This window comes from Arthrobacter sp. 260 (genome assembly GCF_013116745.1).
Lineage (GTDB): Bacteria > Actinomycetota > Actinomycetes > Actinomycetales > Micrococcaceae > Arthrobacter_D.
Genome location: NZ_JABFOE010000021.1, coordinates 1 through 46,942, shown reverse-complemented (window position 1 = coordinate 46,942; position 46,942 = coordinate 1). Strand labels below are relative to the sequence as shown.

At 61.3% G+C, this 46,942-nt stretch carries 37 protein-coding genes and 14 pseudogenes; 32 read left to right on the top strand and 19 right to left on the bottom strand.

The window, feature by feature from the left end:
- Positions 1-51: 51 nt before the first annotated feature.
- From HMI57_RS17590 to HMI57_RS17580, 3 genes are all read right to left on the bottom strand, one after another.
- Positions 52-1,305, bottom strand: a complete 1,254-nt coding sequence (locus HMI57_RS17590; protein WP_171587291.1) for an aminotransferase class III-fold pyridoxal phosphate-dependent enzyme — start codon at positions 1,303-1,305, stop codon at positions 52-54.
- Positions 1,306-1,372: 67 nt separating this feature from the next.
- On the bottom strand, positions 1,373-2,221 hold the full coding sequence (locus HMI57_RS17585; RefSeq protein ID WP_346655266.1) for a 3-hydroxyacyl-CoA dehydrogenase family protein: 849 nt from the start codon (positions 2,219-2,221) through the stop codon (positions 1,373-1,375).
- Positions 2,222-2,224: 3 nt separating this feature from the next.
- Positions 2,225-2,983, bottom strand: a complete 759-nt coding sequence (locus HMI57_RS17580; RefSeq protein WP_346655265.1) for an enoyl-CoA hydratase/isomerase family protein — start codon at positions 2,981-2,983, stop codon at positions 2,225-2,227.
- Positions 2,984-3,294: 311 nt separating this feature from the next.
- Here HMI57_RS17580 and HMI57_RS17575 point away from each other — a divergent pair, with 311 nt between their 5' ends.
- The gene (locus HMI57_RS17575) at positions 3,295-4,707 is read left to right on the top strand and encodes an NAD-dependent succinate-semialdehyde dehydrogenase (protein WP_171587289.1); all 1,413 of its coding nucleotides are present in this window, start codon (positions 3,295-3,297) and stop codon (positions 4,705-4,707) included.
- Between the two features lie 333 nt (positions 4,708-5,040).
- Here HMI57_RS17575 and HMI57_RS17570 read toward each other — a convergent pair whose 3' ends face one another.
- On the bottom strand, positions 5,041-5,562 hold the full coding sequence (locus HMI57_RS17570; protein WP_171587288.1) for a zinc-binding dehydrogenase: 522 nt from the start codon (positions 5,560-5,562) through the stop codon (positions 5,041-5,043).
- 154 nt (positions 5,563-5,716) lie between these two features.
- Between HMI57_RS17570 and HMI57_RS17565 the strand changes: the two are divergent.
- The 3 genes and pseudogenes from HMI57_RS17565 to HMI57_RS17555 form a co-directional block, all read left to right on the top strand.
- A pseudogene (locus tag HMI57_RS17565) lies at positions 5,717-6,505 on the top strand (IS481 family transposase); the annotation flags it as partial.
- 76 nt (positions 6,506-6,581) lie between these two features.
- The gene (locus HMI57_RS17560; protein ID WP_171587287.1) at positions 6,582-6,974 is read left to right on the top strand and encodes a hypothetical protein; all 393 of its coding nucleotides are present in this window, start codon (positions 6,582-6,584) and stop codon (positions 6,972-6,974) included.
- Between the two features lie 296 nt (positions 6,975-7,270).
- Positions 7,271-7,594: pseudogene (locus HMI57_RS17555) on the top strand (transposase); the annotation flags it as partial.
- 60 nt (positions 7,595-7,654) lie between these two features.
- On the opposite strand, the pseudogene HMI57_RS17550 reads toward HMI57_RS17555, so the two are convergent.
- A pseudogene (locus HMI57_RS17550) lies at positions 7,655-8,888 on the bottom strand (IS256 family transposase).
- Between the two features lie 405 nt (positions 8,889-9,293).
- On the opposite strand from HMI57_RS17550, the gene HMI57_RS18920 reads away from it, so the two are divergent.
- The 3 genes from HMI57_RS18920 to HMI57_RS17535 are packed head-to-tail and all read left to right on the top strand — an operon-like array spanning position 9,294 to position 9,884.
- Positions 9,294-9,452, top strand: coding sequence for a hypothetical protein (locus HMI57_RS18920; protein ID WP_216607679.1), 159 nt, complete (start codon positions 9,294-9,296; stop codon positions 9,450-9,452).
- Between the two features lie 28 nt (positions 9,453-9,480).
- Positions 9,481-9,726: a hypothetical protein gene (locus HMI57_RS17540; protein WP_171587285.1), complete on the top strand. Its 246-nt coding sequence runs from the start codon at positions 9,481-9,483 to the stop codon at positions 9,724-9,726.
- On the top strand, positions 9,723-9,884 hold the full coding sequence (locus HMI57_RS17535) for a hypothetical protein (RefSeq protein ID WP_171587284.1): 162 nt from the start codon (positions 9,723-9,725) through the stop codon (positions 9,882-9,884). Before HMI57_RS17540 ends, HMI57_RS17535 begins: the two co-directional genes overlap by 4 nt.
- Positions 9,885-10,533: 649 nt before the next feature.
- Here the strand turns inward: HMI57_RS17535 and HMI57_RS17530 are convergent.
- The 4 genes and pseudogenes from HMI57_RS17530 to HMI57_RS19295 form a co-directional block, all read right to left on the bottom strand.
- The gene (locus tag HMI57_RS17530) at positions 10,534-10,929 is read right to left on the bottom strand and encodes a hypothetical protein (protein WP_171587283.1); all 396 of its coding nucleotides are present in this window, start codon (positions 10,927-10,929) and stop codon (positions 10,534-10,536) included.
- A 19-nt stretch (positions 10,930-10,948) separates the two neighbouring features.
- Positions 10,949-11,052: pseudogene (locus HMI57_RS19300) on the bottom strand (CoA transferase); the annotation flags it as partial.
- 77 nt (positions 11,053-11,129) lie between these two features.
- Positions 11,130-12,485 (bottom strand): aminotransferase class III-fold pyridoxal phosphate-dependent enzyme, encoded by a 1,356-nt coding sequence (locus HMI57_RS17525; RefSeq protein WP_171587282.1) that lies wholly within the window; start codon positions 12,483-12,485, stop codon positions 11,130-11,132.
- 882 nt (positions 12,486-13,367) lie between these two features.
- On the bottom strand, positions 13,368-13,610 hold the full coding sequence (locus tag HMI57_RS19295; RefSeq protein ID WP_228721204.1) for a hypothetical protein: 243 nt from the start codon (positions 13,608-13,610) through the stop codon (positions 13,368-13,370).
- On the opposite strand from HMI57_RS19295, the gene HMI57_RS19645 reads away from it, so the two are divergent.
- From HMI57_RS19645 to HMI57_RS17505, 4 genes are all read left to right on the top strand, one after another.
- Complete coding sequence (locus tag HMI57_RS19645; RefSeq protein WP_346655268.1) at positions 13,512-14,030, top strand: helix-turn-helix domain-containing protein; 519 nt, start codon at positions 13,512-13,514, stop codon at positions 14,028-14,030. The two genes, HMI57_RS19295 and HMI57_RS19645, sit on opposite strands and share 99 nt — an antisense overlap.
- A gap of 431 nt (positions 14,031-14,461) precedes the next feature.
- Entirely contained in the window at positions 14,462-14,674 is a 213-nt protein-coding gene (locus tag HMI57_RS19445) for a transposase (protein WP_346655264.1), read from the top strand.
- Positions 14,671-15,531, top strand: a complete 861-nt coding sequence (locus HMI57_RS19280; RefSeq protein WP_346655263.1) for a transposase — start codon at positions 14,671-14,673, stop codon at positions 15,529-15,531. Before HMI57_RS19445 ends, HMI57_RS19280 begins: the two co-directional genes overlap by 4 nt.
- Positions 15,532-15,733: 202 nt before the next feature.
- On the top strand, positions 15,734-16,033 hold the full coding sequence (locus HMI57_RS17505; protein ID WP_171587280.1) for a hypothetical protein: 300 nt from the start codon (positions 15,734-15,736) through the stop codon (positions 16,031-16,033).
- Between the two features lie 267 nt (positions 16,034-16,300).
- On the opposite strand, the pseudogene HMI57_RS17500 reads toward HMI57_RS17505, so the two are convergent.
- A pseudogene (locus tag HMI57_RS17500) lies at positions 16,301-16,505 on the bottom strand (transposase); the annotation flags it as partial.
- Between the two features lie 170 nt (positions 16,506-16,675).
- Here HMI57_RS17500 and HMI57_RS17495 point away from each other — a divergent pair.
- The 4 genes from HMI57_RS17495 to HMI57_RS17485 are packed head-to-tail and all read left to right on the top strand — an operon-like array spanning position 16,676 to position 20,427.
- Positions 16,676-17,743 (top strand): site-specific integrase, encoded by a 1,068-nt coding sequence (locus HMI57_RS17495; protein WP_346655262.1) that lies wholly within the window; start codon positions 16,676-16,678, stop codon positions 17,741-17,743.
- Positions 17,744-17,784: 41 nt separating this feature from the next.
- Entirely contained in the window at positions 17,785-19,131 is a 1,347-nt protein-coding gene (locus tag HMI57_RS19275; protein WP_228721193.1) for a hypothetical protein, read from the top strand.
- The gene (locus tag HMI57_RS19270) at positions 19,092-19,988 is read left to right on the top strand and encodes a tyrosine-type recombinase/integrase (protein ID WP_346655261.1); all 897 of its coding nucleotides are present in this window, start codon (positions 19,092-19,094) and stop codon (positions 19,986-19,988) included. The genes HMI57_RS19275 and HMI57_RS19270 overlap by 40 nt, the downstream gene beginning before the upstream one ends.
- Positions 19,978-20,427, top strand: a complete 450-nt coding sequence (locus HMI57_RS17485) for a DUF6262 family protein (protein WP_171587278.1) — start codon at positions 19,978-19,980, stop codon at positions 20,425-20,427. The genes HMI57_RS19270 and HMI57_RS17485 overlap by 11 nt, the downstream gene beginning before the upstream one ends.
- Before the next feature lie 72 nt (positions 20,428-20,499).
- On the opposite strand, the pseudogene HMI57_RS19265 reads toward HMI57_RS17485, so the two are convergent.
- Positions 20,500-20,729, bottom strand: a pseudogene (locus tag HMI57_RS19265) (IS1380 family transposase); the annotation flags it as partial.
- Positions 20,730-20,939: 210 nt separating this feature from the next.
- Positions 20,940-21,165 (bottom strand): annotated as a pseudogene (locus HMI57_RS19260) (hypothetical protein); the annotation flags it as partial.
- A 129-nt stretch (positions 21,166-21,294) separates the two neighbouring features.
- Here HMI57_RS19260 and HMI57_RS17470 point away from each other — a divergent pair.
- The 9 genes and pseudogenes from HMI57_RS17470 to HMI57_RS19245 all read left to right on the top strand — a co-directional run.
- A pseudogene (locus HMI57_RS17470) lies at positions 21,295-21,486 on the top strand (integrase core domain-containing protein); the annotation flags it as partial.
- 385 nt (positions 21,487-21,871) lie between these two features.
- Positions 21,872-23,020 carry an alcohol dehydrogenase catalytic domain-containing protein gene (locus HMI57_RS17465; protein WP_346655267.1) on the top strand — a complete coding sequence of 383 codons (1,149 nt, stop codon included), beginning with the start codon at positions 21,872-21,874 and terminating at the stop codon, positions 23,018-23,020.
- A 35-nt stretch (positions 23,021-23,055) separates the two neighbouring features.
- Positions 23,056-24,543, top strand: a complete 1,488-nt coding sequence (locus HMI57_RS17460; protein ID WP_171587277.1) for an NAD(P)-binding domain-containing protein — start codon at positions 23,056-23,058, stop codon at positions 24,541-24,543.
- The gene (locus tag HMI57_RS17455) at positions 24,540-25,523 is read left to right on the top strand and encodes an alpha/beta hydrolase fold domain-containing protein (protein ID WP_171587276.1); all 984 of its coding nucleotides are present in this window, start codon (positions 24,540-24,542) and stop codon (positions 25,521-25,523) included. The genes HMI57_RS17460 and HMI57_RS17455 overlap by 4 nt, the downstream gene beginning before the upstream one ends.
- A gap of 426 nt (positions 25,524-25,949) precedes the next feature.
- Positions 25,950-26,042: pseudogene (locus HMI57_RS19440) on the top strand (hypothetical protein); the annotation flags it as partial.
- Between the two features lie 155 nt (positions 26,043-26,197).
- Positions 26,198-26,485, top strand: a complete 288-nt coding sequence (locus HMI57_RS19435) for an aldehyde dehydrogenase family protein (protein ID WP_267313555.1) — start codon at positions 26,198-26,200, stop codon at positions 26,483-26,485.
- A 149-nt stretch (positions 26,486-26,634) separates the two neighbouring features.
- Positions 26,635-26,898 (top strand): annotated as a pseudogene (locus tag HMI57_RS17445) (IS481 family transposase); the annotation flags it as partial.
- Between the two features lie 119 nt (positions 26,899-27,017).
- A pseudogene (locus HMI57_RS19250) lies at positions 27,018-27,219 on the top strand (IS481 family transposase); the annotation flags it as partial.
- Positions 27,203-27,678 (top strand): annotated as a pseudogene (locus HMI57_RS19245) (transposase); the annotation flags it as partial. The pseudogenes HMI57_RS19250 and HMI57_RS19245, both read left to right, overlap by 17 nt.
- A gap of 190 nt (positions 27,679-27,868) precedes the next feature.
- On the opposite strand, the gene HMI57_RS17435 reads toward HMI57_RS19245, so the two are convergent.
- The 3 genes from HMI57_RS17435 to HMI57_RS17425 all read right to left on the bottom strand — a co-directional run bounded on the left by HMI57_RS17435 (position 27,869) and on the right by HMI57_RS17425 (position 33,551).
- Positions 27,869-29,263: a permease gene (locus HMI57_RS17435; protein WP_171587273.1), complete on the bottom strand. Its 1,395-nt coding sequence runs from the start codon at positions 29,261-29,263 to the stop codon at positions 27,869-27,871.
- Positions 29,264-29,523: 260 nt separating this feature from the next.
- Entirely contained in the window at positions 29,524-31,512 is a 1,989-nt protein-coding gene (locus HMI57_RS17430) for a hydantoinase B/oxoprolinase family protein (protein WP_171587272.1), read from the bottom strand.
- Positions 31,512-33,551, bottom strand: a complete 2,040-nt coding sequence (locus tag HMI57_RS17425) for a hydantoinase/oxoprolinase family protein (protein WP_171587271.1) — start codon at positions 33,549-33,551, stop codon at positions 31,512-31,514. Before HMI57_RS17425 ends, HMI57_RS17430 begins: the two co-directional genes overlap by 1 nt.
- Positions 33,552-33,682: 131 nt before the next feature.
- Here HMI57_RS17425 and HMI57_RS17420 point away from each other — a divergent pair, with 131 nt between their 5' ends.
- Positions 33,683-34,921: a helix-turn-helix domain-containing protein gene (locus tag HMI57_RS17420; protein ID WP_346655260.1), complete on the top strand. Its 1,239-nt coding sequence runs from the start codon at positions 33,683-33,685 to the stop codon at positions 34,919-34,921.
- 307 nt (positions 34,922-35,228) lie between these two features.
- Here the strand turns inward: HMI57_RS17420 and HMI57_RS19640 are convergent.
- Positions 35,229-35,503, bottom strand: a pseudogene (locus HMI57_RS19640) (hypothetical protein); the annotation flags it as partial.
- Positions 35,504-35,710: 207 nt separating this feature from the next.
- On the opposite strand from HMI57_RS19640, the gene mobF reads away from it, so the two are divergent.
- The 5 genes and pseudogenes from mobF to HMI57_RS17385 all read left to right on the top strand — a co-directional run bounded on the left by mobF (position 35,711) and on the right by HMI57_RS17385 (position 40,429).
- The gene (gene mobF, locus HMI57_RS17405) at positions 35,711-39,247 is read left to right on the top strand and encodes a MobF family relaxase (RefSeq protein ID WP_171587292.1); all 3,537 of its coding nucleotides are present in this window, start codon (positions 35,711-35,713) and stop codon (positions 39,245-39,247) included.
- 153 nt (positions 39,248-39,400) lie between these two features.
- Entirely contained in the window at positions 39,401-39,703 is a 303-nt protein-coding gene (locus HMI57_RS17400; protein WP_171587267.1) for a sulfate permease, read from the top strand.
- A gap of 7 nt (positions 39,704-39,710) precedes the next feature.
- On the top strand, positions 39,711-39,884 hold the full coding sequence (locus tag HMI57_RS17395) for a hypothetical protein (RefSeq protein WP_171587266.1): 174 nt from the start codon (positions 39,711-39,713) through the stop codon (positions 39,882-39,884).
- Between the two features lie 43 nt (positions 39,885-39,927).
- Positions 39,928-40,050: pseudogene (locus tag HMI57_RS17390) on the top strand (helix-turn-helix domain-containing protein); the annotation flags it as partial.
- A 142-nt stretch (positions 40,051-40,192) separates the two neighbouring features.
- Positions 40,193-40,429 carry a helix-turn-helix domain-containing protein gene (locus tag HMI57_RS17385; protein ID WP_171587264.1) on the top strand — a complete coding sequence of 79 codons (237 nt, stop codon included), beginning with the start codon at positions 40,193-40,195 and terminating at the stop codon, positions 40,427-40,429.
- Here HMI57_RS17385 and HMI57_RS17380 read toward each other — a convergent pair.
- The 3 genes from HMI57_RS17380 to HMI57_RS19240 are packed head-to-tail and all read right to left on the bottom strand — an operon-like array spanning position 40,426 to position 44,205.
- A complete protein-coding gene (locus HMI57_RS17380; protein WP_171587263.1) occupies positions 40,426-41,052 on the bottom strand; it encodes a hypothetical protein in 627 nt (208 codons plus the stop codon). The genes HMI57_RS17385 and HMI57_RS17380 overlap by 4 nt on opposite strands.
- On the bottom strand, positions 41,049-43,565 hold the full coding sequence (locus HMI57_RS17375) for a site-specific integrase (RefSeq protein ID WP_171587262.1): 2,517 nt from the start codon (positions 43,563-43,565) through the stop codon (positions 41,049-41,051). Before HMI57_RS17375 ends, HMI57_RS17380 begins: the two co-directional genes overlap by 4 nt.
- Positions 43,555-44,205 (bottom strand): tyrosine-type recombinase/integrase, encoded by a 651-nt coding sequence (locus HMI57_RS19240; protein WP_228721192.1) that lies wholly within the window; start codon positions 44,203-44,205, stop codon positions 43,555-43,557. Before HMI57_RS19240 ends, HMI57_RS17375 begins: the two co-directional genes overlap by 11 nt.
- A gap of 847 nt (positions 44,206-45,052) precedes the next feature.
- Between HMI57_RS19240 and HMI57_RS17365 the strand changes: the two genes are divergently transcribed.
- Positions 45,053-46,264 (top strand): histidine kinase, encoded by a 1,212-nt coding sequence (locus HMI57_RS17365; protein ID WP_171587260.1) that lies wholly within the window; start codon positions 45,053-45,055, stop codon positions 46,262-46,264.
- A gap of 32 nt (positions 46,265-46,296) precedes the next feature.
- Positions 46,297-46,905, top strand: a complete 609-nt coding sequence (locus tag HMI57_RS17360; RefSeq protein WP_267313554.1) for a response regulator transcription factor — start codon at positions 46,297-46,299, stop codon at positions 46,903-46,905.
- Positions 46,906-46,942 lie beyond the last annotated feature (37 nt).

Below are 46,942 nucleotides of genomic sequence, written 5' to 3'. Positions count from 1 at the left end.
TTTTCGCCTTTTAAACACGCCCATCAACGGCCACCCGATGAAACCATAGGGTTAGCGCGCCAGTACCGAGTCGAGTGCTTCCCGGATACCGCGCACGATGATGCGGATCTCGTCTCCGGTGACGATGAATGGGGGCGAGATCTGGAGGATGTTGTTGGGCAGGTTCCGCAGGTGTACGCCTCGGCCCTCGAGTGCGGAGACGACGTCGAGCCCAGAAATGCCGTCTGCGAGGACGACTCCTCCCATGAGGCCGATGTAGCGCACCTCCTTCACACCTTCGTGGTCGCGGAGCTGCTCCAGCTCATCAGCGAGGATCGGTTCGAGTTCTTGGACATGTGCGAGCAGGTCCTCCCGCTCGATGATCTCGAGGTTCTTGAGCGCGACTGTCGCAACCGTGGCATGGCCGGCGTAGGTGAGGCCCTGGTGGAGGATGGGAGCGTCGGCACCGTCGTAGAACTGCCCGGACACGCTGGGAGCGACGATCACGCCGCCGAGGGGCAGGTAGCCGGAGGTGACGCCTTTCGCGAAGGTGATCATGTCGGGGTTGAGGTCGAAGCGCTCCGATGCCGTCCAGGTACCGAGACGGCCGAACGCGGTGATGACCTCGTCGGCGATGATGAGGAAGCCGAACTCCTTGGCGAGCTCCTTGATCCGCTCGAAATAGCCTGGCGGAGGAGGCACGAGTCCGCCGACACCCATGACCGGCTCGGTGATGAACGCGGCGATCTTCTCCCCGCCAGATTCACGGATGCTGTGCTCTGCAGCTTCGATGTCCCACTGGTCGACGAGCAGCGTCTCCGGTATCAGGGTGCCCGGACCGAATCCGTCCCGGTTGAAGGCGAGACCGGCCACACTCGTGCCGTAGGCGTGCAGGCCGTGGTAGGAGTCTTTGCGGGAGGCGATGGTGAGCTTCTCGGGCTGCCCTTGCAGCTGCCAGTGCCGTCGGGCAAGCTTGAGCGCCATGTCGACTGAGTCAGAGCCGCCGCTGGTGAAGATCACCTTGGCGTCGTCGAATGGCGCCAAGGTGGCGATTTTGTTTGCGAGGTCGAGCGCCGGTTGGTTCGCGTAACGGCCGAAGATGTGCCAGGTCTCGAGGGTGCGGATCTGCTGGGCGGCGGCCTCTGCGATCTCGTCGCGGCCGTGACCGACGTTGGCGTACCATAGGCCGCCGGCGGCGTCGAGCAGACGGTCGCCATCGCTGGTGACGATGTAGGCGCCGTCGCCTTCGGCGACGACGGTCTGGGGGTTGGCGAGCACGGTCGGCATATGAGCCTGAGCGCTCCACAGCGCGTTGTTCTGGGACATTGTTGTATCCTCCTGCAAATCGTTTGTGGGTCGGGTCGAACGGTACGTCTTGGCCCGGGGCGGCTGTTCAGCTGTAGTCGAAGAAGCCCTTGCTGGTCTTGCGCCCGAGTTCGCCGGCGGCGACCTTGTCACGCAAGATTCGCGGGGGCTCGAAACGTTCGCCGAGTGTAGAGGCGAGGTATTCTGCGATCCCGAGACGCACGTCTAGGCCGACGAGGTCAGTGGTCTTAAGTGGGCCGGTCTCATGCCGGTAGCCGAGCACAATCGCCGCATCGATGTCCTCCGCTGAAGCGACGCCCTCTTCGAGCATCCGCATCGCCTCGAGTGCGAGGGCGACACCAAGCCGGGAGCTCGCGAACCCGGGAGCGTCGCGCACGACGACGGGGGTCTTTCGCAGGGCCTCGGTCCAGTCGCGGGCGGCGTCGACGAGAGCGTCATCTGTTGCCTCGCCGACGATGACCTCGATTAGCGTCGAAGCGGGGACCGGGTTGAAGAAGTGCAAGCCGAGGAACCGGGATGGGTTCGAGAGTTCGGCTGCGAGTTGCGAGACCGACAGCGATGACGTGTTTGTTGCGATCGGGGTATTCTTCCCGGTGCGCTGCTCGATCGCGCGGAGGGTGGCCGCTTTCAGTATGAAGTCCTCCGGGACTGCCTCGATCACGAGGTCGGCTGTGTTCAGGAGCCAGTAGTCCTCGGATACGACGAGCCGGGATAGGAGCACATCGAGTGCCGGCGCTGCGGGATCCTTCGAGACGGCTTTTTCCATGATCTCCTGGATCCGGCCCTGGGCGGCTTCTACTGCCTGCGCGTCCCGTTCGAGCACGGTGACCGATGAGCCATTGACGGCGAAACTGAGCGCAATGCCAGTTCCCATCCGGCCGCCTCCAACGACGGCGACATGTTGAGGCAATGCCACGGTTTAGTGTCCCTTCCGCGCGTTGCGCTTCTGCAGGAAATCGTCCATACGCTGGGCTTTCTCCGGTGATTCGAAGAGCAACGCCTGCGCAAGGTTATCGATGATCGGATGCGCAGGCCTCGGCGCGTGAATAATCGTCTTGGTGACCTGGATCGCGAGCGGATCAAAGCCGCCGATGCGATCAGCGAGGGCGTTAGCACGATCGATCAGTGCTTCTGGCTCGCAGACTTCAGTGACCAATCGAATTGAGAGCGCCTCGTCGGCTGTGAGGACGCGGCCTGCGAGCAGGATCTCCTTCGCCACAGGTTCGCCAACGAGCTCGACGAGCCGCCAACATGCACCGGCGGCGGCGATGATGCCGAGGTTGGGTTCGGGATTGCCGATCTTCACCCGGGTCGTCGCGATTCGGAAATCTGCGGCGTATGCCAGTTCAGCCCCTCCGCCGAGGGCGTAGCCGTCGATCGCGGCGATCACCGGCATCGGCAATGCCGCGATGCGCGCGAAGATGCTCGAATTAATCCCGCGCAGGGCTTCGTGCCGGCGCCGGTCGCGCAGCTGCGAGATGTCGGCCCCTGACGCGAAGATGCCGCCTCGTTCAGTCCGGGTTCCGGTGAGGACCAAGATGCTGGGTTCGCGCTCGAGCTCATCGCAGACCCCGTGGAGTTCGTCCACCATTGCCTGATCGATCGAGTTCAATGTCTGGGGCCGGTTCAATCGCACGATTGTGCGATTACCGTATTGCTCTACTGTGAGCGTGCTCACGAAGTCCGCCTCTCTCAGAAACCGTCCGGCGGCACTGCCGCTGCGATGCGGAATTAATCTTAGTTTGCCCTAGGATCCCATAGCACACAAATACCTAATAACCCTCTTTTGATGCTAAATCCTGCATATATACAGCTTCCGGTAGCCGCAACCAGTATGGGATTTATCACCGCATGTCATTTAAACCGATCAGTATTGGTATTGGACGTGTGATGAATTAGCTGCGACAGTGAAGAAATCGGACCTCTAGGCATCGTTTCGCATGGGTCCTTGGCGATCACACACCGAGCAATGAAGGAGCGTCGTCGCACATGGGTGTCTACACGACCGTGAATCCAGCAACCGGCGAGAAGTTAGCCGAGTTCTCCGAACTCACCGGCGACGAGGCGCGGTCCGCACTCGATCGAGCCGGAAACGCTTACCCACAGTGGAAGGGCAGGGACCTCCAGGAGCGGGTTGCCCTCATCAAGCGCATCGCGGAACTACACCGCGCGCAGCGGGAGGAGCTGGCTTCGCTGATTACCATCGAGATGGGCAAGCCCATCGCGCAGGCCCGGGGCGAGGTCGATCTCGTCGCGAACATCTACCACTACTACGCCGACAACGCCGAGGATTTTCTCGCCGATGAGGTTCTCGACATCGCCGGTCCCGGCACTGCTGTAGTGAAGACCGAGCCGATCGGCGTGTTGGTCGGCATCATGCCATGGAACTATCCGTACTACCAGGTGGCGCGATTTGCGGCGCCGAACCTCATCCTGGGCAACACGATCCTGCTTAAGCACGCACGCAACTGCCCGCAGTCCGCGCTCGCCATTGAGCGTGTGTTCCGCGAGGCCGGCCTTCCCGAGGGCGTCTACACCAATGTGTTCGCGAACAATGATCAGATCGCGCAGATGATCGCCGACGCTCGCGTGCAGGGTGTCTCCCTCACCGGGTCCGAGCGGGCTGGCTCCTCCGTCGGTGAGGTCGCCGGTCGGCACATGAAGAAGTATGTCCTGGAGCTCGGCGGGTCCGACCCGTTCCTCGTGCTAGACGACGCCGACCTCGACGCCGCGGCAGCAGCTGCCGCAGTCGGCCGCTTCGCCAACGGCGGCCAGGCCTGCACCGCATCGAAGCGTTTTATCGTCCTCGACTCGGTCTACAACGAGTTCCTCAAGAAGTTTATCGAGCAGAGTCGCACGTACGCTGCGAGTGATCCCGCGTCCGATGTTACGAAGCTCGGCCCGCTCGCTTCCACCGCGGTTCGGCGGGACCTCGTGGAACTCGTCGACGACGCTATCGAGCGAGGAGCGACGGTACACCTGGGCGGAGAGATCCCTAATACGCCGGGCGCCTACTACCCGGCAACGGTGCTCTCCAATGTCACGAAGGACATGCGCGCCTACGCCGAGGAGCTGTTCGGCCCGGCCGCCGTCGTACATCGAGCGACCTCTGAGGAGGAGGCGATCACGATTGCGAACGATTCCCCCTTCGGACTGGCCGGTTCGGTGTTCTCGGGCGACCCCGAGCGGGCGCAGCGGATCGCCGACCAAATCGAGACCGGCATGGTGTGGATCAACAGCACGAGCAGGACCGCACCGGATCTTCCCTTTGGCGGGATCAAGGCGTCGGGCGTCGGCCGCGAACTTGCCCGATACGGCATCAACGAATTCGCCAACAAGAAGCTCATCCGCGTCCCCGACGCGGTGAAGAAGCTCGGCATGAATGAAGAGCGCGTCATTTAGACGATATGAAGTGCGGCGCCGGTTCGTTGTCGTGGGACTGGAATCTCGGGTTCAAAGCCTGGCGTAGGTTGCCAGTTCCGCGGCCTTCTTCGCTCAGCCGGGGCCGGTGTGGACTGGTAGAGTCACATTTGAACGTCTGGAGGTTCCAGTCAGTTCCTCCCGCGCGAAGCCGTGGACGGTGGCTCCAGCGCCGAGCAGAGAACGGGAAATTCCAGTCCTGTTGCCACTGCTGGCCCCAGTTGACCAGCGCTGCCCGGCCGTGCAACGTGTCCTGTATGGTTCGGTCCCGGCTGTATGAAGGCGCCGCTTCGGTGCTGGTTAGTCCAACAGGGCTCAGGAGCCGAAATCGAGCAGCACCTTTCCCCGCTTGATGCCACATTCGACGTGGTTAAAAGCTGCCGCGACATCATCGGCGGCGAAAACGCGGTCGATAACAGGCCGCACCTCTCCACTGGCCAGGTGGGGCAGCATTCTGCGCTCAAAAGCTCGCACTACGATGGCCTTGTCTTCCGATGATCGTGCCCGGAGGACCGAAGCGAGTAGCCGTCCCCGTCGGCTCATTAGTGCCCCCAGATTAATCGACGTCTCGGCGCCGGCGCCCACTCCGACAACTATGATGCGCCCCAAGACCGCCAGTGCGGCGAGATCGGTGGCGAGGTTGGGCGCACCGACGACCTCGAGCACAACGTTTGCGCCGCGGCCTGATGAGATCTCGAGGACGACGTCCACCACGCTCTCAGGATCGGCCGGGATGCCGCCAAGGTCTGAGATTAGTTCCCGCCCGTGAACGGTCCGGCTTGTGCCAATGACACCTGCCCCGCTGGCACGAGCAATCTGCACCGCTGCAGTGCCCACACCGCCCGTCGCTCCGCCAACTCGTCGAGGTTGCCCGGCACGATGCAGACATGGCGTGCGGAAACCAGGACCCGATTTGCCAACCCTCCCCCCGCCACCACCCGTTGGTGGCCGGAGTCAATGGAATGTGCGACCGCCATTGATCTGGATGACCTCGCCGCGTCCGCACCGGTGCCCGCGTAGGACGCCGGTGCGGACGGAGCGGCGGATCATCGCGATCCGGGTCAACCGGCGGTGGGGACCGGCACGGATCGGCTATCACCTCGGGATCCACCCTTCGACCGTGCACCGGATCCTGGCCCGGTACGGGCTGGCGAGACTGTCCTGGCTGGACAGGGCGACCGGCCGGGTCATCCGCCGCTACGAACACACCGCGCCCGGGGACCTGGTGCACGTGGATATCAAAAAGCTCGGCAGGATCCCCGACGGCGGCGGCCACCGCGCCGTGGGCAGGGCAGCCGGGCGCCGTAACAAGGTCGGCACGCAGCGCAACCGCCGCCCCGGGTATCGCTTCATTCACAACGCCGTCGACGATTACTCACGCTTTGCCTACTCCGAGATCCTCACCGATGAGAGAAAGGAAACCGTCGCCGCGTTCTGGACCCGCGCCAACACCTGGTTCGAGTCCCGCGGGATTACCGTCCAGCGAGTCCTGACCGATAACGGCAACGGGTACCGATCCCGTGCCTTCGCCGACGCCCTCGGCCCCCGCATCAAACACAGACGCACCCGCCCGTACCGGCCGCAAACCAACGGTAAAGAACGCTTCAACCGCACCATGCTCGAGGAATGGGCCTACGCGAAGCCTTACCAATCAGAAGCAGAGCGCGTGGCCGCTTTCCCGAAATGGCTGCACCACTATAGTCACCACCGAGGCCACACCTCACTCAAAGGTCAGCCACCAGCCAGCCGTGTCACCAACCTCACGGGGCAATACACCTAGCGAAGTCAGCCCAGTTGCGCCTGTTACCCGCCGACGACGCCGAAGGTCGGCGCCGGTGTCAGCCAGGGGAGCCAGCATGATCCTGTTGGCCGCGACTTCCAAGAGCGACCGCGCCGCGTATGCGCTGATGTTCCGCCAGCTCGCGGCTACCGCTAAAGCCATTCACGATATGCACAAAGCCACCACAGACCTTAACCGGGTGATGGGCTTGTCCAGGTCAGTGATCGCCGCGACGAAGGTCGTCGAAGGCAGCGTATCAACGCAGACCGTGAAGCCGGAACGTATGACCATCGAGAAGTTGCGCGAACAGCATCCCGAACTCGATGAGGAAACCCTGAAAGCACGTTTGGTTGCTGGACGTTCCCGCGAAGGCGCACCGATACCGGCGACACTCACACGCGGACAGAAGCCAACCGAGCACGCAGTACCAGCACGCGGGCCAGAACGAGGTAGTCAACGAGGGATTTAGAGATAGGGGATAGCGGTTCAGTGTCGCTGACGCTCCGTGGTGGTAGAACGTATCTCGCGTGTCGGTTCCGCTCTGGATGCGCGGTGCTTTTGGGTGAATGATTGTGGTGTCTGCCGCGGGCGACGCCGATTTGTTCTTGGTGCTGTTAGTGAGCCTGTGGGTTAGCGTGGTGTGGAGGACTTCCACGGGAACCGTGGATTGTTGCCCTTGAGCACGAGTGTTTGATTCCTGAATTGATTCCCCGTCCTCCCCGTAGCAGATTCAATGATCGGGTCGAGGGTGTCAGGAGAATGATCATGGATATTGTGCACGAGCGGGCGGTGGGGATGGACATTTCCAAGCGTGATGCGAAGGTCTGCTTACGGGTTCCCGGGAACCGCCCGGGGACTTTCACGACCACGGTGAGCACATGGGGTGCCACGACCTCACAAATTCTGGAGCTCAGGAATTTCCTTGAGTCCGAACACGTCACCACGGTGGTGATGGAAGCGACCAGTGATTATTGGAAACCGTTCTTCTACCTGCTCGAAGAAACCCTGCCGGTAGTCCTCGTCAATGCGAAGGCGGCACGGAACATCCCGGGACGTAAAACCGATGTTTGCGACGCGGCGTGGCTGGCGCAAGGGCGTGTCAAATGAAGTGTGTAAGGGACCAGCTGGTTATCCGTTCTGCCGGGTCGGTCAGATCGGAAGCCTGTTAGGAAATTGAAGTGCGAAGGCGTTCAGCGCTCGGTGCCATCCCTGGGTGCCGGTGCCCAGGTCACCGCCCCGGAGGGTCTCGATGTTCCTGATTCCGAGATAGACAAGCTTGATCGCGGCCTCGTCGGAGGGAAACGAGCCGCGGGTCTTGGTGATTTTCCTCAGCTGGTAATTGATCGACTCGATCTGGTTGGTCGTGTAGATGACTTTGCGGATTTCGGGCGTAAACGCCAGAAACGGGGTGAAGTCCTCCCACGCGTTCCGCCACGCCAGCACCGCCCCAGGGGCCTTGGGACTTCCACACCTCGGCGAAGTGCGCCATGGCGAGCTCCGCCGCTTCCACGGACAGCGCGGTGTAAATCGGACGCATATCCTTTGCCATCGATTTCCGGTCCTTGTAAGAGGCGTATCTCATCGCCGAGCGCAGCAGGTGCACCACGCACGTCTGCACCACGGTTTCGGGGTAGATGCTATTGACCGCTGCGGGGAGCCCGGTCAGCCCGTCGCAGCACAGGATGAGGATGTCCTTGACCCCACGGTTGCGGATCTGGGTCAGCACGTTGGCCCAGAACTTCGCTCCTTCCTGGGTTCCCAGCCACAGGCCCAGCACCTGCTTGCGGCCCTCCACGTCCACACCGACGGCCACGTGGCAGGCTTTGTTGACCACGACCCCGCCATCCCTGATTTTCAGCCAGATAGCGTCGATATACACGATCGGGTAGACCGCTTCCAGCGGCCGGTTCTGCCACTGGGTGATCTCATCGGCGATTACGTCAGTGACCCGGGAAATCGTCGCTGCCGAGACCTTCGCCCCGTAGATTTCCTCCAAGTGCGAGCCGATGTCCCGGGTCGTCATGCCCCGGGCGTACAGGGACAGGATCATGTCCTCGACCTTGCCGAGCCGGCGGGCCCGCTTGGGCACGATCACGGGCTGGAAAGTGCTGTTTCGGTCCCGGGGCACGGTGACCTCGACCGGGCCTTGGAGGGTGTGGACCTGCTTGCTGGTCTTACCGTTGCGGGAGTTACCGCTACCGGCCCCGGCAGGGTCACCGGATTCGTATCCGAGGTGATCGCTAATCTCGGTTTCCAGCGCCCGTTCCAGCACCGCTTTGGTCATCTGCGACAGCAGTTCCTCAACCCCGTGCCGGCCCTCTCCGAGGTCCTCTGCAGCATTGACCAGAGCATCAATCTGCTCGGGGCTAAGCACAGCGGCCAAGGGGTTATCAATCAGTTCGTTCTCGCCCAAAAGGGCCGTCCTTTCAGATGGTGCAACCAGCGGCCACACCATCACATCAGGCCGGACCCCTTACACACTCGATGAAACACCCTCCGGCCGCGCCGCCGCGCAGACCATCATCGCCGAGATCGGGCTGGATATGACCCGGTTCCCCACTGCCGACCATCTGGTGTCGTGGGCGAAACTGTCTCCGCGCACCATCCAGTCCGGGCCGAAGAGCCGAGCCGGGCACACCGGCAAGGGCAACCCTTACCTCTAAGGAACTCTCGGTGAGGCAGCAGCCGCGGCAGCCCGCACCGATACCTTCCTTGGCGAACGCTACCGGCGGCTCGTCAAACGCCGTGGGAAACTCAAGGCCCTGGTCGCGGTGCCAGCTCCATCCTCGTGACCATCTGGCACCTCCTGGCCGACCCGGCAACCCGATCGCACGACCTCGGATCCAGCTACTTCGCCAACCGCACCGACAAGGACCGCAAAACACGCAACCACATCCGCCAACTCGAAACCCTCGGCTACACAGTCACCCTTGCCCCCACCGCCTAACCACCAACAGTCATTTTCCGGTTAGCTCATGAGCGAGTCGGACGGAATTGATGAAGCAGTAGAAGGCGGGTTCCGTGCTGGCCTTATGGCAGCCGCACGGATCGGAGAGCAGCTAGCGAGGATGCGTGAGGAACAGCTGCACAGCATCCAGCAGGCAGAAGAAGCACGGGCACGAGAGCTTCAGGAACGGTTCAACGCAGCGCAGGCAGCAGCTCGCGCCCAGCTCGACCCGGTAAGCCGGGACGAGTGGTGGGATAAGGCCACCCCGAGATGATCGAACGCGCCCATGAGACAGCGGAAGCATGGAAAGGCTACGATCCAGTTGCCACCGAGCACGCAGAGAGAATCCGCGATCAGGTGCAGCAACGCTACGGGATCGACGTTGACGCACCCGGAGCCTCCGAGCAGGACATTTCCGCAGCCGTCACCTGAGCCCAAGCGGCACGTCAGCAGACCGAGATCGAACGCTCCAACGCTGCCGCAGCTCGCGGCGACGAAGTAATGGCCGGAGCCGCCATAGCCGGGGCAACCCGGGAGGACCAGACGCGGGCGAACAACTCAGCAGAGCCAGCCTATGACTCCCCGGAGAGGCGTCAGCAGCTCGAAAAGAGCCTAGAGGGGCATCCCGACCGGGAGGCCGTCAAAGCTCGCCTCATGTTCGACAAGCACCAAGGAACACCCCCGAGCGCAGCAGTGAGCTCTGAACCGAATCTGGGCAAGACCTCCGGGATGAAAAGCTCGTCCAGAGGACGCTCCATCGAACAGGGAGCGCGAGAACGCTGACCAGGACATGTACGTACACAGACAAAAGGGAGGCCCAGCCGGCAACGGCGTGGCCTCCCCATTCTGGTAGTGAATTTACAACGGGTACAGAGATTGAGCAGGGGCCGGTAGAGCCGGGTGTTGGGATGCTTCACGCTTTGGCCGGGGGCGTGGTTGACTACCTTTCTCGGCCCATTCGGTGAGCACGTTGCCGGTCAGGGACGCATGCTTACCCGCTTCGAGGATGTCCTGGACAGTGACCGGGTTCATGCGACTTCTCCGGTCGCGGCGTCCAGGGTGGTGAAGGTGTCATAGACGCTCAAGTCCACGTTCGCCGCGGACGGTTCGGTGCGTGGGCCAGCCGGCGGGCGATCATGCCCAGGGCGGCCATGTCTGGTTGGTCCCCGCGGCGGATCAGGGTATCGGCGGCTTGGATTGCCGCATCGAAGCCGGCGGATCCGGACGCGGCGTCCACTGCGTTGAGCAGGCGGCGCCGGTCGGTGGCCGTGGCCCGGTCCCGCCAGTCGCGTACCGGGTCGGTGGCCAAGGCCCGCGGCGGGGAATGTGACCAGGAACCGGGCTTGGTCACCAGCAATGGGACGAGGGAAGCAGGTTCGAAGATCGTCTCGGTCTGCCTGCCGAAGACTCGTGGGAAGGACCGTACGGGCTCGGAATGCTCGTCCAGGATCTCGATGACGTCATGGCGTAAGCCCACGGTGAGGTTCCGCCCGTGCTCCGGCTCCCGGGCGCTCTACTTTGACACGCGCGCGTCGAGATCCGCCAAGGTTATCGTTGCGAGCGGGCTAGCAAGCACGAGGGAGAAGTCTGCTACGAGAATTCCCTCTAGCGGCGCCCCCGGCGTTCATCTCCGGCCTCACGACTGACTCCGTTGGTGCCACCCTCCCAGGACACTCATTACAGTACTGACCGAATCGATGCCTCCAGTACCGCCAAGCCCTCGTCGAGGACTCCGGCTTCGATTCCCAGCGGTGGGAGCAACCGGATGATGTTTCCGTTGGTTCCGCAGGTAAGGGTCAGGACACCGTGAGCGTTGGCCTTCTTAGCGGCGGCGGTTGCGAGGTCTCCGCGTGGCCTGGAGGCGTCACGGAACTCGATCGCCATCATCGCACCACGGCCCCGAACGTTTGACACACCGTCCAGCTCCACGAGGGGCTCAAAGCGCTGCCTGATGGCAGCTTCGATGCGAGTGGCGTTCTTGAGGAGAGTCCCTTCTTCAAGGATTTCGAACACGGCCAGCGCAGCCTCACAGGCTACAGGGTTGCCGGCGTAGGTTCCACCCAAACCGCCAGTGTGAACGGCATTCATGAGCTCAGCGCGGCCGGTTGCGGCCGAAAGCGGCAGCCCGCCGCCGAGCGCCTTCGCGGTCAGCGTGATGTCGCCGGCAATTCCCTCGTGTTCGGACGCGAACATGGTGCCCGTCCTACCCATACCTGCCTGGATCTCATCGATCACCAGTACGATGCCGTGGCGCGTAGCTATTTCACGGAGTCCTTTGAGGAACCCGGGTGCCTGGACAATGAATCCACCCTCACCTTGAATCGGTTCGATGACCATCGCGGCGAAAGTTTCCGCACCGTTTGCAATCAGCAGGGCTTCGATCTGCTTCAGGGCCTTCTCAGGTCCCTCAGGTGTGGTGTGCGCCGGTGCAGTGGGAGCTCGGAAAACCGAACCCGGCAGAGGGCCGAAGTTGAGCCGGTACGGATTCTCCTTCGCTGTCATTGCCATCGTGAGCTGGGTGCGCCCGTGGTAGGCCTCGTCGAAGACGAGGATGTTCGGGCGCCGGGTAGCTGCCCGGGCAACCTTGATGGCGTTTTCGACCGCCTCCGCTCCGGTGGTGAACAATGCGGTCCGCTTCTCAAAGTGACCGGGGGTGTGTTCGTTGAGCCAGCGGCAAACGTCGACGAATGCGGAGTATTCGGTAACCATGAAACATGTGTGGGTGAAACGCCCGAGCTGGGCTGCGGCGCGTTTGGCCACCTTCGGATTTGCCGCACCGACGCTAGTCACAGCGATGCCCGAAGCGAAGTCAATGAGGTGGTTCCCGTCGACGTCCACGAGCAGCGCTTCCTGTGCATGATCGATGAATACGGGCATGGTGATGCCGAACGCGTTGGTCACGTGCTGGCGTCGTTCGACTTCCAGTTCGCGGGAGCGCGGTCCAGGAAGTTCAGTAAGTAGACGGCGAGCTGTGACTTTGACGCTGGCCGGGTCGTTGGCCCGGCCCGGAGCGAGCTGTGGTGTGACGGTCATAGGTCCTCCTCGTGTGGTTGAAACCACGATAGGCGCAACTGAATGACGTGTCGTTGGATAATATATCCTCGGAACGTCCTTATGTAGACGCAGCGTACAAAGCGCGTGATCTATGATTTCTGCATGATTACTCTCGCCAGGCTCGTAGAGGCCGCAAGGCGCGATTTGGTGCCCTGTTGGCCGATCTCGCTACCGCGCGTAGAGCTGACGGGTGTTCATGTCTCCGAGCTCGAGGACCCAACGATGTTCCTCTATGGGGGCGAACTGCTCCTCACAGTGGGACTGCAGCTCACCGGGCTGAATGGTGACGCGCACAAAGAGGCTGCCAAACTATATGTACAGCGTCTGGTGGACGGGGGCGTAACTGCTCTTGGCCTTGGTCTTGGTTCCGGGCATGCAATGGTGCCAGACGAGCTGCTGGCGGCGTGCGTCGAAGCAGGCCTTCCCCTACTCACAGTTCCCCGCGAGTCCCCTTTTCTGGCAGTATCACGGGCCTACTGGGAATTGGTCAGGGAAGGTGGAGAGGCCGAACTCACCGCATTGCTGGGTCTTCAGGTTGCGTTGACGCGGGCCGCAGCCCAGGAAGATGCGGAGCCGGAAATCGTTCGTGAATTAGCCCGCGCCTTGGGAACCTGGGTTGCCTACTTGCCCGAAGGGGACAGAGCTCCATCGTCCGCCGGCAGCAGTGGGGAGCTTCCGCCCGGGCTGCTAGACGAGCTAACCCGGGAATCTGCCGTCCTTCGGACCGCACGCAGAGGCGCGACCGGCAATATCCAACTGGCATCAGGTAATGCCTCGCTTTATCCCGTATCCGACGGCCCATCCGCTTCCGGGTACCTCGCGCTGGGTAGAAGCGGTCAGTTGGCCGCCGCAGAGCGTCATCTATTCCTGACCGCATCGACCCTTCTTGCCGCGCGAGCGGCTGGCCAACGAAACGCTGCGGCTGAGCGTCGTCGTGCCGAAGGCATGGTCGCAGCACTCGTCCTGGAAGGGTACGATGATGCCGCCCGCCTCCTTGCGAAACAAATGAACCTTGATGACCTGCCAGACACGGCATTCCTTGTAGCCCTTCCTGATCAAGAACAGCTCGCCGCGCAGCCTTCTCCGCCCGGACTCGTGCTCCAACGGTCTGGTGTCATGTTTGTGCTCCAAACAGCGTCGAGCCCCTACCCCCGACTACCAGAAGGAGTCCGCGGGGCATGGGGTGGACCAATTCCGCTACGACGCCTACATGAAATTGGAGCCCAGGTCGCCGATGTCGCCGCTTCGGCGCCCGTCGGCCGGCTCATTCGTGTCGGCCATGGGTTGGATCTGCCGGCCGATGAATGGGTGGGTGTACTAATGGCGCACCCAGTCCAGCTCCTGGAAACTGTCCGCGTGTACTTGGCTCACCGTGGGCAATGGGAAGCCGCCGGCCGAGAACTAGGGGTGCATCGAAACTCAGTGCGCTACAGGATCGCCCAGGCGAAGGAACTTTTAGGGGTCGACCTAGATGATCCGGATGTAACCGCTCAGTTGTGGCTCGCCCTCAGGAGTCGGCCCTAAGTGTACTGGGTCGGGACGTTGGTTACACGGTGAATGGGTGTAGACCTCTTAGGTTGGTGGTTTACCACAACTGCCAACTGATCTAAGAGGTCTTCACTATTGGTGTGTGAGGGTCAAGAAGTTCTGGCCTGACCAACGGCATGGCAGTCGGCCCGGCATGCGGGAGAGGAGAAGAATGCTTCCGGGGTTGCCGGTCTGCCCAGAGGTCTTCTGACGCGCCCCTCGTCTCGACGGGGTGGGAGTTGTCCTCGACATGACCTGCCGATCGGCCAGCCTCACAAGAGGCGTGGCCGGGCAGGCTGCCATGTCCTGATAGGAGTCTGACAAGCGTCGCAATAGTGAACTGAGTGGCATACCCGCCCGGCCGCGCACCCCCCCCATTGAAACGGAAAGGTGCGCTAGAACCATCATGCAAGGCAAAGAGTCCCAACGTGTATGTGGGGATAGATACCCACGCGGAAACCCATTACGTGGCCGTTATCGACGAGGACGGTCGTCGACTGATGGATCAGGAGTTCCCAGCGACCGCCGGTGGATACCGGAAGATTATCGAGTTCATCCCCACCAACGGCAACGCTCTCGGCATCGGAGTTGAATGCACTGGCAGCTACGGCGCAGAAATCACACGGCAACTGGCGGAGTGAAATTCGAGGTCATTGAGGTCAATCAGCCCAGCCGTGAAAAACGCCGGCGGAAGGGGAAGACGGATCAGCTCGACGCTTACAGCGCCGCCGAAGCAGTCATGAGTGGCCGAGCCAGCTCTGCACCAAAGGGCCGCAACGGGCTCGTCGAGGCCCTGCGAAGCCTGCGGACAGTCCGCGAGTCTGCGTTGCGCGACCGCACCGCAACCATCAATCAGATCAAAGCGATGCTCATCAGTGCCCCTGACAACGTCCGCTCACCATACCGGTCGTTGAAAACACCGAGGCTCGTCGCGGCGTTGGCTGCCACCCGTCCCCAGCGGCAGCCAGTCACTTCAGAAGAATGCACCCGCTACGCGTTGCGCCTGCTGGCGAAGCGCTACCAGGAACTCGATGAGCAGGTCCGGGATCTCACGGCTCAAATCGATCGTCTTCTGAAAGCCCACGCGCCCGGCCTCATGAACGTCTTCGGATCAGGCCCCGATACCGGCAGCCAACTGCTCATCACCGCCGGCGACAACACGGCACGCCTAAGAAGCGAAAACCAATTCGCTGCCCTGACCGGAACTTGTCCAAGGCCTGCTTCATCAGGGAAGACAGAACGGAACCGTCTAAACCGGGGTGGTGACCGTAAAGCCAACTCGGCACTCCACCACATCGTGCTGGTCCGGATGAGATACCACCAGCCAACCAAAGACTACGTCGCCAGACGGACGGCCGAAGGGCTCGGGAAGAAGGAAATCATGCTGCCTCAAGCGCTACATCGCGCGCTAAGTCTTCCCTGTCCTCGTGCAGACACTCCGCGTCAACGAACGGGGCATTACTTGAAAAATGTCTATAGGTGCCATGTCCCACAGTAATGCCCGCCTGACCCCGACCCGGTAGGCGGATCATCACCGAACGTGTTTTGTCCGGCCGTCCCGTCGCTCACGTGGCCAAGGAAATGGGTATTTCCCGCACCTGCGCGCACCCTTGGTTGAGCCGGTACCGTGCCCATGGCTGGGAGGGGCTGCAGGATCGCGGGTACGACTGAAGTCTTGCCCATATGCCACCGCACCGGCGGTGGCCGCTGACATCCTCGTTCAGCGCCTGGCGCACCGGGAAGGCCCAATTGACCTGGGCCGGCGTTGCGGGATCAGCCCACGGACGGTGTCCTGGATCCTGGCCCGGGCAGGCATGCCGAAGTTGTGGGAGCCGGACCCGGTCACCGGGCAACGCATCCGGTCAGGCAGGGCCATCGAACACCGGTACGAACGCGCCACCCCGGGAGAGCTGGTCCATATCGATGTGAAGAACTCGGACGTATCCCTGATGGTACGGGGCCGGGGCATCGGTTTCGACTACGTGCACGTCGCCGTGTGATCACTCCCGGCTGGCTTACGCCGAAGTGCTCACGGACGAGAAGGGCCCCACCCTTAGCCTTGATCCACCGATCAGCTGTCGGCGTTGGTTGGTTTCCGGGGCGTGACGGAGTTCTGGCTTTTGGGCAGGACTGATCGACCTACCTCGCTGTCGGTGTTGTTCCACTAATGTTCCTGGTCGGGCCGTTGTCGCAGCTGTTGGTCGGGCTTCCTACGCCGTGGCCGGTGGTGCGGTGACGGTGTTGAACAGCTGCTCCCATGCGGTCTGTCAGGGCCAGGATTCAGGGAGGTGGAGGCGTATTTTCCGTGCGCTTGATGGCGATCCTGGCGGGGAGGTGGATGAGTTTGCGGCGGATCGTTCCGGTTCTGGCTTTACCGAACTGCCCGGCGGCGAGGATCCCGGCGGCGCGTGTGAGGTTGTAAGCCATGACCGCGGCCACGAGCCAGGCCGAGTTCGCAGCGAACTTGCCGGAGGTTATCTTGAGTCGCTCAGCGGGTGTCCATCACGTGCGTGACGAGGTTGGATTGCCCAGCGCCTGCGTCGTGGATGCGGTTACCTTGTGTTGTCCATCACGGCGACGGAAGGTATCCGATGAAGGTTCAGCGCGTTCTCATGCCAGGGTCCCGGGCGGAGTCCTGGACGGTGCTCGGCGACGATCAGGTACCGGTTGACCCGGTTGAGCGATTTCTCGCCTATCTTGCTTCGATCGAACGGTCCCCGAACACGGTTAAGGCCTACGCACATGATTTGAAAGACTGGTTCGCCTTTCTTGCCGGTCGGGGCCTGGACTGGCGGTCGGTCAGGCTGGAGGATGTCGCCGCGTACGTGGGCTGGCTTCGGCTGCCGCCGGCGGCTCGTACCGGTCAGGTGTTGATGTTACCGACCGTGGAGCATCACTGCAGTGAGTCAAGTGTTAACCGTAAGCTGGCCGCGCTAACTTCGTTTTGCGAGTTCCACGTGCGGCACGGAGTGGCGTTATCCGGTCTTTTAGTCAGTGTGGTGCCGAACCGTAGGGGCGCGTCAGCGGCAACCTCGTTCAAACCGTTCCTGCACCACATCAGTAAGCACAGCGGGCAGCGTCGACGAACGATCAAACTGTCGACCTCGCCGCCGCGGGCACGTGTCCTTTCGGCAGCAGAGGCCCAGGCGATTCTGGACGCATGTGGGCACTTGCGCGACCGGTTCCTGTTCGCGCTGCTGCTTGATACCGGGATAAGGACTGGTGAAGCACTGGGGCTGCGCCATGAGGACTTGGCCATTGCTGAACGCCAGGTGTCCATCGTGATCCGCGCTAACGATAACCGTGCCCGCGCCAAGGGTGGCCGGCCGCGGTTGATACCGACCAGTGCGGAGTTAATGCGGCTTTATACTGACTATCTCAACGACGAATACGGGCCGCTGGACTCCGATTATGTTTTCGTTAATCTCTGGGGCCGGCCTCATGGACACCCGTTGACGTATCCGGCGGTCTACGACTTGGTAGCTCGGTTACGCCGGCTCACGGGTGTCGCTTTTGGCCCGCATTGGTTCCGCCATACGTATGCGACTTGGCTGCTGCGCCGCGGTGCGGGGATGGAGAATGTGAAGGAGTTGCTCGGACACGCATCGATCACCACAACGATCGATACTTATGGTCATCTCACCGTCGAAGACGCCAGAGCGACCCTTTACGCCGCGGGCTGGTTCACCGGCAGGGAAGTGCAGCGGTGAGCGGGGCGTCCCGGGCTCATCTGACACCTGCCCATCCTGGTTTGCTGGAGAAGCTGATGGCTGTGGTGCGGCCGGAATTCCGTGTTGATATTTACCTCCCCGATCCTGACGACCCGGTGTTGGGACGCAAGTCGTGCCTGGTACCCGAGTGTGACCGCTGCCAGGTTGAGAACGGGCTTTGCTCTGCTCACGGTTGGCGTCGACGTCAACGGGGCCGGTCGGAGATGGAGGTGTTCCTCGCCGATCCGGGACCGGAACTGAACGGGCGCCGGGATTTAAGCACCTGTTCCGTTACCGGATGCAGGTACGGCAGCAGCGGCTCTGGACTGTGTCAACGTCACCGCTCGGTCTGGACCCGCGCCGGCCAGCCCGATCTCGGACAATGGGCTGCAGGTGCTTCTCTTATCGGACCATCCGTACCGGCTGAGTGTTTGCTGCGGTTCTGCTCGTTATGGACCGAGAACGCCAAACACTTGTATTGCAAATCCCACGCTACACGGTGGGCTCAACTGGGCCGCCCGTCCAATGCTGACTATATCGAGCATTGCCAGCGGCGCGGCAAGGCATACATCGACTTCCGTGGATTGGCGCCCCAGCTCAAACTTGAGCTGCAGTACGCAGTCCAGTGCCGCCACGACCAAGCCACGCTAATCACGACACCGTCGATGGTGACCTGGACATTACGCAACGTCAAAGACGTCGACGTGAGGTCACTGCTGGATCTGACCCAACAGCAGTGGCGTGAGCTTGCCGGACCTAAAGAGGGTACCTACCACCGGTTCCTGGCCTTCTCCCGTGAGAAGGTCGAGACCCTGCATGAGGGCTCGGGCTGGGAGGTGGAGTATCCGCGCGATGTCTGGCGCCTGCATCTGCTGCCCGGGTTGACCGCGGTTCCGGGAAAGCGGCCCCACTCCCGTATAAACCTGCGGTTCGACCGCTTGCTCCAGTCATGGTTACGGAGCCTTGCCAAACGCTGGGCCCGGCTGCGTCTCAGCTCCGGGTTGAGCCCATCCACCGTGAGCGGCGATATCCAGGGTCTGCGACGGTTCAGCACTTTCCTTGCCGAAACCACTCCCGGAATAGAAGCTCTGGCCGACATCAACAGGGAGGTGCTGGAACGGTATTTGGCTTGGCTCGCTACCCAGCCTTTCGGGCGCGGCGCCAAGGAAGATGCCATCACCGCACCGGGAGCCTTCTTCCAAGCGATCCGCCAACACGGCTGGGACGAGACCTTACCGACCACGGCGGTGTTTTTTCCCGGCGATATCCCTGCCCGCCCAGCCAAGGCCGTTCGTCACGTCGCTGAGCACATCATGACGCAAGTCGAGGCGCCGGCCAACCTCGACCGGTGGCCCAACCCCGGTGGACGGCTCATCACGCTGATCTGATTCGATGCGGTTTAAGGGCCACCGACGCGTGCACCTTAGCGTTCGACTGTCTGCTCCACGACGGTCAAGGAGCTCCTTACCTGCGCTATTTCAACAACAAAATGCGCCGCGAGGCCGCAGTGCCGATCGATGAGGAACTCGAGACCGAGATTCATATCCAGCAGCAACGGGTGCGGCAGCGCTGGCCCGACCAGCACCCTTGCCTTTTCCCTGCCCTGATTGGCAACGCCGGTGGCCAAAACCCCATGACGTATTACAGCTATCGGGGCATGCTCAACGCGTGGTTGGCCACCTGCCAGGTCAACGACGAACACGGCCAGCCGGCGCATCTTACCCCGCACCAGTGGCGGCACACATTTGCCTGCCGGCTCATCAATAAAGACGTCCCTCAAGAGGTCATCCGGGTTCTGCTCGATCATGAGTCGACTCAGATGACAGCCCACTACGCCCGGCTCACTGACCAGACGGTGCGCCGGCGCTGGGAGGAAGCCACCAAGGTCAACATCAAGGGAGAGCGGGTCGACATCGACCCTGAGAGGCCCCTTGCCCAAGCCCAGTGGGCCAAGACCCGCTACGGCATGGCCACGCAGACCCTTCCGCACGGATACTGCGGCTTACCGGTGCAAAAGAGCTGCCCACATGCCAACGCCTGCCTGACCTGCCCAGTGTTCATCACCGGGCCCGAATTTCTACCCGAGCTGCGTGAACACCGCGGCCGCACCCTGACACTCATCGACAAGTCCGAGGCGAATGGGCACACCCGCGTGGCAGAGATGAACAAGAAAGTGCTGACCAACCTCGACAGGATCATCGACTCGGTCGATGAAGAACCGGAAAAATCCGCAGATGCGATCTGATAACTCCAGCTATCTCCTCGCAGCCGCGCGCGATCGAGCCCTGCAAACCCGCAAGCGGGCACTGCGCGCGCTACAGCGGCTCGACACCGCCGGCACGCCTGCCACCTTCGAGTCCGTCGCCGCCGAAGCCGGCGTTTCCCGGTCCTGGCTCTACACTCAGCCCGATTTACGAGCCGAGATCCAACAACGACGTGCCCGCCACCAACCTTCACCGCCGTTGCCGCTGACCCCACAACGGCAACGGGCATCGGACGCGTCCCTGCTACGCCGACTGGAGGCCGCCACCGAGCGGCTGCGTCGCCTTGAGGAGGATAACCGCCTCCTGCGCGACGCCCTCGCTGAAGCTCTCGGCGCCGCGCGCACCAACCGCATCCTCGGACCAGGGACCAGCCGCGACACGCCCGGGCGACAAGCCACTAAAACTATCGGCCCCTGCTGATGCAAACCACCCCAGAGCCTCGTCGAAGACACCATCCACAACACAGAACCGCAGGTCAGAAGCCTGCAGATCGTCGGGACTAAAGATAACCGAGGGCATGTGCGCCAACGCACTGTCTTTCAGGTGGGCGTTGATTTGCTCGATAATGGCGTGCTTGCGGTGGGTTTGATCCGCGGCGACGGTGTCTAGGATCTCAGCGTCAACGGTGGTGAAGAACGCGTGGTGCCGGTGTTTGTCGAGTAGCCGCGGCTGACGGTGGTTTCCTTTGTCGGGTTCAGCTCCGGGATCCGGCGCACCACGAGCCCGGTAGACGGCCATCAGCGTTTCTTGGACCGGGGCTCGTCCGGTGAATCTCGTGAGGCGTCCTCTAAGAACGCCTGTAGTTTTCCCATCAAGTCCGAGGCTGCCTCGGTCTTTTCCAACCGGCCCTGCGTCACCTCTAACTGGCGGCGCAAACGCGCGTTCTCGGCCTGCTCCGCCGAGGGCTTCCCGATCGGTTCCCCGGGCTTCTTCCCGGCCAACACACCGGCATCACGGAGCTTCCTCCACTCGGTGATCTGTGAGGAATACAGGCCCTCCCGGCGCAGGAACGCACCACCGCCACCGTTCTCGCACGCGCTCTCGTACGCGGCCAGGAACTCGAGTTTCTGGCTGGACCGGGGTAAACGACCGTCGAGGCCGCGGCCCACCAGCCCGCGGCCCAGGAGAGTTACTACTACTACTACTACTACTACTCACAGCGCTATCTTCGCGTACTGCACTCAGAACCGAACTGGACATGATCACTGGATTCCTGGCTCTCGCCCCACGCGACTAAACGGACTTGCTACGAGCCCCTGGTACCGTCCCAGCCTGACACGTAGGGCTTGGCAGAACGGCAAAGCCGAACGCTTCAACCGCACCCTCCAGGAAGGTTGGGCCTACCGGCAGGCTTTCACCTCCAACAAGGACCGCACCGACGCACTGCAACCCTGGCTAAACTTCTACAACAACCATCGGCCACATGGCAGCCTCGGAGGCACGCCACCCATCACCAGGTGTCAACAACCGACTGACTGAGTACAGCTAAGTATCGGCACAGGGAACGAGTTCAATGCCGAGCATTGGCTCCATATCCATGCTTTCGTGCCCAGCAGCCTCCCTATGGCACCTCGCCTGGAGGATTCTTCATCGGACAATGGGCTTCATTTATGACGAATCATCTAAAGAGCGATCAATAACTTGACTTTCTGCATCATGACGTCGGCCACTCGCCCAGCTACTCTCAATGGACAGTCCGTTGCTAGAGGACGATCCCCAGCCCGGGGATAGCAACCGCTGCAGGAGAGAACGATGGGAGCGGCCCCACGCGCCATGCGAGGGCACCCACCGGCCCTCCCCGAACTCCGTTCCCTGCGCAATTTCTGCTCCACTTCGCTGCTCCCCGAGAGGACCAATCGTGACGATCGAATATACGAACTCAGCCGCGAGGACAGCCACCCGGACCAGAACCATACGCGGTGCGGTCCTGGAAGCTACCGGCGCCGAGCGGCCGTACACGGACACGCTCCCCATCCAAGTGGAAGACCTCGAGCTCGAAGGTCCGGGTAAGGGCGAGATCCTGGTTCGAATTGAGGCAGCCGGGGTGTGCCACTCAGACCTATCCGTCGTCAACGGAAACCGGCCGCGACCTACCCCAATGCTGCTTGGCCACGAGGCGGCCGGCATCGTGGAGGAATTGGGCGATGAGGTGACCGATATCTCGGTCGGTCAGCGTGTCGTCATGACGTTCCTCCCCCGCTGCGGGCAATGCGCCGGTTGCAAATCCAACGGCGGGACCCCGTGTGAGCAAGGCAGCGCGTCCAACACCGAAGGAACACTGCTCGGTGGCAGCCGGAGGATCTCACGAAACGGCCAGCCGATCCAGCACCATGTGGGAGTTTCCGCGTTCGCCACATATGCGGTGGTTTCCCGCCGTTCCGTTGTACCTGTTGGCGCTGACGTGCCTGCGCACATAGCTGCACTGCTCGGATGTGCCCTGCTCACTGGAGGAGGAGCTGTTCTCAATGTCGCCAAGCCCGTGCCTTCGGCCCGGGTAGCCATCGTTGGTCTCGGCGGAGTAGGTATGGCGGCTCTGATTACAGCCGTCGCCACCGGAGTCGAACACGTCGTCGGTATCGATACCATGCCAGCCAAACTGGAAGCCGCGCGCAACCTTGGTGCCGTCGACGCCTTGACTACTGCGGCGGCTCTGGAATGCGGTGAAAAGTTCGACGCTGTTATCGAAGCGGCAGGGCACCCACGCGCTCTGGAAGCTGCGGTGGCATTGACGAAGCCGGGAGGAATCACCGTGACGGTCGGGTTGCCCGCCCCTGGGCAATCGGTCGCCATCGACCCGCTCACCCTTACGGCAGAGGCCCGGTCCATCGTCGGCAGTTACCTCGGTTCGGCAGTTCCCGAACACGACATTCCCATCTACGAACAGCTCTGGCGAGACGGCCAACTGGCGGTCGAAGGGTTGGTGTCTGAGACCATCTCGCTCGAAGAGATCAACCGGGCAATGGACACGCTCGACGACGGCCACGCGCTACGCCAAATCATCACCTTTTCCTGATTTCAATCCGCATCCAGCTTCGAAGAGAGACCATTGTGACCTCCACGAAAGACCACATCTACAGCGCAATCATCATCGGCGCCGGTTTCGGCGGTCTGGGCCAGGGAGCCCAGTTCGTCCAGGAAAGCGTTGAGGACTTCCTGATCCTTGAACGCGGCGAGGATGTAGGAGGCGTATGGCGTGAGAACACCTACCCTGGCGCCGCGTGTGACACTCAGGCGCTCGTGTACTGCTACAGCTACTTCCTCAACGTCAAGGTATCCCGGATGTTCGCCGGCCAGGAGGAGCTCCAAGGCTACCTGCGCTCCATGGTGCAGGAGTTCGGGCTGAATAAGCACATCCGATACGGTCAGGACATCACAGCATCGGAGTGGGATCAGGCTCGCTGCCTCTGGACTGTTCATACCGCGGACGGCTCGCAGTACCTCGCCCGTTCCGTCGTGGCAGCTTGGGGCCAGCTGAACGAGCCCAATATGCCTGACTTCCCGGGGACGGACACGTTCGAAGGCGTGGCTTTCCACTCCTCGAAGTGGCGGCACGATCTCGATCTGACAGGCAAGCGGGTCGCATCCATCGGTTCAGCCGCCACAGCGGTTCAGTACGTTCCCGAGGTTGCGAAAATCGCATCGAACCTGACTGTATTTCAGCGCTCAGCCAACTACATCCTCCCCCGCGACCAGTACATCTTCAGCGAGGAGGAAAGCAGGCAGTTCCAGAAGAACCCGGACGCATACCGAAAGCTGCGCCAAGAGATCCACGAGTTTCGTGAAGCGGGATTCGAGCGGACGCGACGCCACACAGCAGCGTCCGAGGAAGGCGTGCAACTCGCACGCGAGCACCTCGAGAATCAGGTGTCCGATCCTGAACTGCGGGCCAAGCTCACCCCTGACTACGACTTCGGATGCAAGCGTATTCTGAGAAGCGACGATTTCTACCCCGCCCTGACCCGCGGCAACGTGGAACTCGTGACCGAGGCAATTACCGAGTTCACGCCTCGCGGAATTTGCACCGCTGACGGCGTCGAGCACGAGTTCGACGTGGTCATCTACGCCACGGGCTTCCATAGCCATGCCTTCCAGGGATCAATGCGCGTTTCAGGACGTGATGGCATCCGCCTCGAAGAGCGGTGGGGCAACGCACCAGAGGCATATCTGGGCATCACTGTCGATCAGTTCCCCAACCTCTTCCTAATCTATGGTCCCAACACCAATCTGAACCACAACTCAGTGGTCTCCATGCTGGAGGCCCAGCACCGCTACATCGCCCAGGCTGTCGAGTACATCGCAGCCGATGAATCGAGGGTATTGGAAGTGGATCGGGCTGTGCTCGACAAGTACAACGCTCACGTTCAGAACGAACTCGAGAAGTCCGCGTTCTCCTCGGACTGCTCCTCCTGGTACAAGAACGAGGACGGACGAGTCATCAACAACTGGTGCGGAACGGTGGAAGAATACCGGGCGAGCACCCATGACCTCCAACTCGATGACTACCTTCAGCTGGCCGAATCCGGACAGGCAAGGTGACCCATCCAGACCCTTTCAGCCGGAGGCCTGTCGCATCAGACGCTGTAGGAGTTCTGGAGGCATTCCGCTCATCCGGGGGGCGCTCATTCCATACTTATCCCGTCGAACAGGTACGGGAGCTCTATGAGCAAGGGTGTGCGGCCAACGGTCTGAGCGGTGATTCGCTGTCGTCGGTAACGGATTTCAATGTCGACGAGTTCAAACTGCGGATCTATGACCCGCGCCCCGTCGGAGGACCCACCCCCGGCGTGCTATTTCTCCACGGCGGAGGGTGGGTTATGGGCAGTCTTTCAACTCATGACGGACTGTGCCGGCGCCTGGCGAGCCTTACGGCGCTGCCAGTCATTGCGGTTGACTACCGTCTGGCCCCAGAGCACCGCTATCCGGCAGCGATCGACGACTGTCGCACTGCGCTGCGTTGGTTGTTCTCAGCCGGTAATGAGCACGGCCTGGACGTATCCCAGGTCGTGCTCGTCGGTGACAGTGCTGGAGGACAGCTGGCCGCTGTCCTAGCAATTGAGAACGCGACCGCAGCAGATCCGCTGCCGATCGCGGGCCAAGTCCTCATCTACCCCATGGTGGACCTGACCATGGCATCACCCTCCTACGGCCGAGTCACCAAGGGATTCCCTCTCGTTGCTGACACTATCGCTTGGTTCGCGGACCATTACCTGCCGGAGGGGATAGACCGTTCTGCCCCAGAAATCAGTCCCGCCCTCGCGCAACTCCCCGTCGGCCTTCCACGAAGCCTCGTTATCACTGTGGACAACGATCCGTTGGTTGACGAGGGGGCGAACTACGCCGCGTCCCTTGCTCAAGCAGGAACTGAGGTCCGGTACCAACACCTACCGGGGTACGCCCACGGAATGTTGACCTCCGCAGGGCGTATCCCTCGTGGTGAACAGTCGGTTGAGGACATCGCCGGCTTCATCAGGTACGCACAATCTGACTGGGATGGTGTGCATTTTGGGCGGGAGTGAGGCGCTCGGTCCGGTGACCACCAAGCAGACAACTCTATGGATGGTGGTGGTCCGAGGGATTCCCCTCACGGCCATCACCATCTCACATTATTTAGGAAAGCACTGATGACCACCTCCTCCCTTATTGATCTTCTTGACGTCTTACGCAAGCTTGAGGCCGAAGTTCTTGCTTCTATGCCTACCGGCCTGCTGGTCGGCGGCCAGTGGCGGTAGGCGTCCGATGGCGGCACTTTCGACGTACATGATCCCGCGACCGGTGAGGTACTTGCGACTCTTGCCTCGGCGACTAGTGAAGACGCGGTGGCCGCCCTCGATGCCGCCCAGGCGTCCAGGCGTCCTGGGCGCGCACCGCTGCACGGGAGCGTGCCGAAATCCTGCGACGCGCATTCGACCTGGTGACTGCGTGCCAATGACTTCGCACTGCTGATGACACTGGAAATGGGAAAACCGCTGGCTGAAGCACACCGCGAAGTGACCTACGGCGCGGAATTCCTGCGCTGGTTCTCGGAGGAGGCCGTACGCGACTACGGCCGCTACCTCACCACCCCCGAGGGCAAGGACAAAATTCTGGTCCAGCGCAACCGGGCGGCCCGTGCCTGCTTATCACGCCGTGGAACTCCCGCTGGTGATGGCGACCCGGAAGGTGGCGCCCGCCGATCGCTGCCGGCTGCACCATGGTGCTCAAACCGCGAAACTCACACCGCTCACAGCCCAGCTGTTCGCCCAAACCACGCTCCGACGCCGGCCTGCCCGCCGCAGTGCTCAACGTCGTCGCCTCCGGCATCTACGGACCCCTGCTGAAACATTCCCGGCAGCGCAAGATCTCCTTCACCGATTCCACACCGGTGGGCAAGCGGCTCATGGCCGATGCCGCACAGAACGTACTGCGTGGCACCATGAGATCATGTGTCCACGATGTGCTGAGACAGGACACACAAAGCTATGAGACCCAGCGTCCATGAAGTGGTGCGGTCCAGTGTCTACGATGTTGCGAGATTACACACCAAGTCGCCAGACCGCCAGTACCATCCGCCCCTACCGACATCGTGGACAGGGTGTCTCACGACATCGGAGACAGCTGCATGGGGTGCTTGTCTGTGACATTCGATGAATGTCTAATCCTCTTTCGCCTCAGACTCGTGCCGCGATTATCAACTACGATCCGACCCAGCCGCTCGCCCTGTCGGTCAGTGAGTTCTGCCGCTCGGTGAAGATCTCGCGCAGCGTGTTCTACAAGATCCGCGCTCGTGCGGCACACGAGTTAACGGCAGCGCTGCATCCGCGCTCCCGCGCACTGGGACGGCCAGCCAGTCGGTACGGGCCCACGGTCGTTAACGAGCTCGTGAAGATCCGCAGACAGCTCAAGGCCGATGACTGAGACTACGACCCCCGCTCGGCCGCGGCCGTTATCGACTGGGCTTCCCGTTACCGTCAGCGCGGACCGGCCGGTAACGGTGCTTCGAGCCGGGCCCGCCACTGTCCGCCTCGGACGCACGCACGCCCGCCCGGACGTAGCGGCGGATCATCGCGATGCGGGTCAACCGGCAGGGGGTCCGGCGAGGATCGGGTACGATCTCGGAGTGCATCCCTCAACCGTGCACCGGGTCCGACCCGGTACGGGCTGGCCAGGCTATGTTGGCTCGACCGGGCGGGCCGGACAATCCGCCGCTACGAACACACTGCACATTGCTCGGACCGAGGCCTTTCGTCTGTCTAAACACATTCTGGAACTGGACGAGCAGCTCATTGGCCAATAAGCTGCAGCTGGATCAGCTGGTCAAGGCCAGTAAGGCTGCACCCTTGCTGCTGAAATAGAAGGGGTTCGGGGCGATCAGTGCCGCGAAGTGCCTCACCGCGTGATCACACGAGGGCAGGGTTCGTAGCGAGGCGTCGCTTGCTTCTCTGGCTGGGTGAACCCAATTCCGGCGTCTTCCGGGAACACGGCCAGACATCGGCTGAACCGGGGCGGCGACAGGGGCTGAACAGCGGGCTGCACATGGTCGCCGTCACGAGGATGACCCACGATCCTACAACCCGTGAGTACGTGGAAAAGCGACGGGCAGGAGGTCGGAGTGAGAAGGAAATCCGCCGCTGCATCAAACGCTATTTTGCCCGCCGTATCTATCGAACACTCAATGCCTCATCCGCGACTTGACAGACATAGAAGAGTCCACCGAGGCCAAACCTCACTCAAGGTCAACCACCAGCCAGCCGCGTCACCAACCTCTCCTAGCCGTCTTCGAGCTCGACAGGTGAAGCCGCAGCCACAACGCGAACAAGGGCCCGCTCCTGAAATCGGGCGGGCCCTTGTTATGACTCCCGGGGAAACCGAGGCCATCACCGAGCTATTGGCTGGAAGACCTGCTCAATCCCGTGCGGCTTGTTGGCTTCACCTGCCACAGCACACCATAGATGACCGCGGCGACAACCACGGTGAGTATGGGACCCCAAGTGGAACCTATGCCCGCCAACTCCGGATTGATTTGTCCAAGCTGCAACATGAAGATGCCAACCACCGTTGCGGTGGTCCAAGCAATGAGGCCGTTCGTGTTGATCGCTTTGTAGTGCCGATCCTCAATGGCGCTGTGCTCCTGCCTTTTGCCGCGGCTTAGGACAATATGGGTGAGCGCGATGGCTACCCACGCCGTCACGAGCACGCCCTGCCAAGCGAGTGCGAGCAGCAAGTACTGCACGATCGGGAGCAGCATAAGCAGGAAGATGATTACCGAAGAGAACAAAACCCAAACGAGGTTCGGCATCCTGAGACCAAAAACACGCTCGCCAAAAACCTTCAAATTTGCGGCACCGAGATAGTAATTCGCCGTGTTTATGCGGGTTTGCGACGCGAACACGATGAGGAGCCCAAGGATGCCCATCATCTGTACGATCCCCCCCGCTACACCAGTCTCGGTCACGTCCATACCCGGGATAGTGAAGGTGAGAAAGATACCCGCTACGGCAGAGAAGCCGAACGCGAGAACGTTGAAGACGGGACCGAAGGAGACCCACTGGTGGAACTTCGTGTCTTTGCGCTTACCTAGCGAAGCAAAATCCATCGTGAACATCATGAGGATCCATACGCCCATATATCCCACGAAGGTTGCTAGCCAACCTGGGCCGCCAAGAGCAAACTGAATCGGAGCTTCAGGTGCCTGAGTCAGCCAACTTTCGTTGTAGCCGTACAGAGACGCGGCCCAGATGACCGCGGCGATCAAGCCAAAGAAGTAGATCGGCAACAAAAACCCGTTAAGTTTGTCGAGGAATCGGCGCACACCGCCGATGATGAGCGGCGTGGAGTAGGTCACAACAATGAGACTCCACATCCACATCTCTCCGCCGAACTGGGTTTGGAAGGCGTATGCAACGATCGAGCCTTCGAACACCGCGTAGTAAATTGCGATGAGTGCGAAGATAATGGTCGCGATAGATGACCCCGCCGTGCCAAGAATTGTGCGCGAGAATTGCGCGACCGTGGTGCGATTGTTGATCGCGTACTTCGAAAGGACAGCGTTGATGACGCTGTAAACAATGATCGTGAGTGCGATGCCGACGAGCGCATTTGCCGTGCCGTATGCTACGGCCATCGCGGCGCCGACATAGACGTAGAACATGGCGCTAGCGACGCCATACCAGGCCATGGTTAGAGAGCCGCGGCTCATCTGATCGTCGTCGTTGCCCTCCCGGGCAAGCGCATCTGTTGCTTCGACGTCATCATTAGAGCCAGTCAGACTAGTTGACACGGTGATGCCTCCATTGGTGAATGAGTAGTGTGATTCTGCGGCGTCTCGCTGTGAAGCTGCTGATACAGCATTCTGTCCGGGTGACGGATCCGGATGCCCTCCCTGGTTCTGATATGGGTGAGCACGAGACGCCATGGGTGTTTATGAAAAATATCTCTTGGTTTATCGAGCTTGTGGCCACAAATCGAGGTACAAAGTAGGGGAGGGACCGGTGGGTTACCCGCCCCGTCACGCCAAAGGAAATTGGCCAGGTGCTGCACTTACGCGCTCCAGTGTGCGACGGATCGGCGTTGCATTTGTTCGCGATGCTGGCGCGTAGTCTTCGCGAAGAGCTCGCCAGTTCCCCAGTCGAGGATCACGCCGTGGCGACGGATGACGTCGAGCATGTCGATTTCACCACCGCAGTACTTCCGAGCGACATCGGCGGGATCAGCGTTCATCCACTCGCGGCGGTGCTCGCGTATCCACTCACGCATCGCGGTCGTAGCCTCAGAGTCGATCTCGTATTCGTCGAGTTCCGGATTGATAGGTGTGATTACCACGCCGTAGTCCTTCGCAGCACGCTCAACCGAGACGTATTCGTCAATGACGTCCTCAAGAACCTCCTCTGATGTTCGCTCCAGTGGGTCTCCGTAACCACCACCTCCGGCCGATGGACGGTAGAAGGTATCGCCCGGGCCTACAGGTACCGACGAGAAGATAGAGCCGAGGAAGCGCTCGTTCTCCGTGCCCCGATTCAGCCAGACGCCGTGAGGGATGGACGGTAGCCCGCCCTCGATTCCCCATGTAATGGATCGCGCTCGATCGCAGCAGTAGCTCATGACCGTCGACTCGGCGTCGGTGAGCGTGCCCCCCTTTTCGATCCCACAACCGCCACGGTATCGGCCGGGGCCGCCCGAGTCTGTGCCGATCTGGTGCATGTTTGTGATCACGGGCGAAAGGCGCTCCTGGCCTTCGCAGGGCTGCACGGCGAGGCCTACTCCGAAGACTGGCGCAGTCGCACTCGAGCCATCCTTGCTGATCCGGCCTCCCCAGCCTCCGGCCATCCAGTCGTACCACATGAATCTCGCCTTATCCTCGGTGCGCGCGTCATGCCCCCCGACCAGCAGGTACTCAAGATTGAACGAGCACGCCATCGCACGATCCTTCATGATTCCGGACCACAGCTCGAAGATCCCGTTCATAATTTTTTCATAGGGCCCCGCCACGGTGCCGGTGACTGCAAGCGGCCAGCCAGCATTCACTACGGTCCCCTCAGGCCCAATGTCGGCAGTAACAGCCGCGTAGAATCCCGAGTTCAGGGGAACGTCAGGAAAGAACGTTTTCGTGCCAGCGTATATCGCAGAAAACGTGGAGCCGTAGCCGGAGTTGAGGAACGCTTTAACTGCGGGGCCGCCCTTAAGGTCGTAATGCATGCCCTTCCCATCGAGGGTCAGCGTGACCTCGACCGGCACGAGACCCTCTTCGGCGCCCGGGTCTAGATCGAGATAGTCGACCGTACTCCAGGTGCCTCGCGGCAGCTCGGTGAGCCGACGGCGTACTGTGCGTTCGACGTAGTCTTGCGTCTCCTGCATCGCAAGGGTTACCGTATCGATGCCATAACGCTCGACCAGTCGTAGCACCTCCCGTTCGCATACCGCGGTAGCTTCCGATTGGGCGTGGAGGTCACCCATCGCCTGATCGGGAGCGCGCGTGTTCGACACGAGCAGCTGCGCTACATCGTGAAGGTAAGCGCTCTTTGACCAGATTCGCACCGGCGTAATCCGAAGGCCTTCGCTGAAGTGTTCTGTCGCGGACACGTCAAAGGATCCCGGGACGTTCCCGCCGATGTCGGCCCAGTGGCCTTTGTTCTGAGCGAAGGCAATGATGCGGCCCTCAGAGAAGATGGGACGCACAAAGGAGACATCGTTGAGATGCGTTCCGCCTCGGTATGGATCATTGATGGCGAAGACGTCGCCGGGGTGGATGTCGTCGCCGAACTCTTCGATCACAGCCTTGCATTGGAAATGCAACGTACCCACGTGTACAGCGATGTCAGCGGACCCTTGCATAACGGTGTTCCCGGTAGCATCGCATAGCGCAGACGAGAAATCACGTGAGTAGATGACGAAGGAGTAGCAGGTGCGCAAAATCTGCTCGCTCATGAGGTCGACACTCGTGGCAAAGGCGTTTTTCAGCACCTCGAACGTTACTGGGTCAAGGGTGGTCTCCCGCGCCAGGGTATTGGAGGGCACAAAGGTGTCGGTCATTAGTTCTTCTCCTCGAAATGAATACGGATGTTCAACCACTCATCGATCTCCGCGCGGGTCGAGGGTGGCACAACGGTGGTTGAATCGAACTGGCTGATGATGGCGGGACCCGTGAATCGGGTACCGGCGGCAAGCTCGTCCCGTTCATAAACTGGTGTGTCGAGCCAGCCCTCGTCCCGGAAGTAAACAGGTCGACGCTCGATCGGCTCAGTCGGCTCCTGCAGGAGCGATTCGGCAGGGCGGAAGGAGGGCTTCGGAATCTTCCCGACGGCGGAGAGGTGCAGCTGGTAGACCTCTACAGGTGTCTCGTCCTGACGGAAGGAAAACTCACGCTCATATTCCTCATGAAAAGTATGGAGCGCTTGCTCCATCGCTCCTGGTCCACTGCCCATTGGCACCTGCAGAGACCGCCACTGACCGCGGTAACGCATGGAAATCTTACGCTGCAGGATTGCGTTTTCATCACTGACCCCTTCGTGACGAAGCCGTGCGGACGCTTCCGTCTCTAGGCCAACGAATGCCTCTTCAACGGCGTCTTCGTCGGTCCCATCCACGAGACTCGTGAACATCTGCGCGAAATCATGTTGGATGTCGACGAGCAGACATCCCATGGCCGAGGTTACTCCTGGGTTCGGTGGGACGATCACAGACGGAATACCGAGCTCTCGGGCAACGTCAACGCCGTGGAGAGCGCCCGCTCCGCCGAAAGCAAGCAGGGCGAAGTCTCGAGGGTCGTAGCCTCGGCGAATTGAGACAAGACGCACGGCGTCCGCCATGTTCGCATTGGCGACCGAGATTATCGCTTGTGCTGCCTCCTCAAGGCCCATGCCAAGGGGCTTTGCGATGACTCGGTTGATTGCCTCCTCCGCCAGCGATCGATTTAGCGTCATCGCTCCACCCGCGAGCGAAGTGCCGAGCCTGCCAAGCAAGACATTTGCGTCGGTATTGGTTGGCTGTTCTCCGCCCGTGTCGTAGCATGCGGGGCCGGGTTCCGCGCCCGCAGACTGCGGTCCATTTCGGAGGGAACCGGCGATATCGATGTGGGCGAGTGATCCCCCACCGGCACCGATGGTGAGCACCTCGATCGAAGGGAAGATAATTGGGTGGCCGTACTCGACTTGCCACTCTTGTGTTATACGGAGCTCCCCGCCTGCTACCAGTGAGATGTCTGTGGAGGTGCCGCCCATGTCTAGGCTTACCGCGTTCTCGTACCCACACTGCTGCGCGATGTGCTTCGCCGATATGGCGCCAGCGGCGATGCCTGAGGCGGCAAGGCGCACGGGGAACTTCTCCACAAGACGTGGTGTCATGGATCCGCCACCCGAGTGCAGAAGCAGGAGGTCTCCCTGATAGCCGCCGTCCCGGAGCTCATCAGCGAGACGGTTCACATAGCCGGAGACCAACGGAGCAAGCACTGCGTTCGACACGGTTGTATTGAACCGTGGATATTCGAAGATCTCAGGAAGAACCTCGGCCGATGTGGAAACGGTCGCGTCGGGAATCACCTCCTCAATGATTTCGCGCATGCGGATCTCATTGGCTGGGTTCGCGTATGAGTTGAGGAAACACACCGCTATGGTCTTAACGCCGCGGCGTTTCAGCAGTTCGGCGAGCTTGCGGGCCTCCTCCTCATCAAGGCGGGTGATCGAGTGGCCTAGATAGTCTGTTCTCTCAGTGACTTCGAACCGATCGCGACGGCGAATGTAGGCTGGAGACACATCCTTATAGGCATCCCAGAGGTCGTCTTTCGTACCATCTCGAATCTCGAGGATGTCTCGGAAACCGCGCGTCGTAACTAGCGCCGCCGGCGGGAAGTTCCTAGTGATAAGTGCGTTGGTCGCCACCGTGGTCCCGTGCGAGAAAAGCGACACCTCCGACAGATTGATTTGTCCCCGCTCGACACCATTCATGACGGCGATCATCGGATCATAAGGTGTCGACGGCACCTTCGTGACGCGCATTTCTTTGCTTTCCTCGTCGAAGATGCAGACATCGGTAAACGTGCCACCCACGTCTACCGCAACTCGCACTTTGCCCATCGGTTTCTCCTAAGATCTTCATGAAATGAGTGGATTAACCTTCGCCCGCTATGAGATCTGTGTCACTGTAAATTAGAACGATTGCTGGAGCGTGGCTTGTAAAAATAACCAAAATGGCACATGATCGATGTGTGGATATCCCCAGCCCCGGGTCTTTCAAGCTGCATTCTGAAGGGCCGACCGCCGAAACAGTACGTCTTCGCGCCACACTTGAGATCGCGAACGCCCTCCTCGACGCAGTGTCTTCACAAGACCCCGTTCATGCCCTTACATCGCGCATAGGCATGATCTGCCGCGGAGCCGCTACCATTTATGATTACGAAGGTAAGATCGTCGAGAGCGTGGGCGGGGCTCCGACTCAGCTCATTTGGAACGAGGTCGAAGGGTCAAATCAACCCGAACTCGTCCTCGAGATTGGGCGTTGGCACGTGATGACGCGCCGCGTAGCCCTCCGGGCAGGGATCCACGTGATTGCGATCGCCAGTCGTAGTCTTGACACGCTCTCCGAAATAGGAGGGGTGCTGCTCGACACTTCAGAGCGATTCCTCGGAGCGGTCCACGGCATCCAGTACGGCGTGACCCTGCGAGACCGCCGCGACAACGAACAGCTCATCGCGAGTCTGCACGACGGCATCATCCCTTCACGCGAGCATCGTTTCTGGATCCGCGTTGCGCAGTTCCACTTCACGGCTTACTCCCCGCTGCGCGCCGCTGAACTCAGGCCTCTTAGCGGCAGTGCAGGTGCTAATAACGATGTCACACGCCTCGCTTCGCGCGCCCGCTCGAACGACATTCCCCTGCTCATCATGCTGCGCCGCGCTGAGCTGGAATCGCCAGCCGTAATCTCGGCGATCCTGCCGGCCACCAAACAGGCGACCCGGTGGCTCGACCTCACAGCATCCGAGTACCTCATCGGTGTCTCCGCCCCGTTTTCTGCTCTTGTCCAGGTCCCTGAGAGTGTGCGCGAAGCAGAAACGGCACTTGGCATTGCTGAAACTTGGGCCGCTGTGGCCCAAAGACCGGAATTGATCGGGCCCGTACGTATTGATGAAATCGACCTCTCCACCTGGCTACTTTCCCACGTGAATCCGGTGCAACTCCAGGCGCGAATTACCGCCACCTTGGCACCGGTGAACACAGAGCCCCTTCGGGAAACCCTCATCACGTATCTCGCAAACAACCAGAATGTAGCTCGTACCGCGGAGGCCCTGTATATCCACCAGAACACTGTGCGTTACCGACTAGGGCGCATTGAGGAGGCGATCGGATTACCCCTCGATTTTGCGCCTGCCTTAGCCAATCTGGTCCTCGCTCTCTATCCGGAGCTCGGACCTTCCACATCGGGTTCGAATGTTATCTCGACGCCCTAACAGGACGGGGTCCTTCGAAGCCCCTAGTCTGCATTGCTACGATAGTGCAGACGTACGGGCCTAAATCGAAAACGGTCCGAAAACTGGCTCTGACTAAGGTTTTATACGGGGAGCGGGACGTGTTGTTGGTTGCCTTGTGTGCCGATAGTTACCGATATGTCAACTAAAACCCGGCCGCCTATCCCTTCACCGCCGATCCAGGTCGAGGTCCGCCGGCAGAGGCGGAGCGGTCGTCGTTTGAACTAGGTTCATTTGGCGCTCTCCGGTGCAGTGGTATGGGGAGCACTGCCAAGCCTGGACCAGGCGGGCCTTGGGTCAGGGACCGGGCTCATTGGCGGCGTGCGTGGTGGTGCGACTGGTGGTGGCGTTGAGGATCGAGGCCAGGTCACAGTGCACGAACCGGCCGTGCAGCGCAGCAGTCCCGAGGGCCCGAGCCACGGCCGCGGTGCCGGCGATTTTTGCCAGGGTGACGGCTTCGGCCATTTTCACGTTCATCCGCTAGGTGCCGGCGGCGGCTGCTTCGATCAGCAAGGTCCGGGAGCCTTCCCCGAGGGCCGGGAACTCGGCCTCATCGCCGGTGCGGGCCTTGATGACTGTTAGGAGATACCAGCGACATCGACTGGTCGTCGACCTCGCCATTCTGGAAGCTCAAGCGCGCTATCCCCGAGCTTCCACGCGTCTTGCAGGTCGAGGTTGAGTCAGTTAACTGAGGTGAACAGTTGCTCGGCTCGCTCCGACGTCTGCCGCTCACCTGGCTGTCGAAAGGGCGGTGGTCTGGTGACGGTTTCGATGCGTGTGATGAGCGCGGGTGACGGCTATAAATACTTGCTGCGCACCGTAGCCGCCGCGGACGGTGACAGGTCGCTCTCGACGCCTCTGACAAGGTATTACGCTGAGGCTGGAACGCCGCCCGGTCAGTGGCTGGGGTCTGGCGTCGCCGCACTTGGCAAGGGCCAGCTCGCGATCGGTGATCGGGTGTCGGAGGCCCAGCTCCAGCTTTTGATGGGGATGGGTCGCGACCCGATCACGGGCGACCCGCTCGGGTTGGCGTTTCCTGCTTACAAGTCCCGGGCCGAGCGGATCGAGAGTCGCATCGCCAACCTCGACTTAGGCCTGAATCCTGGTGCAAAAGGCGCCGCGGTCGCACTGATTGAGGCCGAGGAGACCGAGCGCAGGACACGACGGGCGGTGGCGGGTTTCGACTTCACGTTCTCGATACCGAAGTCCGCCTCCGTGCTGTGGGCTGTCGCCGACGCCGGGACACAGGCGCTCATCGGGGAGGCGCACCATCGGGCGGTTGCGGAAATGGTTGCGTTCATGGAACGGGAGGTTGCAGCAACCCGCACCGGCGCAACAGCCGGAGATGGTGCCGTTGCACAAGTCAATGTCACCGGTCTGGTGGCGGCGGCTTTCGATCATTTCGACTCCCGCGCTGGCGACCCCCACCTGCACACGCACGTCGTCATCTCCAACAAGGTCCAGACGGCCTTGGATGGAAAGTGGAGATCTCTGGACGGGCGGCCGATGCACGCCGCCGTGGTCGCCCTGTCGGAGCTGCACGAGGCGGTGTTCGCCGATCACATGACCCGCACCTTCGGCGTCGAATGGGAAGCTCGCGACAGAGGCCGTGACCGTAACCCTGCCTGGGTGATCACGAGCGTGCCCGAGCAACTGTTGGCCGAGTTCTCTACCCGTGCCCGTCACATCGACGTCGAGAAGAACCGGCTGATCGCCGAGTACGTCGCCAAGCACGGACGCCAACCCTCTACCGCGACGATCATCAAGCTGCGCTCTCAAGCGACCCTGTCCACGAGACCGGAAAAGGAGGTGCGGTCGCTGGCTGACCTCACCGACGAGTGGAGGAGGCGTGCCACAGGAGTTCTCGGTCAGGACGCCGCTTCTTGGACCATGCGTGTGACCGAGACCGACACGCCATTGCTGCTACGCGCCGATGACGTGCCCTTGGACGCGATCGCCGAACTCGGGTCTTCAGTGGTCGAAGTGGTGGGCGAGAAGCGCTCGACCTGGCGCAGATGGAACCTGATGGCGGAGGCCGCCCGGCAGACGATGGGCTGGCGCTTCGCCTCCACGCTCGACCGGGAGGCGATCGTCGGGGTGGTCGCCGAAGCAGCCGAACGAGCATCGCTACGACTGACCCCTCCCGACCTTGCCACCAGCCCCGCGACATTCCGCCGCGTGGACGGGACCAGCGTGTTCCGACCTAAGCACTCCACCGTATTCTCCTCCGAAGAACTCCTCGCCGCCGAGGATCGGCTTCTCGACCGCTCCCGCGCCCTCACTGCACCCGCCATCCCGCTAGAGACGGTGGAGAAGATCACCGCTCGCCCTGACAGTGAGGGGCGGATGCTCGGCACGGATCAGGCCGACGCTCTGCTGAAGATCGCCGTCTCCGGGCGCGTGATCGACGTGCTCGTCGGCCCCGCCGGAACAGGTAAGACCACCGCCATGAATGCGCTGCGCAGGGCGTGGGAGACCGAACACAGCACCGGTTCTGTTGTCGGATTAGCGCCGTCTGCGGTGGCTGCTCAGGTTCTCGCCGACGATCTCGGCATCGCGACAGAGAACACCGCGAAGTGGTGGCAGAACCACCTCGTGCACGGGACAACGTTCGAGGCGGGTCAGCTGGTCATCATCGACGAGGCATCGCTGGCCGGCACCCTGTCCTTGGACCGAATCACGCACCTGGCAGAGCGCGCGGGAGCGAAGGCGCTGCTGGTGGGCGACTTCGCACAGCTCCAGTCCGTCGATGCTGGCGGCGCGTTCAACCTGATCGTGAACGACAGGGACGACGCCCCCGAGCTGGTCGACGTCCACCGCTTCGAGCACCAGTGGGAGAAGACCGCCTCACTGTCGTTGCGTCATGGACGTACCGAGGTGATCGACACATATCTCGACCACGACCGCATCCGGGAGGGGGACGCCGAGGCGATTACCGATGCGGCCTACGCTGCCTGGCACGCCGACCTGCAGGCAGGGCTGGTGTCGGTGCTGATTGCCGAGACCCGCAACGACGTCACAACCCTGAACAACCGCGCCCGTGCAGACCTGATTCTCGACGGCACCTTGAAACCAGGCCGAGAGATCGAGTTGAACGACGGCACCACTGCCGGGGTGGGGGACATGATCATCACCCGACGTAACGACCGCCGACTCCGCAACGGCAAAGACTGGATACGCAACGGCGACACCTGGATCGTCAGAGACGTGCACGAGGATGGCTCGCTCACCATCCGCAAAACCGGGCTGAGGTTCGGCGGCTCCATCGTTCTGCCGGCGTCGTATGTGGCCGAGCACGTCGACCTTGGATACGCTGTAACGGCCCACCAGGCTCAAGGCGTCACCGTCGACACCGCGCACATGCTGGTGGAGCCGACCACGACGCGGGAGAACCTGTACGTCGCTATGACCCGCGGCCGCCACTCCAACACCGCCTACGTCGCATTGGACCGGGCCGACGACCACGCCCACCCACACCCAGGCGACAACCCAGACGCCACCGCGAGGAGCGTGCTGTACGGGGTGCTCAAACACGTCGGTGTCGAGCTATCGGCGCACGAGACCATCACCGCCGAACACGAACAGTGGGGCTCGATCGCCCAGCTCGCCGCCGAGTACGAGACCATCGCCGCCGCAGCTCAACACGACCGCTGGGCCACCTTGGTCCGAACGCCCGGCCTCAACGAGGACCAGGCCGACGCCGCAATCGAGTCCGAGGCATTTGGCGCGCTCACCACCGAGCTTCGCCGCGCAGAGGCGAACCACCACGACGTAGATCGGCTGTTTCCACGCCTCGTCGCCGCGCGCGGGTTCGCCGACGCCGACGACATCGCCTCCGTCCTCCGCCACCGGGTCGCCGGCGCGACCGCACGCCCGGCCGGGCCCGGCCGCACCCGTCAGGCGCCACGTCTGATCGCCGGGCTCGTCCCACTCGCCGGCGGACCCATGTCCGACGACATGCGGCAGGCGCTGGGGGAGCGGCGCGAGCTGATCGAGGCCCGGGCCGATGCCGTCCTCGACAGGGGCCTCGATACGAAAGCCCTGTGGACGGAATCGTTCGGGATACCGCCCAACGATCAGAGGACGCGGGCGACTTGGCGAGGGTACGCACGGACAGTTGCTGCCTACCGAGACCGATACGGCATCAACGATGACGGCCCCCTCGGACAGGAACCGGAGGCGACCGCGCAGAAGATCGACGCCGTCCGCGCCAAGGCGGCTCTGGATCGCGCGCGCAGTCTTGTCTTTGGGACAGACGAGAGCCCGGAACGACCTCGTGGACGCGAACCGCTCGGGCGCTCCCTGTGACCTCGGGGCCTTCCAGGTGTCGCCACGACGTCGTATCGTGGTGGGCGAGGCGGCCTCTATATTGGCTCTGTCGCTCGTCGCGACGGTATGACTCTCCCAGCAACGGGCGGTCCTTTCAGGTTCTTGTCGCCGAACCTCTGGAGAGGACTGTCCATGTGCCGACTCATCTGGGCCCTCAGCGTCCGCACCCGGTACTTCCTGCGGCGCTACATGCCCACCAACATCCTGCTTGACGCGATCCATACCCGCCGCGGCCTGAAATGGGGCACCCCGGCGATGCTGCTGGCGATCCCGTACCTATACGCCGCAAGCATCTGCGTGCAACTCATCGAGGAAGACGGTCCGGGCTGGCTGCATCTGCTCGTGCTGCTGTTCATCTACAACGCGATGAAGTTCACCATCATGGGACCGGTCAGCATCGTGCTCCTCCTGCGTTCCACGGCCGCGCGCCTATAGTGAGGCCATGGCGATCAGACGAGACGACCAGGGCAACCTCTATTCGGATTACGACTGCTCCCAGTGCGATACGTCCGGGCCGCACTATGCCAGCTTCCCTATCGGTGACAGCCCCTTCTTCCAGTGCGCAGTCTGTATGAGCCCGGTCGGCGACTCCTCGCCGCTTCCTCCCGGCACCTGAGAGCCTCCAAAGATCTCAGAGGGATGCCATGTACCCTTTTGGCATGCCTGAACCGCGTTTCCTGAAGCTTGACGACGTTTGCGATGAACTGAACATTTCCAATTCCCAGGCGTACGCTTTGGTGCGCTCCGGGGATCTGCCTGCCATCCAGGTGGGCGGGAGGGGTTATCTTAAGTTTCGAGCCGTGTTCGCCGAGTCATTCTGCGCTTGACCTGCGCAAGCGTTCCTATCCAGTCTTTTGGTGATGGTGAGTATCGTGGGTTTCGATAGGCCGTGTTGAGCATGTTTGTGATGGGGGGAGGGGCACGATGGCGGAGAAACGCTTCCTGACTCTGGCTGATGTGGGAGAGGTTTTGAACATCTCTTCGTCCCAGACTTATGCGATCGTTCGTTCTGGTGAATTGCCGGCGATTCAGGTGGGTGGCCGAGGTCAGTGGAGAGTTGAGGCTTCTAAGCTTGAGGAGTATATTTCGGATGCTTATGAGCGCACCGCTGCCTCGATCAAGGAGCTGAGCTCGCAGGTAGGCGAGGAGATTGGCTCCTAGATGGTTGACCTGAGAGATACGACGGATCCCTGTTGAGAGTGCTCCTTGATGAGCATCTGGTTGATTCTTCTGGCCGCCCGCAGCTCATCCTGAGCGTCTTCCAGATCGTCCCGTAAGAGACTGCTGCGAGTCTGGGAATCTTCGAGGTCCAGGCGGGCGCGTTCGAGGGACCGTTCAAGTAGCCCGATGCGGGTTTTAAGTTCACCTGAGGTTTCGAGTTCAAGCTGCTCACCGATCTTGTTTCTCAGTGCTTTCTTCAGCTGCTCCCTTTCCGCGGCGGTTTTTGTGAGCCTGGCGTTTAGCATCGAGACTTCATTGCGCAGGCTGTTGATGGTGGGCGCAGAACCGGTCGATTTTCTAACGGTGTCCTCTTTTGCGTGGCTTTGTGCGGCAGCGCCACGTATGGCTTCCAGAAGGTCCGGCACGTTATAGATCAGCCAGGTGCTTACTCCAGCGGACCGGGCGATGCCCGCGGTAGTGATCGACTGTCCTGCCTTTGTATGCGCTGCTATTGCCTTGAGTACTGCTTCACGCCGTCGTTGGCTATCGGCTTTTTTGGCTGCGATGAGCCGTGCTGTACGTAGTGCGGACTTGTTCGTTGTCTCGTTGTGGTGAGTGTTCATGCTTCCTTGGGCGTCAGTGGCAGGAGCTTGCGTGGAATGGCGGTAAGCGGGTCCTGGGCCGGCGCGGTGGAGAGTGCTTGTAGGAGTTCGGTTGCCCGGTCGATTTCGTTTTGTTCTGCTGGGGAGAGTCTGGTCTTGGTGTCGGCGAGCAGTCGCCTGATTTTGCGGTAGGAGTCTATTTCGGCGGTGAGGCTCTCGAGTACCCAGGTATCGGCGATTGGTCGGGCGAGTTCGAGGTCGGTTGTGAGTGCGACGATGTGAGCGTCGATCAGGGGTAGGTGGGATACGTTGGCGCGGAAGTAGGTGCATCCACCGCATTTGCTGCGTGCCGGGCAGGCCTGTCCGCCAGCTTTGACGTTGGATGGCTCTGTGCAGAGCCCCAATGGTGTGGCTACGGATGCGCGGGTGTACGCGGGATAGCTGTGCGGGGGTTGCGGGGCTCCGTGGCGATCGATGGTGGTGCGATCGACGACGCGGATGGCATCGGCTTTGCGTTGCCGGTTGATGCGGATGTACCCGGCGGAGGTTTCGAATCTTTTGTGGTTCATCAGTTCCTGGATGACGTCCGGAGCTGTGTTGTTATCGGAGAGCCTCTGGGCATAGGTGTGCCGCCATGAGTAGAGGCGCAGCCGGGACCGATCGAACGGTTCGGCTACGCCGCCTGGTCCTTGGGTGTGGCCGGGCAGGTTCTTGATGCGTTGGATCCACCGCCAATAGACGGTGTGATACCCGCCGATCGTTATAGGTTTCCGTGCTGCTGGTCCGAATCCTGAGAGCGAGGGAAACATGAGGTCAGCGGCACGTGGTTCTATGTCGGTGACCTTGTCGAGGCGGTCGGTCCACGCTGTGATGATCCGTGCTGTGGAGTGGTGAATGGGTAGTTCCACGCCGATGTCCCCGGTTTTTGGGGCGTCGTAGCGGATAAATGGCCGTCCGTCATCGTAATGCTGGAGCGCATCACGTTTGAGGCCGAGAATCTCAGAGGGGCGACGGCCTAGGTCGCGCAGCAGTTGATAGATCGTTTGGTGCATGTGGTTGCAGAGTTCGGCGGGACGGCCGTTGGTGTAGGGGTGATCGCCGGCGACGGTGAAAAGGTGAAGGTTCTCGTCCAGCACCTTGATGACCTCGTCCGGAATGGATTTGTTGACCGTGCTGCGCTTGCGGCCGTTGGCGATGGTGTCCGTGGCGAGAAACCGGAATGTTGGGGCCAGACCTTGAAGCGCGTCAAGTTCTCGTCCTTCGTGCAGGAGCCTACGGAATCGGTGGAACTGCTCGTATCTGTACCGTTCTCCACGCGGCGCACCGTCGTGGTTTTCCAGCGTGGAGTAGGCCTGGAATACCGCTTTCGCGTCAGCCCTTCCCAGCCGATCCGGGCTGGTTCCATGTGGGCGGCGTAGCAGCGCGTCTGAAGCGATGCTGCAGGAGCGGATCACGTCGCGGATCTTATCCGCTGGCAGTTCAAAGGCGGCGGCGTATTCCTTGGCCGCGTCGCGTAGCCAGTTGATTCGGACCGGGCGGAAATCCAGCGTGCCTTTCGAGCAGATGGTGTCGCTGCCAGACTGTGCCCGGAGCATGAGGACCGCGGCGTCCCAGACGTCGTCTTTCCTCGTATCGGTACCGGTGTGCTGGTACCGCCAGCGGGCCGACCACATCCGTCCGTAGTTCGTGAACCCCTTCTGCAGCTGCTGATTCGTCGTGCTCGCCAGCATGATCTGGTGAAGCTTCTCCATCGTTCGTGCCCCATGTTCCAAGGCGATGGTGATGCAGCGCCGAAGCACCCAGGGATCCAACCGGTAGCCCTCCTCGTCACGCTGCTGCAGGGTCAGGAGGAACTCGTGCCGAAGAATCGGTGGAAGATCCACCAGAGAAAATTCGGTGGTAGACCACTGTTGGCCGATGGGACGCGGGACAGCGGTGAACTGCTCAAGAGTGATGCCTTGACGTTTGAGCCGTTTCCACTGGAAGTGATGGCCGAGACACATTGCCTTCTCGAAACGCCATTCCTCTGTCCGGCATCCCGGCACGGTGCACTGCTTCCCGCGTGGGAACACGCCACGGGCGGCGGTTTGATACTTTTCCAGCGGGTAGTCTCCGCCTGCGCTAGTGAGGCGTTTCCGCCAGGCGTGATAGTGGTGGTAGCAGAGCCCGTGATGGCTCGATAGCGCCTTGCAGGACCGTCCGCTGACGGTAATGGTGCACCGTTCTTTCGCTTCCGCCGCCCGGCTAACGGGACGACCTGTCGGGTGCCCGCTTTTCGCGCCACTCCTGATCGTCGATTTGCAGGGTAGGCAGAGAGCTCCGTTGCTGCGTGCCAACCCGGTGCAGCCGGAAGCGGTGCACGGATAGGCGGCCGTGAGCGGGTTGGAAGGATCTGAGGTGAAATGCCAGAGCTTGCTGTCCCATTCGCTGGGCCGCCAGTTTCGGTTGATGCGTTGCTGCAGGAACGTGAGGTAGGTCCCCGCTTCGGGGCTGGGGGACTCTGTGAGCAGCATGTGCCGTGAATCAGCTGCCATTGTTCTCGCTACTTGCGGCTGTGACCGATTCGACCGCTGCTCTCATTTCCTCCGCCGAGGCGTGCAGGTAGACCTGTGTCGATTCGAGGCTTCTGTGGCCTAGCAGTTCCTGGACCACGTCGAGGGGGTGTCCTGCCCGGACCCACCTGGTGGCGGCGGTGTGCCGGAGCTGATGCGGGCGCACCCGCATGGTTGTCTTTCGTTCCCATCGTCTAAACATGGCATGGACGCTGGCGTAGCGCAGCGGCTCATCGGGTCGGCTATTACGGGAGTAGAGGTTGAGGAAGACGTAGTCGCTGAAGGTCCCGCCGAGGAGCTGGTGGCGCTCATCCTGATAGGCGGCGTACGCCTGCGTCACGTCATCCGTTACGGGAACGCTGCGAGTGTCGTGCGATTTGGCTAGGGCACCGTTGCTATTGATCCTGCGGTGAATGTGGACATGCGGACCGCGTTCGAAGCATCCGGCGTGGGTCGACTCCGGTAAAAAGTGGAGGTCTTCCAAGCGCAGGCCCAGAGCCTCTCCCACCCGTAACCCGCAGTGCAGCAGCAACCGGACCAGCAGCGCGTCGCGCGGATTCGTCGCGCACACCATCAGCTCTGACTCAGCAGTGCCGCTGATCGGCTGGGGGTGCTTCGTCATCTCCCGTGCTTTGAGCATTCGGCTCAGGCGCGGCACTCGATCGGGATCGCCGCTGCCGTCTCGTGCCTTAACGGCCCGTAGTCCAGCGTGATCGAAGAATCTCCGATCAACGTCAACGTCGCATATGCCCTCATGGGCGCAAAACCTCAAAAACTGCAGTACCGCGACGATATACACATTCACCGTCTTTCCCGATCTGGGGCGCTGCCCAGGCACCGCTTCCTGCAGGTGCAGTTTGTACCTAATGAGATCCAGCAGTGTCAGATTGCGCCAGTCGACCCCTTCCGCAGTCGCCCAGGTGAGAAAGGCCGCCAACTTTGTTTGATACGAACGCTGGGTATTGGCTGAACGGCCCGCCTGGCTCAACCACAGTGAGTAGAGCCGGCTCTCCTCAGACATTGTGAAAACCGTGTCGACGACGACGTGGACCCGCTCACCGCCAGAAAGAGGCACTTCTACCGCGCTGAATTTGGTCACGCTGCCTGACCCTACCCCGCAAGCGAACGACGTCAAATCAACGCAAGCTATTTCACCGGGCTACTTCAATCAAAATGAATCCAAATGAATTAGGCCGCATCAAACTACATCCCAGCGAGGAAGGGCTAAGTTCAACTTCCCGGCGTGCTGCCGACTCGCAAGCACCAGCTCGCTAGGTCGAAACGGGGGCGGTGTCGTCTGGCTGGGATCGGGCCTGCGTCGTACGTCGTCCATCAGGTGGAACTTCGTCATCATCCAGTTTGAACTAGTTGGATTACGGTCATTCGCGGGCAACGCTCGCCTTAGTGTGGAAGGCATGCTTCACCTGATTCGCCGATCCCGTGTACTTGCGGCTCCTCTGACAGCGGCTGTGCTGCTGGTCTCATTGTTTGTCCTTGAACAGCGCCACTTCGACAGCAGTAGTGCGCTACTGCTGGCCCTGCTGTTCGCTGTGGCGGCCGCAGAACTGGTGCCCGCCGCAGCAATGATTTTCGTTCTGATCGCTCTGGGGCTGCAGGCTACGGGCATCATGCCTCCCGTGATCCTGAGTGGAGTCTCCAGCTATGTTGCGGTCCCGGTGGTCATTTTCTTCGCCACTTTGGTTTGGAAATCCGGACCTCGATGGGTCACGCCGGTTGCGGCCGTCGTGTATGCCGCATTGATTACCGTGATCTGGTTCCAGGATTCTTCGTGGATCACCTATGTCTTCGGGGAACAACTCTATGACCGCGCGCTCATCCAAACCGCGGTGTACGCGTTCTTGATCTTGGGCGCTTTCGCCGCCTTCCACCTCACAGGGTGGGCGTTAGGAGCCGCAGTAAGCGCCGCCTCGGCCAGTAGCCGAGCGCAGGCCCAGGCAGAGGAAAAGCTCCGTGAAACCGAGATTGAGCTTCTCCTCGAGCAGGAACGAAACAGAATTGCCAGGGACCTTCATGACGTGCTGGCTCATTCGTTGGCGGTGATCATCGCCCAGGCCGAAGGAATCCGCTACATTCACCGCCTCGAGCCCGAAGCAGTCGAAGAATCCGCGACCGTAATAGCCGACTCAGCACGTCGGGCTCTGGTGGACACACGACGCCTGCTAGAAGGGGTCTCACCAACCGGCCCCACTGAGGAGCGGGATCCGGACGATAGAAAAATCGCGGACCTCATCCGGCGCTTCACTAGCAGTGGAATGCCAGTTGCCATCCAGTCGACGGGAACCCCTTGGGAGATGAGCGTGGATCTAGAACTAACGGTGTATCGGCTTACCCAAGAATCCCTCACAAATGCCTTCAAACACGGCGATCGCGAGGCCGGAGCAACGCTCACGACCCGCTGGACTGCGGACGGCATGGAACTGGCCGTATCGTCCTCGTTTCGTCCCAGCGAACATCACAGGCGGCACTTCGAAACCTACTCATCAGGGCGCGGTATAACCGGTATGCGCGATCGTGCCGAAGCGGTCGGAGGGTGGCTGGAAGTGTCCATCGCCAACGGCGTCTTCGAAGTCACCGCTTTCATACCCTCGCCCCACGGTATAGATCACCATGCCCTCCGTTTGGACCCCCAGCCGGCCCTGGTAGAGGGTGTACGGCTATGACCCCGAATCAAGCGCCCAAAATGAGGGTGGCGATGGTTGATGATCAGCCTCTCTTCAGCGCCGGTCTGAAGATGATTCTCAGAAGCCAGCCCGACATGGAGCTCGTCGGAGAGGCCGTCGACGGGGAAGCCGCCATACGGCTAGCCGAAGAAGTCCACCCAGACGTGATGTTGATGGACATTCGTATGCCACTCCTCGATGGCTGCGCCGCGACCAAACACATCACCAGCTCCAGTAGCACTAATGCCATCAAGATCATCGTGTTGACCACCATCCAGCATGACCAAGCGGTCGTGAGGGCTATCCAAGCCGGCGCCGCGGGATTTCTCACCAAAGACACAACCCCGGAATTCTTGCTCTCCGCAGTCCGGACCGTTCACTCCGGGCATGCTGTCATCGCCCCCGCGATAACCAACGACCTGCTCCGCGACTACACCACACCAACGGCAGTAAGTTCGGCAGCATTGGACGTCCTCTCGGCACGCGAACGGGAAGTTTTCAAGCTTGCCGCAACGGGAATCGCGAACACCGAAATAGCACAATCGCTGGTTCTCAGCGAAGCAACAGTCAAATCCCATATCGGCAGCATCCTGACCAAACTCAAGCTGAAGAACCGGATTCACCTAGGTTGTGTCTGTTAATTGTGGATTCGGTGGAATGTGACCATTGCGGTGAGTA

What these genes read in the sequence shown, in the direction of transcription:
- mobF (WP_171587292.1), top strand. Translation starts at nt 35,711, where the DNA reads ATGCGTGTGATGAGCGCGGGTGACGGCTATAAATACTTGCTGCGCACC.
- HMI57_RS17485 (WP_171587278.1), top strand. Translation starts at nt 19,978, where the DNA reads ATGCGATCTGATAACTCCAGCTATCTCCTCGCAGCCGCGCGCGATCGA.
- HMI57_RS17560 (WP_171587287.1), top strand. Translation starts at nt 6,582, where the DNA reads ATGATCCTGTTGGCCGCGACTTCCAAGAGCGACCGCGCCGCGTATGCG.
- HMI57_RS19240 (WP_228721192.1), bottom strand. Translation starts at nt 44,205, where the DNA reads ATGACGAAGCACCCCCAGCCGATCAGCGGCACTGCTGAGTCAGAGCTG.
- HMI57_RS19435 (WP_267313555.1), top strand. Translation starts at nt 26,198, where the DNA reads ATGGTGCTCAAACCGCGAAACTCACACCGCTCACAGCCCAGCTGTTCG.
- HMI57_RS17360 (WP_267313554.1), top strand. Translation starts at nt 46,297, where the DNA reads ATGGTTGATGATCAGCCTCTCTTCAGCGCCGGTCTGAAGATGATTCTC.
- HMI57_RS17395 (WP_171587266.1), top strand. Translation starts at nt 39,711, where the DNA reads ATGGCGATCAGACGAGACGACCAGGGCAACCTCTATTCGGATTACGAC.
- HMI57_RS17590 (WP_171587291.1), bottom strand. Translation starts at nt 1,305, where the DNA reads ATGTCCCAGAACAACGCGCTGTGGAGCGCTCAGGCTCATATGCCGACC.
- HMI57_RS17430 (WP_171587272.1), bottom strand. Translation starts at nt 31,512, where the DNA reads ATGACCGACACCTTTGTGCCCTCCAATACCCTGGCGCGGGAGACCACC.
- HMI57_RS17400 (WP_171587267.1), top strand. Translation starts at nt 39,401, where the DNA reads ATGTGCCGACTCATCTGGGCCCTCAGCGTCCGCACCCGGTACTTCCTG.
- HMI57_RS17425 (WP_171587271.1), bottom strand. Translation starts at nt 33,551, where the DNA reads ATGGGCAAAGTGCGAGTTGCGGTAGACGTGGGTGGCACGTTTACCGAT.
- HMI57_RS17540 (WP_171587285.1), top strand. Translation starts at nt 9,481, where the DNA reads ATGAGCGAGTCGGACGGAATTGATGAAGCAGTAGAAGGCGGGTTCCGT.
- HMI57_RS17380 (WP_171587263.1), bottom strand. Translation starts at nt 41,052, where the DNA reads ATGAACACTCACCACAACGAGACAACGAACAAGTCCGCACTACGTACA.
- HMI57_RS17385 (WP_171587264.1), top strand. Translation starts at nt 40,193, where the DNA reads ATGGCGGAGAAACGCTTCCTGACTCTGGCTGATGTGGGAGAGGTTTTG.
- HMI57_RS17535 (WP_171587284.1), top strand. Translation starts at nt 9,723, where the DNA reads ATGATCGAACGCGCCCATGAGACAGCGGAAGCATGGAAAGGCTACGAT.
- HMI57_RS17375 (WP_171587262.1), bottom strand. Translation starts at nt 43,565, where the DNA reads ATGGCAGCTGATTCACGGCACATGCTGCTCACAGAGTCCCCCAGCCCC.
- HMI57_RS17525 (WP_171587282.1), bottom strand. Translation starts at nt 12,485, where the DNA reads ATGACCGTCACACCACAGCTCGCTCCGGGCCGGGCCAACGACCCGGCC.
- HMI57_RS17575 (WP_171587289.1), top strand. Translation starts at nt 3,295, where the DNA reads ATGGGTGTCTACACGACCGTGAATCCAGCAACCGGCGAGAAGTTAGCC.
- HMI57_RS19645 (WP_346655268.1), top strand. Translation starts at nt 13,512, where the DNA reads ATGAACCTTGATGACCTGCCAGACACGGCATTCCTTGTAGCCCTTCCT.